This is a genomic window from Streptomyces sp. NPDC093586, from assembly GCF_044764905.1.
Taxonomy (GTDB): Bacteria; Actinomycetota; Actinomycetes; order Streptomycetales; family Streptomycetaceae; genus Streptomyces.
Window position 1 is genome coordinate 101,796 of record NZ_JBIWJA010000001.1, and the last position, 57,671, is coordinate 159,466.

General features: G+C 70.6%; 43 protein-coding genes, 2 tRNA genes and 1 pseudogene (1 of these 46 only partly in view). 16 read left to right on the top strand and 30 right to left on the bottom strand.

Annotation, left to right across the window (positions count from 1 at the left end; genetic code table 11):
- On the top strand, positions 1 to 331 hold the 3' end of the coding sequence (locus ACIRFH_RS00485; RefSeq protein WP_403516224.1) for a CDP-glycerol glycerophosphotransferase family protein. Its footprint begins 1,955 nt before the window's first position; the window shows 331 of its 2,286 coding nt (coding positions 1,956-2,286); the start codon falls outside the window, past its left edge; it ends in the stop codon at positions 329 to 331.
- 72 nt (positions 332 to 403) lie between these two features.
- Here ACIRFH_RS00485 and ACIRFH_RS00490 read toward each other — a convergent pair whose 3' ends face one another.
- Entirely contained in the window at positions 404 to 2,428 is a 2,025-nt protein-coding gene (locus ACIRFH_RS00490; RefSeq protein ID WP_403516227.1) for a GtrA family protein, read from the bottom strand.
- A gap of 101 nt (positions 2,429 to 2,529) precedes the next feature.
- On the opposite strand from ACIRFH_RS00490, the gene ACIRFH_RS00495 reads away from it, so the two are divergent.
- From ACIRFH_RS00495 to ACIRFH_RS00510, 4 genes are all read left to right on the top strand, one after another.
- Positions 2,530 to 3,519, top strand: coding sequence for a glycosyltransferase family 2 protein (locus ACIRFH_RS00495; RefSeq protein ID WP_403516230.1), 990 nt, complete (start codon positions 2,530 to 2,532; stop codon positions 3,517 to 3,519).
- A 523-nt stretch (positions 3,520 to 4,042) separates the two neighbouring features.
- Positions 4,043 to 6,892 (top strand): CDP-glycerol glycerophosphotransferase family protein, encoded by a 2,850-nt coding sequence (locus ACIRFH_RS00500; protein ID WP_403516233.1) that lies wholly within the window; start codon positions 4,043 to 4,045, stop codon positions 6,890 to 6,892.
- Positions 6,892 to 8,097 carry a glycosyltransferase gene (locus ACIRFH_RS00505; RefSeq protein WP_403516236.1) on the top strand — a complete coding sequence of 402 codons (1,206 nt, stop codon included), beginning with the start codon at positions 6,892 to 6,894 and terminating at the stop codon, positions 8,095 to 8,097. Before ACIRFH_RS00500 ends, ACIRFH_RS00505 begins: the two co-directional genes overlap by 1 nt.
- Before the next feature lie 510 nt (positions 8,098 to 8,607).
- Positions 8,608 to 9,822 (top strand): acyltransferase family protein, encoded by a 1,215-nt coding sequence (locus ACIRFH_RS00510; protein WP_403516238.1) that lies wholly within the window; start codon positions 8,608 to 8,610, stop codon positions 9,820 to 9,822.
- 58 nt (positions 9,823 to 9,880) lie between these two features.
- Here the strand turns inward: ACIRFH_RS00510 and obgE are convergent, their stop codons facing one another.
- From obgE to ACIRFH_RS00545, 7 genes are all read right to left on the bottom strand, one after another.
- Entirely contained in the window at positions 9,881 to 11,317 is a 1,437-nt protein-coding gene (obgE, locus tag ACIRFH_RS00515; protein WP_403516241.1) for a GTPase ObgE, read from the bottom strand.
- Positions 11,318 to 11,422: 105 nt separating this feature from the next.
- Positions 11,423 to 11,677, bottom strand: coding sequence for a 50S ribosomal protein L27 (gene rpmA, locus ACIRFH_RS00520; RefSeq protein WP_003976205.1), 255 nt, complete (start codon positions 11,675 to 11,677; stop codon positions 11,423 to 11,425).
- Positions 11,678 to 11,691: 14 nt separating this feature from the next.
- Positions 11,692 to 12,012 (bottom strand): 50S ribosomal protein L21, encoded by a 321-nt coding sequence (rplU, locus tag ACIRFH_RS00525; protein ID WP_403516245.1) that lies wholly within the window; start codon positions 12,010 to 12,012, stop codon positions 11,692 to 11,694.
- A 324-nt stretch (positions 12,013 to 12,336) separates the two neighbouring features.
- Entirely contained in the window at positions 12,337 to 16,521 is a 4,185-nt protein-coding gene (locus tag ACIRFH_RS00530) for an Rne/Rng family ribonuclease (protein ID WP_403516248.1), read from the bottom strand.
- 274 nt (positions 16,522 to 16,795) lie between these two features.
- Positions 16,796 to 17,575, bottom strand: coding sequence for a TIGR03936 family radical SAM-associated protein (locus ACIRFH_RS00535; protein ID WP_403516251.1), 780 nt, complete (start codon positions 17,573 to 17,575; stop codon positions 16,796 to 16,798).
- A 528-nt stretch (positions 17,576 to 18,103) separates the two neighbouring features.
- Positions 18,104 to 18,475 carry a peptidase inhibitor family I36 protein gene (locus ACIRFH_RS00540; RefSeq protein WP_403516254.1) on the bottom strand — a complete coding sequence of 124 codons (372 nt, stop codon included), beginning with the start codon at positions 18,473 to 18,475 and terminating at the stop codon, positions 18,104 to 18,106.
- Between the two features lie 149 nt (positions 18,476 to 18,624).
- Complete coding sequence (locus ACIRFH_RS00545) at positions 18,625 to 18,753, bottom strand: hypothetical protein (protein WP_403516653.1); 129 nt, start codon at positions 18,751 to 18,753, stop codon at positions 18,625 to 18,627.
- 61 nt (positions 18,754 to 18,814) lie between these two features.
- Between ACIRFH_RS00545 and ACIRFH_RS00550 the strand changes: the two genes are divergently transcribed.
- The gene (locus ACIRFH_RS00550) at positions 18,815 to 20,377 is read left to right on the top strand and encodes a recombinase family protein (protein ID WP_403516643.1); all 1,563 of its coding nucleotides are present in this window, start codon (positions 18,815 to 18,817) and stop codon (positions 20,375 to 20,377) included.
- A 467-nt stretch (positions 20,378 to 20,844) separates the two neighbouring features.
- Positions 20,845 to 21,545, top strand: a pseudogene (locus ACIRFH_RS00555) (hypothetical protein).
- A 245-nt stretch (positions 21,546 to 21,790) separates the two neighbouring features.
- On the opposite strand, the gene ACIRFH_RS00560 reads toward ACIRFH_RS00555, so the two are convergent.
- The 10 genes from ACIRFH_RS00560 to ACIRFH_RS00605 all read right to left on the bottom strand — a co-directional run bounded on the left by ACIRFH_RS00560 (position 21,791) and on the right by ACIRFH_RS00605 (position 35,796).
- The gene (locus ACIRFH_RS00560; RefSeq protein ID WP_403516257.1) at positions 21,791 to 23,740 is read right to left on the bottom strand and encodes a TIGR03960 family B12-binding radical SAM protein; all 1,950 of its coding nucleotides are present in this window, start codon (positions 23,738 to 23,740) and stop codon (positions 21,791 to 21,793) included.
- A gap of 127 nt (positions 23,741 to 23,867) precedes the next feature.
- The gene (rodA, locus tag ACIRFH_RS00565; protein WP_403516260.1) at positions 23,868 to 25,067 is read right to left on the bottom strand and encodes a rod shape-determining protein RodA; all 1,200 of its coding nucleotides are present in this window, start codon (positions 25,065 to 25,067) and stop codon (positions 23,868 to 23,870) included.
- Positions 25,064 to 27,313 carry a penicillin-binding protein 2 gene (gene mrdA / locus ACIRFH_RS00570; RefSeq protein ID WP_403516263.1) on the bottom strand — a complete coding sequence of 750 codons (2,250 nt, stop codon included), beginning with the start codon at positions 27,311 to 27,313 and terminating at the stop codon, positions 25,064 to 25,066. The genes rodA and mrdA overlap by 4 nt, the downstream gene beginning before the upstream one ends.
- Before the next feature lie 105 nt (positions 27,314 to 27,418).
- Positions 27,419 to 28,090 (bottom strand): rod shape-determining protein MreD, encoded by a 672-nt coding sequence (mreD, locus tag ACIRFH_RS00575; protein WP_403516266.1) that lies wholly within the window; start codon positions 28,088 to 28,090, stop codon positions 27,419 to 27,421.
- 13 nt (positions 28,091 to 28,103) lie between these two features.
- The gene (gene mreC / locus ACIRFH_RS00580) at positions 28,104 to 29,066 is read right to left on the bottom strand and encodes a rod shape-determining protein MreC (RefSeq protein WP_403516269.1); all 963 of its coding nucleotides are present in this window, start codon (positions 29,064 to 29,066) and stop codon (positions 28,104 to 28,106) included.
- Between the two features lie 198 nt (positions 29,067 to 29,264).
- Complete coding sequence (locus tag ACIRFH_RS00585) at positions 29,265 to 30,284, bottom strand: rod shape-determining protein (RefSeq protein WP_028422119.1); 1,020 nt, start codon at positions 30,282 to 30,284, stop codon at positions 29,265 to 29,267.
- Positions 30,285 to 30,600: 316 nt separating this feature from the next.
- Entirely contained in the window at positions 30,601 to 31,014 is a 414-nt protein-coding gene (gene ndk / locus ACIRFH_RS00590; RefSeq protein WP_356558081.1) for a nucleoside-diphosphate kinase, read from the bottom strand.
- Between the two features lie 94 nt (positions 31,015 to 31,108).
- On the bottom strand, positions 31,109 to 31,453 hold the full coding sequence (locus ACIRFH_RS00595; RefSeq protein ID WP_403516274.1) for a DUF4233 domain-containing protein: 345 nt from the start codon (positions 31,451 to 31,453) through the stop codon (positions 31,109 to 31,111).
- 5 nt (positions 31,454 to 31,458) lie between these two features.
- On the bottom strand, positions 31,459 to 32,973 hold the full coding sequence (locus ACIRFH_RS00600) for a bifunctional folylpolyglutamate synthase/dihydrofolate synthase (RefSeq protein ID WP_403516277.1): 1,515 nt from the start codon (positions 32,971 to 32,973) through the stop codon (positions 31,459 to 31,461).
- 198 nt (positions 32,974 to 33,171) lie between these two features.
- Positions 33,172 to 35,796 carry a valine--tRNA ligase gene (locus ACIRFH_RS00605; protein ID WP_403516280.1) on the bottom strand — a complete coding sequence of 875 codons (2,625 nt, stop codon included), beginning with the start codon at positions 35,794 to 35,796 and terminating at the stop codon, positions 33,172 to 33,174.
- A gap of 136 nt (positions 35,797 to 35,932) precedes the next feature.
- On the opposite strand from ACIRFH_RS00605, the gene ACIRFH_RS00610 reads away from it, so the two are divergent.
- A complete protein-coding gene (locus ACIRFH_RS00610; RefSeq protein WP_403516283.1) occupies positions 35,933 to 36,889 on the top strand; it encodes a hypothetical protein in 957 nt (318 codons plus the stop codon).
- Positions 36,890 to 36,955: 66 nt separating this feature from the next.
- On the opposite strand, the gene clpX is transcribed toward ACIRFH_RS00610, so the two are convergent.
- The 5 genes from clpX to ACIRFH_RS00635 form a co-directional block, all read right to left on the bottom strand.
- A complete protein-coding gene (gene clpX, locus ACIRFH_RS00615; protein ID WP_403516286.1) occupies positions 36,956 to 38,242 on the bottom strand; it encodes an ATP-dependent Clp protease ATP-binding subunit ClpX in 1,287 nt (428 codons plus the stop codon).
- Between the two features lie 191 nt (positions 38,243 to 38,433).
- Complete coding sequence (locus tag ACIRFH_RS00620; RefSeq protein ID WP_403516289.1) at positions 38,434 to 39,114, bottom strand: ATP-dependent Clp protease proteolytic subunit; 681 nt, start codon at positions 39,112 to 39,114, stop codon at positions 38,434 to 38,436.
- A 50-nt stretch (positions 39,115 to 39,164) separates the two neighbouring features.
- Positions 39,165 to 39,770: an ATP-dependent Clp protease proteolytic subunit gene (locus ACIRFH_RS00625; protein WP_403516644.1), complete on the bottom strand. Its 606-nt coding sequence runs from the start codon at positions 39,768 to 39,770 to the stop codon at positions 39,165 to 39,167.
- A 383-nt stretch (positions 39,771 to 40,153) separates the two neighbouring features.
- A complete protein-coding gene (gene tig, locus ACIRFH_RS00630; RefSeq protein WP_403516292.1) occupies positions 40,154 to 41,548 on the bottom strand; it encodes a trigger factor in 1,395 nt (464 codons plus the stop codon).
- Positions 41,549 to 41,774: 226 nt separating this feature from the next.
- Positions 41,775 to 41,851: transfer RNA gene (locus ACIRFH_RS00635), tRNA-Pro, on the bottom strand.
- A 188-nt stretch (positions 41,852 to 42,039) separates the two neighbouring features.
- On the opposite strand from ACIRFH_RS00635, the gene ACIRFH_RS00640 reads away from it, so the two are divergent.
- Positions 42,040 to 42,110 (top strand) — tRNA-Gly (locus ACIRFH_RS00640).
- Positions 42,111 to 42,213: 103 nt separating this feature from the next.
- Here ACIRFH_RS00640 and ACIRFH_RS00645 read toward each other — a convergent pair.
- Positions 42,214 to 42,408, bottom strand: a complete 195-nt coding sequence (locus ACIRFH_RS00645; protein WP_123999966.1) for a hypothetical protein — start codon at positions 42,406 to 42,408, stop codon at positions 42,214 to 42,216.
- A gap of 641 nt (positions 42,409 to 43,049) precedes the next feature.
- On the opposite strand from ACIRFH_RS00645, the gene ACIRFH_RS00650 reads away from it, so the two are divergent.
- On the top strand, positions 43,050 to 44,192 hold the full coding sequence (locus ACIRFH_RS00650) for an acyltransferase family protein (protein ID WP_403516295.1): 1,143 nt from the start codon (positions 43,050 to 43,052) through the stop codon (positions 44,190 to 44,192).
- A gap of 12 nt (positions 44,193 to 44,204) precedes the next feature.
- Here ACIRFH_RS00650 and ACIRFH_RS00655 read toward each other — a convergent pair whose 3' ends face one another.
- Both ACIRFH_RS00655 and ACIRFH_RS00660 read right to left on the bottom strand, forming a co-directional pair.
- Positions 44,205 to 44,684 (bottom strand): HD domain-containing protein, encoded by a 480-nt coding sequence (locus ACIRFH_RS00655; RefSeq protein ID WP_403516298.1) that lies wholly within the window; start codon positions 44,682 to 44,684, stop codon positions 44,205 to 44,207.
- A gap of 13 nt (positions 44,685 to 44,697) precedes the next feature.
- Positions 44,698 to 45,882 (bottom strand): PP2C family protein-serine/threonine phosphatase, encoded by a 1,185-nt coding sequence (locus ACIRFH_RS00660; RefSeq protein ID WP_403516301.1) that lies wholly within the window; start codon positions 45,880 to 45,882, stop codon positions 44,698 to 44,700.
- Positions 45,883 to 46,045: 163 nt separating this feature from the next.
- On the opposite strand from ACIRFH_RS00660, the gene ACIRFH_RS00665 reads away from it, so the two are divergent.
- Entirely contained in the window at positions 46,046 to 47,332 is a 1,287-nt protein-coding gene (locus ACIRFH_RS00665; protein ID WP_403516304.1) for a GNAT family N-acetyltransferase, read from the top strand.
- A gap of 25 nt (positions 47,333 to 47,357) precedes the next feature.
- Here the strand turns inward: ACIRFH_RS00665 and ACIRFH_RS00670 are convergent, their stop codons facing one another.
- Together ACIRFH_RS00670 and ACIRFH_RS00675 are read right to left on the bottom strand one after the other, a co-directional pair.
- Positions 47,358 to 48,182 (bottom strand): Fpg/Nei family DNA glycosylase, encoded by an 825-nt coding sequence (locus ACIRFH_RS00670; protein WP_403516306.1) that lies wholly within the window; start codon positions 48,180 to 48,182, stop codon positions 47,358 to 47,360.
- Positions 48,183 to 48,481: 299 nt separating this feature from the next.
- Positions 48,482 to 48,967, bottom strand: a complete 486-nt coding sequence (locus ACIRFH_RS00675; protein ID WP_239768024.1) for a ribose-5-phosphate isomerase — start codon at positions 48,965 to 48,967, stop codon at positions 48,482 to 48,484.
- Positions 48,968 to 49,169: 202 nt separating this feature from the next.
- Here ACIRFH_RS00675 and ACIRFH_RS00680 point away from each other — a divergent pair, with 202 nt between their 5' ends.
- Entirely contained in the window at positions 49,170 to 50,597 is a 1,428-nt protein-coding gene (locus ACIRFH_RS00680) for an amino acid permease (protein WP_403516309.1), read from the top strand.
- Positions 50,598 to 50,674: 77 nt separating this feature from the next.
- On the opposite strand, the gene ACIRFH_RS00685 is transcribed toward ACIRFH_RS00680, so the two are convergent.
- Complete coding sequence (locus ACIRFH_RS00685; protein WP_403516311.1) at positions 50,675 to 51,256, bottom strand: biotin transporter BioY; 582 nt, start codon at positions 51,254 to 51,256, stop codon at positions 50,675 to 50,677.
- Positions 51,257 to 51,653: 397 nt separating this feature from the next.
- On the opposite strand from ACIRFH_RS00685, the gene ACIRFH_RS00690 reads away from it, so the two are divergent.
- The 3 genes from ACIRFH_RS00690 (at position 51,654) to ACIRFH_RS00700 (ending at position 54,199) form a co-directional block, all read left to right on the top strand.
- The gene (locus ACIRFH_RS00690) at positions 51,654 to 53,036 is read left to right on the top strand and encodes an amino acid permease (protein WP_403516314.1); all 1,383 of its coding nucleotides are present in this window, start codon (positions 51,654 to 51,656) and stop codon (positions 53,034 to 53,036) included.
- 145 nt (positions 53,037 to 53,181) lie between these two features.
- On the top strand, positions 53,182 to 53,823 hold the full coding sequence (locus ACIRFH_RS00695) for a superoxide dismutase (protein WP_403516317.1): 642 nt from the start codon (positions 53,182 to 53,184) through the stop codon (positions 53,821 to 53,823).
- Positions 53,824 to 53,956: 133 nt separating this feature from the next.
- Positions 53,957 to 54,199, top strand: coding sequence for a hypothetical protein (locus ACIRFH_RS00700; RefSeq protein ID WP_403516320.1), 243 nt, complete (start codon positions 53,957 to 53,959; stop codon positions 54,197 to 54,199).
- 4 nt (positions 54,200 to 54,203) lie between these two features.
- Here ACIRFH_RS00700 and ACIRFH_RS00705 read toward each other — a convergent pair whose 3' ends face one another.
- Complete coding sequence (locus ACIRFH_RS00705; protein WP_403516322.1) at positions 54,204 to 54,842, bottom strand: DsbA family protein; 639 nt, start codon at positions 54,840 to 54,842, stop codon at positions 54,204 to 54,206.
- Between the two features lie 148 nt (positions 54,843 to 54,990).
- Between ACIRFH_RS00705 and pepN the strand changes: the two genes are divergently transcribed.
- Positions 54,991 to 57,573 (top strand): aminopeptidase N, encoded by a 2,583-nt coding sequence (pepN, locus tag ACIRFH_RS00710; protein ID WP_403516325.1) that lies wholly within the window; start codon positions 54,991 to 54,993, stop codon positions 57,571 to 57,573.
- Positions 57,574 to 57,671: the final 98 nt, after the last annotated feature.

The following is a 57,671-nucleotide window of genomic DNA, read 5'->3' on the forward strand; positions in this document are numbered from 1 at the left end:
CTTCGACGTGCTGCGCCGTCCTCCGGGCGCCGTCGCCACGACGCAGGAGGAACTGACCGACCTGCTCCGCTCCGACGGCTGGCGCGATGCCCGGGCCGCCGAGGCCCGGGCCCGTTTCCGGGAAGCCTTCTGCGACTTCGACGACGGGCACGCGGCCGAACGGGTCGTCCGCCACGTCTTCCTCGGTGAGCCGCTCGCGGACCTGCCCCCGATCGTGCCGCTGGCCGAGCGGGTGCCCGCCCCGTCCCCGGGCCGGGCCGCGGCCGTCCCGTCCCCGCGCCGGACCGCGTCCGCCCCGCCCGGTCTTCGCCCTCCGGTCCGGGAGCACTGAACCGGGTTCCCGTCCGGGGGCGCCTCGGTGCCCCCGGTGCCGTCCTCCCGCAGTCGGCCGGTCAGGGTCCGGTCAGAGGCCGGTCGCCCCGGAGACGACCGGACCCGCCGGGTGCCGCGCGGTCGCGTCGGCCACGGACGGACCGCTCACGGGTGCCCCGTCCGGCGTGGCCGGCTCGGGGGCCGCCGTGACCGGCTCGGCCTCCCGCTCGGCGCGCCCCGAGCGCCGCGCCATGACGGCGCCGCTCACCGCCAGCACCACCCCGAGGGTGCCGGCGATCGCGGGCCAGTACACGTAGCGGTAGTTCGCCTGGGGTGCGGTGGGCAGGTAGGTGGCGATGTAGAGGACACCGCTCACCCCGAGAAGACGCAGCTCCCGCGACCACGGCCCGGCCCAGCGGCGGCGCAGCGCCAGCACCAGCGAGACCGCCAGCCAGAACCAGCCCTGGAACAGCCAGGAGGCGTCGCGGTAGAAGCCGGTCACGTAGGACTTCTTGACGGCGTCCAGGGACGTGTTGACCTGAGCGCCCTTCGGCATGACGGTGGCGTCGCCGTCGAGGTACTGGAGATTGCCCTGGAACAGCAGCCGGGTGAAGGTCCGGGAGCGGTACTCGGCGTAGCCGACCACGTGACGCGGCATCTGCTGCGTCCACATCTTCAGCAGGACGTCGGCCTGGTCGGCCTCGATGTGCGGGCCGACCGCGTCCCGGTCACCCGGCTTGTGCGGGTAGCAGACGAAGTAGGCGTCCCAGGCGATGTTCTTGTCCTGGCAGGTCCGAGCGGTCGTCACCAGGTCGTCGGTGAACTCCGGGCTCGCTCCGGCCTTCGTCGCGGCGGAGCGCATCTGCTGCGGGGTGAGCACGTGGACCAGGTCGTCGAGGGGGATCTGCGCGTACTGACGCACCGAGAGCGGGTTGGTCACCGAGGACACGGTCACGCTGCCGACGGCGGCGATCGCCACCAGCGATCCGACGGCGATCAGCCAGCGGCGCCGGCCCGGACGCGGCCAGAGCGCGAACATCAGCAGCAGGAAGACCGGTACCACGGCCGGCAGGCCGTTCTTGCGCACCAGTACCGCGTAGGCGAGGAACAGCATGGCGAGGACCAGCAGGCCCCAACGGGCCCGCTCACGCTCCTCGGGCAGCTCCCGCGCGACGAGGGCGATGGCGCACACGGCCAGCAGCACGTAGGCCATGTGCACGTCCTTCCACACCACCCCGGTGAAGGTGACGACGTGCGGGGCGAGACCGAAGCCGAGCATCAGCAGCGACAGGCCGCGGCTGCCGGTCCGCCGCCAGAGGACGACCGCGAGGACCCAGAGGGTGCCCCACAGCACGGCGGTCTGGAGCGCGGCCATCGCGGACAGCGCGCCGGTGATGTCGATGAGCGTGCGCCAGAGCAGGGCCATGACCGGCGGGTGCCAGTCGGTCACCGGCCGGACCCCCTGCGCCTGCATCAGCTGCTCGAAGCTGTCCTGGCTGAGGTAGCCGGGGTGGAACGCCACGGAGACGGCGAAGCCGCAGATCGCGGCCGTCAGGGCCAGGAACCAGGGCCACATCCGGTCGTCCGACCAGGTGACACGGGAGTTCACACGCCGGCGGGCGGTCGTCGCGGACACGTCGGAGGAGTCCTCTCGGGAAGGGGTGAAGACGAGAGTGCGGTACACCGCGAACCGCATCAGCGTCGCAGCGGCCCAGCCCACCAGGCGGGCCGCGTTGTCACTCCACGGGGAGGACAGTCCGAACAGTTCGTGCGCGACGTAGACGGGGACGGCCGTGACCGCCATCCCGGCCAGGTTGACGCCGAGGAACCAGGCGACTTCACGCGGGTCGATCGGTCCCCTGCGGTCCCGGTACGTCCAGTAGCGGTTGCCCAGCCAGCTGACCACCATGGCCAGGAGCGTGGCGACCGCGGAGGCGGCGACCGGTGTGGAGTGCAGCGGTCCGGTGCGGTCCGGTGAACCGAAGATCAGGAAGTTGAAGCTCGCGGTCTCCACCACGAACGCGGCGGCGCCGACGAGACCGAAGGCCGCGACCTCTCGCCAGACGTTCCGCACCCAAGAGGGGATACGGCGGCTCCAGGCCGTCAAGTGCAGCATGGCGAGAGGCTAAACGCACGAACCGCGCCATTCAAATCACGATACGATCTGAACATGACCATTCACGGTCGGGCTTACGGAGCATCCTAGAGGATCATGGAATGAACCCTACAATCGCGTGCGTCGTCCCCTGTTACAACGAGGAGGCCGCCGTAGGCAACGTGGTACGCGATCTGCGCGCATCGCTGCCCGAGGCCGTCATCTACGTGTATGACAACGCCTCCACGGACAACACCGTCGCCGAGGCTCTGGCGGCGGGCGCGATCGTGCGCCACGAACCGCGCAAGGGCAAGGGCAACGTCATCCGACGGGCGTTCGCCGACGTCGAGGCCGATGCTCTGCTGATCATCGACGGTGACGACACCTACGATGCCTCCCGCGCCCGCGAAATGGTCGACCTGCTCTTCGAGGGCCCCTACGACCAGGTGGTCGGCGCCCGCCGTGAGATCGAGGAGACCGCCTACCGCCCCGGTCACGCGGTCGGCAACAAGATGCTCACCGGCGCCGTGCGCATGCTGTTCGGCAACGACGTGAGCGACATGCTCAGCGGTTACCGGGTCTTCTCACGGCGTTACATCAAGTCCTTCCCGGCGCTCTCGCACGAGTTCGAGACCGAGACCGAGATGACGGTGCACGCCCTCAGCCTGCGGCTGCCCACCGCGGAGATGGAGATCGACTTCAAGGACCGGCCCGCCGGCAGCGTGAGCAAGCTGCGCACGTACCGCGACGGCTGGCGCATCCTGAAGCTCATCCTGGGCCTGGCCCGGCGCCAGCGCCCCTCGCACTTCCACGCGGTGATCGCCGGCCTGCTGGTCCTCATCTCGCTCGCCCTCGGCCTGCCGGTGGTCGTCGAGTTCGCGCAGACCGGCACCGTGCCCCGGCTCCCCAGTGCCGTACTGGCCGCCGCCATCATGATCATCGCGGTGCTCGTACTGCTCGTCGGCTACATCCTCGAGTCCTTCATGCACATGCGCCAGGAGCAGGCACGCCTCGCCCACCTGCGCTACCCCGCACCGTCCCGCAGCGTGGACTTCGTGCCGGCGCACCTGGACAAGCAGACCCAGGAGATCAGGCCGGACGCCCGCTCCTGAGCCGGGCGACGACCGGGCTCGGCGGCGCCGCAGCCCCTCGAACGCGGCCGCGTCAGGGACGGAACGTCCCTGACGCGGCCGCGTTCGATGCGGGCACCGTCTCGCGGGCACCGGCGGCACGGGCCTTCCCGCCCCCACCGGGCCGACGCCGATCCGCTCGGCCGTACCGCGCACCACGGACCGGGGACGCCTCACCTCGGGCGGCTCGCGGTCGGGCGGAACCGCGACATCTCTCACAGCGTCTACGGAAGTGACACGGCAGCCGCACCGGGAGGGGCTGCCCCGGCACCGCGGTACCGGCCTCGTCATCGACGGACCGGACGGATCCTCAGGAGCACGCGTCGCCGCGCAGGGCTGTCGTCGGCCCGCTCCGGCCGCGCTCGGTGACGTTCCGCGACTCCGGTCAGATGTCGCTGCCGCTCAGGCGCCACGCCCTGGGCCACGCGGTCCTCCGTCCGTCACCGTGTGCACGCCGGAGAGATATCTTAGGTCCGAAGGTTCCAAAACGAGGGTTGAGGTTGCTGTGCCGGACATCTCCGTAGTGGTGATCGTCTACAACGACGCCGAGCGGCTGCCGACCGCTGTCCAGTCAGTGCTGGACCAGTCACTGCGGAATGTCGATGTCGTGATCGTCGACGACTGCAGTACCGACGGGTCCTTCCGGGTGGCGCAGGAACTGGAGGAGGCTCACCCCGGCCGGGTGCGCGCGTTCCAGCTGCCGGAGAACAGCGGCGCCGGCGGCGAGCCGCGCAACCTGGGCATCCAGCAGGCAACGGGCCGTTACATCATGTTCCTGGACAGCGACGACGTCCTGGAGCACAACGCCTGCCGGAACATGCTCGAAGCCGCCGACGAGACCGGCTCCGACATGGTTTCCGGCCTGTGCGTACGCCTGCACAAGGACACCCGCAACGACAGGCGTACCGAGTGGTACCCCTGGCTGTACTCGACCACGCGCACCGTGTCCTCCATCACCGAGCTGCCGGACCTGCTCGTGTGGGACACCCTGTCCACCAACAAGTGCTACCGGCGCGACTTCCTCATCGACAACGACCTGCGCTTCCCCAAGGGGATGTTCTACGAGGACCTGATGTTCATAGCCGAGGCCTACCTGGCCGCGGAGAGCATCACCCTCATCCCCAACCAGGTCTACTTCTGGCACGTGTACGAGCGGGCCGCGAACAAGTCGGTGACCAACAGCCGGCACGACATGACCAACTTCGTGCACCGGCTGGAGATCCACCGCCGCATCGACGCCCTCCTGGCGGAGCGCGGCATGACCGACCTGAAGCTCGCCAAGGACGTCAAGTTCCTCAAGCACGACCTGGTGCTGCACCTGCGCGACCTGCCGTTCCGCGACAACGCCTACCGCAGCGAGTTCGCCGAGCTGTCCCGTGAGTACATGGCCACCCTGAGCCCGGAGGCCTTCGACAAGGTCGATCCGATCCAGGCGATCTGCGCCTATCTGCTGCAGCAGGGCGACTGGGAGCGGCTGATCCCGGCCGTCGACACCCTCACGCACCGTGCCAAGATCTCCTCCCCGCTCGCCGAGCGGGACGGCCGGATCTACTGGTGCGCCGAGCACCTGGACGACGAGCAGGGCCGCGCCGTCCTGGACGTGACGAGCCTCGGCTACCACGAGACGCCGCTGCACCGGATGTTCCTGCGCAACCAGCTCTCGGACTTCGCGGTCACGGACCACACGGTGCGCATGGCCGGCGACATCGTCAACCCGCTGGGCGTGATACCGGCCGGTGCGGAGCTGAAGGGCGAGCTCCTGTTCAGCGCCCGCCGCCGCAGTCTCCAGTCCTTCACCTTCCCCGTGCGTGCCCTGCGTCACGACGGCGAGAGCGTGCACTGGGAGGCCGAGGCCGACCTCACCGACCGTCTGCGGCCCCTGGGCATCGTCGACGTCGTCTGGGACGTACGGCTCCATCTGGACGTGGACGGCGAGCGCACCACCACCCGGATCACCGTGGGCGACACCGACCTGTCCCCGCGCAACCTGCCGGTGCGGCCGCGTCTGACCCGCATGGTCGCCGACCACCTGCGGCCGCACGTCTCCGCGAAGGGCCACCTCGCCTTCCAGCTGATCACCGAGGGCCACGCCGGCCAGCGGATGCAGGAGTTCATCGACCGCGGGGTGCGGGGCAAGCCGGGCGCGCTCGCCAAGACGGGCTACCGCCAGGCGAAGTCCCTGCGCGCGACCCTCACCTCCGGCGAAACCAAACTCCGTGTCTACCACGAGGTCTTCAGCCGCCTCCCGATCAAGAAGCGCACCGTCGTCTTCGAGAGCCACCTGGGCCGCCAGTACAGCGACAGCCCGCGCGCCATCTACGAGGAGATGCGCCGCCAGGGGCTGAAGTTCGAGGCGATCTGGTCCTACCAGGGCAATCCGAAGGACTTCCCGAAGGACGTCACGCTGGTCCGCCGCTGGTCTCTGCCCTACCTCAAGGCACTGGCCCAGGCCGAGTTCTGGGTGGACAACCAGGGCTTCCCGCTGAAGCTGGTCAAGCGTCCCGAGACCACGTACATCCAGACCTGGCACGGCTCGGCGCTCAAGCGCATGGGCTTCGACCTCGCCGAGTTCAAGGCGATGACCCGGGCGCAGCAGCAGTTCCAGCAGGACGCGCTGGACCGCTTCGACCGCTTCCTGATCCGCTCCGAGCACGATGTGCGCACCCTGGCCAAGGCCTTCCGGCTGCAGGAGAAGACCCTGCTGCGTGTGGGGTACCCGCGCAACGACTCGCTGGTCCGCACCCGTCGGCAGGAGCTGGCGGAGGGCCGCCGCAAGCCCAGTCCGCTCGCCGCCGAACTGGGCATCCCGGAAGACAAGACCGTACTGCTGTACGCCCCGACCTTCCGCAAGGCCGGTGGCCGCAGCAGCCGCTTCGAGCTGCCCTTCGACGTGGAGCGGTTCGCCGAGGAGTTCGGCGACCGCTACGTGCTGCTGGTGCGCGCGCACTACCTCAACCACGTGGTGCTGCCACCGACCGTGCGCGGACGCGTCATCAACGTGTCCGCCCACCACGACGTCACCCCGATCATGGAGCTGGCGGACGCCCTGATCACGGACTACTCCTCCGTGATGTTCGACTACGCACTCCTCGACCGCCCCATGCTCTTCTTCGCGTACGACTACGAGGAATACGCCCACGCCAGTCGCGGCACCTACTTCGACCTCAGGGAGAACGCGCCGGGCCCGGTGTTCACCACCGAGGAGGAGTTGTACGCGGCGGTGAAGTCCTTGGACACCCAGGCACTCGACTACGCCTCGGCGCGTGAACAGTTCGTCGCCCGGTTCGGCGAGTACGACCAGGGCAACGCCGCCAAGAGCATCGTCGACCAGTTCTTCGCCGAGTGGAGCCGTTGATGGCCGAGCAGACCGCATCCCAGACCGAGACCGTCGAGGCCCCGCGGGCGGCATCGCCCTCACGCGACGTCTTCTTCGTCTCCAACAGCGTGAACGAGCTGGGCGGCATCACCAGCTGGTCCCACCAGATGGCCCGCCTGTTCAGCGACCGCGGCCACCGGGTCCACGTCGTCGGCATCGTCCCGCCCCCCGAGGGCCGCGCCGCCGACCTCCCCGACGACCTGCCGTACCGGACGACGACCCTGTACGACGTCCACCCGCCCGGTGTGAAGCGCACGCGTGGCCTCAAGGGCCGCCTCGACCTGGTCGAGCAGCGTCGCCAGGCGGCGCGGGACGCCGGCATGCGTGAGCAGGCCGCCAAGCTGACCGCCCTGTTCCGGGCGGCCCGCCCGGGCGCGGTCGTCATCGTCACGCAGGTGTGGGCGATGGAGTGGGTGGCCCTCGCCGACACTTCGAACGTGACCCTCATAGGCATGAGCCACGAGTCCTTCGAGACCTGCCGCAAGTCCTCCCGTTTCCAGCGGGTCCAGCGCTACTACGCCGACGTGGACCGCATGCTCACGCTGACCCGCGAGGACGCGGACCTGTGGATCCGCCGGCGCATGGACAATGTCGGTTTCATGCCGAACCCGCTGCCGTTCTTCCCGGAGACACCGTCGCGCCGCGAGTCCAAGACCGTGGTGAGCATCGGACGGCTGCACGAGGAGAAGGGCGTCGACCTGCTCCTGGAGGCCTGGGCCCAGGTCGCCCCCGAGCACCCCGACTGGACGTTGCGGATCTTCGGCGCGGGGCCCGAGGAGTCCGCGCTGCGCAAGCAGTCCGCCGAGCTCGGCGTCGAGTCCTCCGTGGAGTGGATGGGACGCACCAGTGACGTCCCGGGGGCGCTGCGGGACAGCTCCCTCTTCGTGCTCAGCTCCCGCGGTGAGGGCTTCCCGCTGGCCCTGATGGAGGCCATGGCCTCCGCCGTGCCCTGCGTCGCCTTCGACGTCGCTCCCGGCGTCCACGAGATCATCGAGGACGGGGTGGACGGCCTCCTCGCCCCGGCCGGCAACTCCGCGGAACTGGCCCGCCAGCTCAGCAAGCTGATCGCGGACAAGGAGCTGCGCGACCGGATGGGCGAGACGGCCCGCGTGAACATCCAGCGCTACTCCACCGACAAGATCGTCGCCCGCTGGGAAAGGCTCTTCGCCCTCCTCGAGCGGTGACACCCGCTCCTCTCCCTGTCCTCCCTCTCCCACAAGGGGGAGGACAGGGACGCGGCGGCCTCTCGGGCGCCGTCCCGGCGGCGCCGTCCGCACCCCCGGCCCCGCTCCGTCACCCGTGGCAACGAGCCACCCGCAGTCCGAGGACACGCGGCTGCGGGCCGCCGAGCCGACGGAACTCCCGCCCCCTCGTGCGCGACACCCTGTCGCCGCGGGTCCGCTCACGCGGGCCTTTCCCCCTCGGGCACGTGCTGGAACGGCTCGAAACCTCGAACTCCCGCCGTGTCTCGTCCCGTCCGGGCATCGCCGGGCAGCCTGCCGGACGTCCTCGAAGCGGTGTTCCTCGCCACGACGGCCGAGCGACTCGGCACCGGCCCGCCGTCGGACAGCCGGCCTGGAGAGCGAAGAGGACCGAGTAATCGAAAGGTACCTACAACCATTACCGCCGCGTGCAGGTCGTAAGGTGGCGGACCTCGATTGCGGACCTTTACGACAGGGCTGAAAGGCGGACGAATGAGTCAGACGGACCAACGAACACTGCCGGACCACTCGACGCGGCAGCCGCGCGAGGGCGCGGACGTCGCACGGGTGTCACCGGCGCGGGCCGCTGCCGAGCCGCCTGCGGCCGGGGCCGGTCCGGTCGTCCGCGGCAACCGGCTCGCCGCGCTGGACGGGCTGCGGTTCCTGGCCGCGCTGTCCGTCGTGCTCTTCCACTTCGTCGGCCAGACGCCGGGGGCCATGCAGTTCGTCTGGGGCCGCCCGTACTACGAGACCTTCCCGACGGCGCACGGCTACCTGGCCTTCGGCCGGCTCGGCGTCGAACTGTTCTTCCTCATCAGCGGTTTCGTCATCTGCATGAGCGCCTGGGGGCGCGCTCCGCGTGACTTCTTCATCTCGCGGGTGACCCGGCTCTATCCGATGTACTGGGCCGCGATCGCGGTGTCCGCCGCTGTCATCTACCTGTTCGACACCCCGTTCGGACACCCGAACCCCCGGATGCTGTTCGCCAACCTCACCATGCTGCAGGCGCCGCTCGGGGTGGACAACCTCGACCCGGTCTACTGGACGCTCTGGCCCGAGCTCTGCTTCTACCTCACCTTCTCGGTGGTGGTGTGGAAGGGCCTCACCTACCAGCGCGTGGTGATCTTCTGCGGCATCTGGACCGTCGCCGCGGTGCTGGCTCCCCGGGCCGGCATCCCGCTGCTCACGCTGCTGGTCAATCCGACGTCCGCGCCGTTCTTCATCGCCGGGCTGGCGTTCTACCTGATGTACCGCTTCCGGCCGACGCCCCTGCTGTGGGGCATCGTCGCCATGTCGTGGCTGCTGGCGCTGCACTTCCTGCTGGCGCCCCACGGCGGCCGCAACAACTGGGAGACCTGGGCGCCCTGGCGTGGCTGGCTGGTCCTGGTGATCACGGTGTTCTTCCTGTTGATCGCCGCCGTCGCCCTCGGCTGGACCAGCTGGATGCGCTGGCGGTGGCTGACCGTGGCGGGCACCCTGACCTTCCCGCTGTACCTGCTGCACGACGTCATCGGGGTCAGCGTGGTGCACCACTTCGCCCACAGCGGCAGCCCCTGGGCCGTGGTCGGGGTCACCGTCGCCGCACTCGTGGCGCTGTCGTACGTGGTGCAGCGGTTCGTCGAGCGTCCGGTGGCGCGTGCCGCGCGGCGCTGGCTGAACAGCGCCGCGTTCAGCCTGAAGCCGCCGCCGGAGCGGCCCCGGGCATGACCGTCGCTCCGGGGCCGTCGGAGGCGGGGATCCGTTCCGGGAACGGGTCCCCGCGACCCTAGAAGGGCTCGAAGCCGTCGAACTCCCGCTCCGCCTCGTCGCGTTCGGCGTCCCGGTCCCGGCGGCGCTGGGCGGCGGGGCGCGGTGCCTCGAAGCGGTGGTCCTCGCCGCGGCGGCCGAGCATCTCGGCGCCGGCCGTCACCGACGGCTCCCAGTCGAAGACGACCGCGTTGTCCTCGGGGCCGATGGCCACGCCGTCGCCGCCGCGGGCGCCGGCCTTCAGCAGCTGCTCCTCGACACCGAGGCGGTTGAGGCGGTCGGCGAGGTAGCCGACGGCCTCGTCGTTGTTGAAGTCGGTCTGGCGCACCCAGCGTTCGGGCTTCTCGCCGCGCACGCGGAACAGACCGTCCTCCTCGCGGGTGACGGTGAAGCCGGCGTCGTCCACGGCCTTGGGCCGGATGACGATCCGCGTGGCCTCCTCCTTCGGCCGGGCGGCACGCGACGTCGCCACCAGCTCGGCCAGCGCGAAGGACAGCTCCCGCAGCCCGATGTGGGCCACGGCCGACACCTCGAAGACCCGGTAGCCGCGCGCCTGAAGGTCCGGGCGGACCATCTCGGCGAGATCCTTGCCGTCGGGCACGTCGATCTTGTTGAGGACGACGATCCGGGGCCGGTTGTCCAGGCCGCCGTACTCGCGCAGCTCCGCTTCGATGATGTCCAGGTCGGAGACCGGGTCGCGGTCGGACTCCAGCGTCGCCGTGTCCAGGACGTGCACCAGCACGCTGCACCGCTCCACGTGCCGCAGGAACTCCAGGCCGAGGCCCTTGCCCTGGCTGGCGCCCGGGATGAGGCCGGGGACGTCCGCGATGGTGTAGACGGTCTCGCCGGCCGTCACCACGCCGAGGTTCGGCACCAGCGTCGTGAAGGGGTAGTCGGCGATCTTCGGCTTGGCCGCGCTCAGCACGGAGATCAGCGAGGACTTGCCGGCGCTCGGGTAGCCGACCAGCGCCACGTCCGCGACGGTCTTCAGCTCCAGGTGGATGTCCCGGAGGTCGCCGGGCTCGCCGAGCAGCGCGAAGCCGGGGGCCTTGCGGCGCGCGGAGGCGAGGGCCGCGTTGCCGAGGCCGCCCCGGCCGCCCTGTGCGGCGACGTAGGACGTGCCGTGGCCGACCAGGTCGGCGAGGACGTTGCCCGCCCCGTCGAGGACCACGGTGCCGTCGGGCACGGGCAGGATCAGGTCCTGGCCGTCCTTGCCGGAGCGGTTGCCGCCCTCGCCGGGCTTGCCGTTGGTGGCCTTGCGGTGCGGGGAGTGGTGGTAGTCGAGGAGCGTGGTCACCGACTGGTCGACGGTGAGGATCACGTCGCCGCCACGGCCGCCGTTGCCGCCGTCCGGGCCGCCGAGCGGCTTGAACTTCTCACGGTGGACGGAGGCACAGCCGTGGCCTCCGTTACCCGCGGCGACGTGCAGCTCGACGCGGTCCACGAAGGTGGTCATGGGATGTGCCTCCAGTTACTACGGGGTGGTGTCTGTTGGGTAACACGCGAAAGGCGGACCCGCTTCCCGACCGGGAAGTGAGGTCCGCCTCGCGAAAGATTCCGATCAGGCGACCGGAACGATGTTCACGACCTTGCGGCCACGGTGGGTGCCGAACTGCACCGCACCGGCCTGCAGCGCGAACAGCGTGTCGTCGCCGCCACGGCCGACGCCCGCACCCGGGTGGAAGTGGGTGCCGCGCTGGCGGACCAGGATCTCGCCCGCGTTGACGGCCTGACCACCGAAGCGCTTCACGCCGAGGCGCTGAGCGTTGGAGTCACGACCGTTACGGGTGGACGATGCGCCCTTCTTGTGTGCCATCTCTCCTCAGTCCCTTACTTCGCAGCCGCGGGGATCTCAGTGACCTTGATCGCCGTGTACTGCTGGCGGTGGCCCTGACGACGGCGGTAGCCGGTCTTGTTCTTGTAGCGCAGAATGTCGATCTTCTGGCCCTTGTGGTGGTCCACGACCTCGGCCTGGACCTTGATGCCGGCCAGCACCCACGGGTCGCTGGTCACAGCGTCGCCGTCGACCACGAGCAGGGTCGAGAGCTCGACCGTGTCGCCGACCTTGGCGTTGGAAATCTTGTCAACCTCAACGATGTCGCCGACAGCAACCTTGTGCTGGCGACCACCGCTGCGCACGATGGCGTACACGCGGATCTCACTCTCTACGCTCGGGAACGGCACCCCCGCAGTCCAGCCGCCCGGCGGCAAGCCGCGACGGCCTCTCCCGGACGCGGCCGGTGACGGCCTCACCCGGAAGGAAGAGGTTTACGGGGATGTGACGCGTCAGTCGACACGCCGACGGTCAAGATTACGGGGCCTCGGGACAGGGGTCAAACCGGGCCCCCGGCCACCGGTGCGACACCGCTCGGCCGAAGCCGCCGCGGCGGCCCGGGACCGGCGTGACGGGCCCGGGAACAGGCGTGTGGCCCCGCCCGGGCGGGCGGGGCCACACGTGGTGCGACAGGGACCGGATCAGCCCTCGTCGGTGGCGGCCGAGACCGAGGACGGCGCCGCCTGCTCGGCCGCCGCGGTCTTCTTCGACGCCGCCTTCTTGGCCGTGGCCTTCTTGGCGGTCGTCGTCTTCGTCGCCGCCTTCTTGGCCGTGGCCTTCTTCGCGGTCGTCGTCTTCGTCGCGGCCTTCTTGGTGGCGGTCTTCTTGGTGGCGGCCTTCTTCGCCGTCGCCTTCTTGGCCGTCTTGCGGGCCGCCGCCTTCTTGGCCGGGGCGGCCTCGTCACCGGACGCCTCCGCGGCCGGGGCCTCGGCCTTCTCCGGCTCCGCCGCCGCCTGTGCCGAGGCCGACGGGACGACCACGACGGCCGCCTCCTCGGGCGCGGTCGAGGTGGTGGGCTTGCGCACGGCCCGACGGCGCGGACGGGCCGGGGCGGCGCTCTCGGCGGGCGCCGCGGCCTCCTCTGCCGCCGGTGCCTCGGCCACGGCCGGGGCCTGCGGCTCCGGCTCGGCCTGGGCGGGCTGCGCGGTCTCGGGGACCGTCAGCACGGCCGCCTCGGCACCCGCGGGGGAACCGGCCGGCGCGGACACCTTCCGGGTCGCCCGACGGCGCGTACGGCCCTTGGGCGCGGCCTCCTCCGCGGCCGGAGCCGGGGTCTCGGCGGCGACGGGGGCCGGGGTCTCGGCCGTGTCCGGGGCCGGGGCGCCGGACATCGCGTCCTCGACGGCCGCGGGCTCGGCCAGCACCTCGGCGGCCGACTGCCGCACGACCGGACGCGCGGCCTCTTCCTCGGCCGTGACGTCCTGCGCGGTCGGCGCCTGGGCCTCGTCGCGCGCGACCTCGCCCTTCGCCGCCTTCGGGGCACCCGCCGGGGCGGACGCCCGCCGGCTCGCCCGACGCCGGCCACGACCGCGCGTGGCGGCGGCCTCGGCCTCGGCGGCGCTGCTGTACAGCTCCTCGTCCGGGGTGAACTCGGGCGCCGGCAGGGCGACCGGCTCGGCCACCTCCGCGGCGACCTCGGACTCGGACTCGGCGTCGGCCTCCTGCTCCGCCGTCGGCTCCGTCTCGACACCGGCGACGGCCTCGTGGTCGTGCTCACCGGCACCCGCACGCGCCCGCTTGCGGCGCTTGCCACCGCCGCCGGCGGCGGCCGTCGGCTGGTCGAGGTGGACGATGACGCCACGGCCGTTGCAGTGGACGCAGGTCTCCGAGAACGACTCCAGCAGGCCCTGGCCGACCCGCTTGCGGGTCATCTGGACCAGGCCCAGCGAGGTCACCTCGGCGACCTGGTGCTTCGTGCGGTCCCGGCCCAGGCACTCCAGCAGGCGCCGCAGCACCAGGTCCCGGTTGGACTCCAGCACCATGTCGATGAAGTCGATGACGATGATGCCGCCGAGGTCGCGCAGCCTGAGCTGGCGCACGATCTCCTCGGCCGCCTCCAGGTTGTTCCTGGTGACCGTCTCCTCGAGGTTGCCGCCCTGACCGGTGAACTTGCCGGTGTTGACGTCGACGACGACCATCGCCTCGGTCCGGTCGATCACCAGCGAACCGCCGCTGGGCAGCCAGACCTTGCGGTCCAGCGCCTTGGCGAGCTGCTCGTCGATCCGGTACGTGGCGAAGACGTCGACCTCGGAGGTCCACCTGGACAGCCGGTCGGCGAGATCCGGGGCCACGTGGGAGACGTAGCCGTGGATGGTCTGCCAGGCGTCGTCGCCGCTGACGACGACCTTGGAGAAGTCCTCGTTGAAGATGTCCCGCACGACCCGGACGGTCATGTCCGGCTCGCCGTACAGCAGCGTCGGCGCGTTGCCGTTCTTGGCCTTCTTCTGGATGTCCTCCCACTGCGCCTGGAGCCGCTCGACGTCGCGGCGCAGCTCGTCCTCGCTGGCGCCCTCGGCGGCGGTGCGCACGATGACGCCCGCGTCCTCGGGGACGATCCGCTTGAGGATGGTCTTCAGCCGGGACCGCTCGGTGTCGGGCAGCTTGCGGCTGATGCCGGTCATCGAGCCCTCGGGCACGTAGACCAGGTAGCGGCCGGGCAGGGAGACCTGGCTGGTCAGCCGGGCGCCCTTGTGGCCGATCGGGTCCTTGGTGACCTGCACGAGGACGGACTGCCCGGACTTGAGGGCGGACTCGATGCGGCGCGGGCCGTGGCCCATGCCCAGCGCCTCGAAGTTGACCTCGCCGGCGTACAGGACGGCGTTGCGGCCCTTGCCGATGTCGATGAAGGCGGCCTCCATCGACGGCAGCACGTTCTGCACCTTGCCGAGGTAGACGTTGCCGACGTACGAGGTGGCCTGCTCCTTGTTGACGTAGTGCTCGACGAGCACCCCGTCCTCGAGGACGCCGATCTGCGTGCGCTCGCCGTGCTGGCGGACGACCATGACGCGCTCGACGGCCTCGCGGCGGGCCAGGAACTCGGCCTCGGTGATGATCGGAACGCGTCGGCGGCCCTGCTCGCGACCCTCGCGGCGGCGCTGCTTCTTGGCCTCCAGGCGGGTGGAGCCCTTGATGGACTGCACCTCGTCGGACGGCTCCGCCTTCGGACGGGGCTCGCGGACCTTGACGACGGTGCGCTCCGGGTCGTCGGCGGACGCCTCGACCTCACCGGAGGCGTCCCCGGCCCGGCGGCGACGGCGACGGCGACGGCGGCTGCTGCTGGAGCCGCCGTTCTCGCCGGTGGCCTCCTCGCCCTCCTCGGCGTCCTCCTCCGCCTGCTCGGCGGTGTCCTCGGCGTCCTGAGCGGCCTGCTCGGCGGCGGTGTGCTCGATGTCGTCGTCCGCGGACTCCTCGGCGCCCTCGGCCAGGTCGCCCCGGCGACGGCGACGGCCGCCCCGGCGACGGCGACGGCGCGAGCCGTACTCCTCGGAGCCCTCGGCGTCGTCACCGTGGTCGTCGTCGGCCTCGTCGGCCTCGGCCTCGGCCTCGGCCTCCGGCTCGGTCTCGGCTGCGGCCCGGGCGGGCGTGCGGTCCTCGGTGGTCTCCTCCGGACCCGCGCCGCGACGCCGGCGGCGGCGCCGCGGACCGGCGGTCTCCTCCGGGAACTCCTCGACCGTCTCGGTCGCCTCGGTCTGCCGGGTCACCTGCTCCGGCTCGGTCTCGGCGGCCTCGGCGGCGGCCTCCGCCGCGGCCCGCTCGGGCGTCTGGAACTTGGGCTCCGCGAACACGGGAGCCTGGAACACGGCCACGGCGGGTCGCGCCGGGCGCTTCGGGGCGTCGGCCTCGTCGGCGGTCCGCGCGGGCTCGGCGAACCCACCGGCGGCCTTGCGGGTGGACCGGCGACGCGCACGGCGCGGGGCGGCCTCCTCGACGGGCGCGTCGGGCTCGGCGCTGCGGACGGCCTCGGGGGCCGGGGCGGCCTGCGCGGACTCGCCCGAGTCCTCGGTCACGGTCTCGGCGGACCCGGCGGCTGCGGGCTCACCGGCCGGGGCCGATACACGCCGCGTGGCACGCCGACGCGTACGCCGCGGAGCGCCCTCCTCGGCACTTTCGGCGGTCTCCTCGACGGGCGCGGGCGCCGGGGCCGCCTCGGGAGCGGGAGCGGCCTCACCCGGGCCGGCCTCGGTCACGGTCTCGGCGGACTCGGCGGCTGCGGGCTCACCGGCCGGAGCGGACACGCGCCGCGTGGCACGCCGACGCGTACGCCGCGGAGCGGCCTCCTCGGCACTCTCGGCGGCCTCCTCGACGGGCGCGGGCGCCGGGGCCGCCTCGGGGGCCTCGGTGTCCTGTGCGACGGCGGCGGGCGAGGTCACCGTGCGCGTGGCACGCCGACGGGTACGGCGGGGAGCGGCGTCCTCGGTGGTCTCACCGCTCGCGGCCGGCTCGGGCTCGGCCGGCGTCTCGGCGGCGGGCGTCGCGGGGACGACGGTCTCGGCCGTCTCGGCCGACGTCGGGGACCCGGCGGGCGCGGAGGCGCGGCGCACCGCACGGCGCCGCGGACGGCCCGCGGACACCGGCTCCGCGACCGTTTCAGGCGTCTTCGGTGTCTCGGTCACCTCGGCGGTGGCCTCTTCCGGCTCCTCGGCCGCGGCGGACGCCTCGGCCGGCGCGACGGTCTCCGCCTGCGCGCCGGAGGGCGGTCCCGCCGGGCGGGACGCGGCCCTGCGCCGACGGCGCGGCGGCAGGGTGTCACTGGGGGTGTTCGGTTCGGAGTCCGTCGAGGAGGTCGCGGATGTCGCGGACTCTGCGGATTCGGTCGGTTCGAGCATGCGGGGGTTTCTCCCGTCAGGCTCCCGGACGCCGCGCCCGGTCCGGCATCGACCATGTCGACCGCCGGTGACGTCCGCGGCTCGCGCGATGCGCGGTCGCCGCCGTCCGGGGCGCGGGCGCCGCTCGGGAGCTCTCCGTGTCTTGTCTCGCCGGTTCCGTACCCCTTGTCGTGCACGGCCTGGCGAAAGTCTTGTGGTCGGTGCGCTGCCCGACCCAGGTGGCTCCCGAGTTCGAGGGCGGCGCTACGACGCTCGTCCCTGCGCGGAACTTCCCTTACGCCGGCGCCTTCGCGGCGGCAGCAGCGTCGGCCGGTTGCGGCTCGGGCGTTGCTGCCTCGCGGTCGGGCGCGAGCGGGTCGGTCACCGCGCCGGTCTCTTCATCGAACAGCCCCTGCGCCAGCCTGGTCACCGCTGCGGGGACCGGCGGCGCCAGGTCGGCCACGGCGCGAAGACCGGACAGGACGTCGTCGGGTCGTACGGCAGGCGTCACGTGCCGAACAACCAGCCGCAGTATCGCACAGGGCCGGTCGGTCGGCCTATCAGCCGGCGCATCATCGGTGGTGGTCGCGTTCTCGAGGCTCACGACGGCGGAGCGGGCGTCGAAGGTACGGACGCCGTTCTTGGTGCGGCGCTGGACCTCCACGGCCGGGGCCGAGTTGAAGGCCGCCACGGCGCGCTCGGCGTCCGCGGCCTCCACCCCGTCCAGCCGCAGCTCCCACACGGAAGCCGTCAGCCGGTCGGCGAGCCCGGAGGTCCGGGCCTCGACCGCGTCGACGATGTCGAGCCCGGCGGGCAGCGACTCGTCGAGGAGCAGCCTCAACTGCTCCGGGTCGCGCGCCTCGGTGAGCGCGATCTCCAGGTACTCCGCCTCACTGCCCGTGCCGGTGGGTGCGGCATTGGCGTACGACACCTTCGGGTGCGGGGTGAACCCCGCCGAGTACGCCATGGGCACCTCGGCGCGGCGCAGCGCACGCTCGAAGGCGCGCTGGAAGTCACGGTGGCTGGTGAACCGGAGGCGGCCGCGCTTGGTGTAGCGCAGTCGGATGCGCTGCACCGCGGGTACGGGCGGCGGGCCTTCGGGCTGTCGCTTGCCCAGGGGAACTTCTCCTTGTGTACGGCGGGCGGACCGTGGCGCCACCCCGCATCGGCGGGGACGCTTCGCACTCGGTCCTCTTTTCTAGAGTACGCGCTGGCGCCACCACAGGTTCCCGCCGGTCCACGGCCCGCGCTCCCCCCAGCTCCCCGAACAGCGCGCACCGCACCTCCGCCCGGGCCTGGCGCACGGACTGCCGCACCGAGACGAGTGCCTCCCGGCCCCGCCCGCACCGCCCGCGAGGCCCGGGCGACGGGCCGCCGGACCAGGTCCCGTACGGCATGCCCCACCGGTGCCTGGACGGTCCTCTGCACCCTGCAGCGTCCGCCCGCCGGGCCGGCTCCTGCTCATCCGCGCAGGCAGGCGGTTTCCCGGGATCCACACCCGGACAGACGCCAACGGGGCCGGCCTGGATCCAGGCCGGCCCCGGACCACCTGATCCGACGCGCGTCACCTACCGGTGCCCCGCCGTCTGTGGCCGTATCCGCCTCAGCAGCGGGCGGCGCTCGCCGGCAGGGCGGAGCGGTAGGCACCACCGAGCCTCTTGAACCCCTCGTTGGGCTGGACGATCACCTTGGTGCCCTTGTACTCGTCCTGGCTCCACACACACCAGTACTCGTTGGTGCGGTTCCAGGCAGAGCGGACGGCAGGGATGTTCTGCCGCTTCACATCATCCGTTCCCTTCGTGTAGCTGCCTCGGCGACCGCTGCCGTCGGAGTACTCGTACAGGCAGAAGTGGTCGACCGCGCAGGCGGCCGCGGCCCTCGACGGAGCCGAGGAGGAGGCCGCCGTGCCGGCGGGCAGGAGGGCGGCGGCGGAAGCCGCGGCCGCCACAGCCGCGACGGACAGGAACTTACGCATGACATTCCTTTCGGAGCACGATCTCGGACCCGAAAAGGATCACCAACTACACACACTGCCGCCAATTCCCCGAAAGTGTGACCTTCCGGGCACCCGGGGTCCGGTGACTCCCCCACTCAGCGCGTCGACGCGTGTCCGTCCCGACTGTTTCAGCTGGTCGGCGCGGTCTGCTTGACCGTGAGCGGCAGCAGCTTCTTGCCGGTCGGCCCGAACTGAATCTCCGCGTCCATGGCAGGACATATGGAAAAACGCCTAAAACTGTCAGTGAACTGCGTCACGCTGCCTGACATGAGGAAACGAGGACAGCGCCGACTCGCAGCAGATCGAGCGGCCTACAGAGTGGAAGCCGAGTGGACCGAAGCCGACCTTGCCCTGTTGGAGGAGCTCAAACGGGCTGAAGCCCTACTCCCCCAGGACGCACCCCGGGCGCTCTTATCCATCCGCTTGTCTGTACTGACGGACAACACGACATCGCCGGTACGGCAGGAGCTCGATCTCCGCATCCTGGCCAGGGAGCGAGGGAGCCGAGTCGTCGGCGTCGCTTCCGACCTGAACGTGTCGGCGACGAAGGTTCCGCCGTGGAAGCGGAAGGAGCTCGGGGAGTGGCTGAACAACCGCTCCCCCGAGTTCGACGAGCTCCTGTTCTGGAAGCTCGACCGCTTCGTACGTCGTCTCTCCGATCTCTCGACGATGATCGAGTGGAGCCTGAAGCGCGGGAAGAACCTGGTCTCGAAGAACGACAGCCTTGACCTCACGACGACCGCCGGAAAGATCATGGTCACGATCATCGGCGGCATCGCCGAGATCGAGGCGGCCAACACCTCGGCCCGCGTCGCAAGTCTGTGGGACTACGCGAAGTCGCAGGAAGGCTGGATCATCGGGAAGCCGGCGTACGGATACGTCACGGACGAGGACGACACGGGGAAGGTCGTTCTCGCCATCGACCCCGAGGCGGCCAAGGCGCTGCACTGGGCCCGACGCATGGCGCTCCGGGGACACTCCGCCGGTTTCATGGTGCGCTGCTTGAAGCGGTCCGGTCTGATGACCCAAGGGCTCACCGTGGCAACGCTCCACCGCCGCCTGCGCAACCCTGCGCTCCTCGGCTACCGGGTAGAAGAGGACAAGAACGGCGGGCAGCGACGATCGAAGCCGCTCCTCGGCAAGGACGGCAGGCCGATCAAAGTCGCCCCTCCCCTCTTTACTGAGGAGGAGTTCGAGACCCTCGGCGCCGCTCTCGACAAACGCAAGAAGAACCAGCCGCCGCGCCGTGTCGGCGGTGCGACGCAGTTCCTCGGAGTCCTGCTGTGCGCCGACTGCAAGACGAACATGACCGTGCAGATCACGAACAACACGCACGGGACGTACCAGTACCTGCGGTGCCGCAACTGCAAGAGCGGCGGACTGGGAGCGCCCAACCCCGAGCGGGTCTACGAGCGCCTGGTGCAGGACGTACTCAAGGTCCTCGGAGACTTCCCCGTGCAGGTCCGCCAGTACGCAGAGGGCGCCGAGGCCCGCAAGGAGATCAAGCGCCTTCAAGAGACCATCGCGCTGTACATGAAGGATCTCGAACCCGGGGGCCGGTACACGAAGACGCGGTTCACGAAGGAGCAGGCGGAAGCAACGTTGGACAAGCTCATCAGTGAGCTCGAAGCGATCGACCCCGAGACGGCGAAGGATCGATGGGTCAACGTCCACGGCGGCAAGACGTTCCGTGAGCACTGGCAGGAAGGCGGCATGGAGGCCATGTCCGCAGACCTGTACCGGGTCGGGATCCGCTGCGAGGTGACCCGCACGAAGGTACCGAAGGTCCGAGCCCCGAAGGTGCACCTCCGCCTACTGATCCCGAAGGACGTACGCGAGCGACTCGTGATCCGAGAGGACGACTTCGCGCAAGCCTTCTGATCCCAGCCCGCACAGGAACGAAGCCGCCTTCCCGGCATCTGAGGAAGGCGGCTTCGTCGGTTACTCGAACCATGTAGCAGGGTCAAACGGTTCTTCCGCACCGTCCTCACCCACGATCACCATCTCGCTTTCGATCAGAGACGTTGCTTTGTCCGACAGACGTCGCGTCCGGGGAGCGTCTCGGGTCGCCTGCCGTGCCTTCACGGGCCCAAGCGAGCCGAGCACTGCGGCGACCTCATTCTCTGTGGCGTCCGCCATAGCCTCAGCGATGCGCCGCAGTGGTTCAGTCATCCTCCGCTCCCTGTTTCAGCTGGTCGTCGGGGCGACGTTCTTGACCGTCAGCGGCAGCAGTTTCTTGCCCGTCGGGCCCGTTTGTGGCTATATGTCGAACTGGGGCACACTCGCCCACACACGTCGCGTACGCCGTGACCGAGGCGTTGTCAGCGGCGTGCGCTTCGATGTGCTGCATGACCGTTCACGACGTGGCCCGCACCCTGCCCGGCATCCCGGCTCTGCACGATCTCTGCCGCTCCCTCGCGATGGCGGAGGCCATCGTGAACCCCGACGGCGACGAGCGCTACTACACCTTCAACCGCTCCTGGTGGCAGACAGAAGAGTTGGCCTCGATGCGGAACGGCTCCGGGGACGAGTTCGACATCGTCTTCTCGGCCGCCGGCGCGTACGTGCGCGGCTTCGCTCATGAATCGCCACTCAGTCCGTATCACCAGCAAGACGACTTCGGACCCTGGCCGGGGGTGGTGGAGGCCGTACCCGCCAGCTTCCAGCGCTACGTGCACGAGCCTGTCTTCACCGACGAGGACGGCACCCCCGTCGTGACGGTGTGCCTGTGGCGCCGCGCGGTGGCTGACCGCTGGGAGACCGGAGACATCGACTTCCCCGAAGAACACCCGATCCGGACGGCTCGAACGGGCTGTTCGGTCTCCTGACGGAACCAGGCCCCGAAGCCTTCAAGGCGTTCGCCGAGGACTACTACGAGACCGCGGTCGACCTTGAGGCCCTGCGGCACATCTACGACCTGCGCCCTCTCGACCAAGCCGTGATCACCAAGCTCAACCCCCTCGCGCCCGTCACAGATGTCGTGAAAGACGCCCTGGCCATCGGCTACCCCATCTTCCCCGCCCTGCTTGCCGGGCCCCGGACCGACTGATCCTGCCGTCAGGCCGCCGCAGGCCACCCTCCGGCCTCACCCCCACTCCACGTCCGACGAGACGTCCGAAGGGGCACCAGGCGGCGGCAGCGGCGTTCTCAAAGCCTTCTTCGCCAACTGCTGCCGATCCCTCTGCAAGCCGAGCGAGCTCAGCACCGTCACGGCGTCCGACTCTGTGACTTCGGCCACAGCGTCAGCGATGCGGTGAAGTGGCTCGCTCATCCCAGGCCCCACGTTTCCGCTGGTCAGCCGGACTTCTTGACCGTCAACGGCAGGAGCTTCTTGCCAGTCGGGCCGATCTGGATCCCCAGGTCCAGCGCAGGGCACACCCCGCAGTCGAAGCACGGGGTCCAGCGGCAGTCCTCGACCTCGGTCTCGTCGAGGGCGTCCTGCCAGTCCTCCCAGAGCCAGTCCTTGTCGAGGCCGGAGTCCAGGTGGTCCCAGGGCAGGACCTCCTCGTAGGAGCGCTCGCGGGTGGTGTACCAGTCGACGTCCACGCCGAAGGGCGCGAGGGCCTTGTCGGCGCAGCTCATCCAGCGGTCGTACGAGAAGTGCTCGCGCCAGCCGTCGAAGCGCCCGCCGTCGTCGTACACGGCGCGGATCACGGCGCCGACGCGGCGGTCGCCGCGGGAGAGCAGGCCCTCCACGATGCCGGGCTTGCCGTCGTGGTAGCGGAAGCCGATGGAGCGGCCGTACTTCTTGTCGCCGCGGATCTTGTCGCGCAGCTTGGCCAGGCGCTCGTCCGTCTCCTCGGCCGACAGCTGCGGCGCCCACTGGAAGGGGGTGTGGGGCTTGGGGACGAAGCCGCCGATCGAGACGGTGCAGCGGATGTCGCCCGAGCCGGAGACCTCGCGGCCCTTCTGGATGACGTTCATCGCCATGTCGGCGATCTGCAGGACGTCCTCGTCGGTCTCGGTCGGCAGGCCGCACATGAAGTACAGCTTCACCTGGCGCCAGCCGTTGCCGTAGGCGGTGGCGACGGTGCGGATCAGGTCCTCCTCCGAGACCATCTTGTTGATGACCTTGCGCATGCGCTCGGAGCCGCCCTCGGGGGCGAAGGTGAGGCCGGACCGGCGGCCGTTCCTCGTGAGTTCGTTGGCCAGGTCGACGTTGAAGGCGTCCACCCGGGTCGACGGGAGGGACAGGCCGATCTTGTCGTCCTCGTAGCGGTCGGCGAGGCCCTTGGCGATGTCGCCGATCTCCGAGTGGTCGGCGGAGGACAGGGAGAGCAGGCCGACCTCCTCGAAGCCGGTCGCCTTCAGGCCCTTGTCGACCATCTCGCCGATGCCGGTGATGGAGCGCTCGCGCACCGGGCGGGTGATCATGCCGGCCTGGCAGAAGCGGCAGCCGCGGGTGCAGCCGCGGAAGATCTCCACGGACATGCGCTCGTGGACGGTCTCGGCGAGCGGGACGAGGGGCTGCTTGGGGTAGGGCCACTCGTCGAGGTCCATCACCGTGTGCTTGGAGACGCGCCACGGCACGCCCGAGCGGTTCGGTACGACGCGGGCGATGCGGCCGTCGGGGAGGTACTCGACGTCGTAGAAGCCGGGGACGTACACCCCGCCGGTCTTCGCCAGGCGCAGCAGGAGTTCCTCGCGGCCGCCGGGGCGGCCCTCGGCCTTCCAGGCGCGGACGATCGCGGTGATCTCCAGGACGGCCTGCTCGCCGTCGCCGATGACGGCGCAGTCGATGAAGTCGGCGATCGGCTCGGGGTTGAACGCGGCGTGGCCGCCGGCGAGGACGATCGGGTCGTCGAGGCCGCGGTCCTTGGCCTCCAGCGGGATGCCGGCCAGGTCGAGGGCGGCCAGCATGTTGGTGTAGCCGAGCTCGGTGGAGAAGGAGAGCCCGAACACGTCGAAGGCCTTGACCGGGCGGTGGCTGTCGACGGTGAACTGCGGGACGGCGTGCTCCCGCATCAGCTCCTCCAGGTCCGGCCACACGCTGTAGGTGCGCTCGGCGAGGACGCCCTGCTGCTCGTTCAGCACCTCGTAGAGGATCATGACGCCTTGGTTGGGCAGGCCGACCTCGTACGCGTCCGGGTACATCAGGGCCCAGCGGACGTCGCAGCTGTCCCAGGGCTTGACCGTGGAGTTGAGCTCTCCGCCGACGTACTGGATCGGTTTCTGCACGTGCGGGAGCAGAGCTTCGAGCTGCGGAAACACAGACGACACAGACTCGGCGGCTTCGGCAGGCATCTCACGGAACCTTCGTGTGCTGGCTGGGGTGACCATTCAGCGTAACCCGGCCGGCGGGTTCCCCCGCACCGCCGCCGGGTGCCGTGCGGCCCGAACGGCCTCCCGCTCCGCGGGAGGCGCCGGGCGGCTACGCCGACATGGGACGTTGCACGGTGATCGACTGGAGGAGCCCGACCGCTATCCACACGGCGAACATCGACGAGCCGCCGTAGGAGACGAAGGGCAGGGGCAGGCCGGTGACCGGCATGATGCCCAGGGTCATGCCGATGTTCTCGAAGGCCTGGAAGGCGAACCAGGCGACGATGCCGGCGGCGACGACCGTGCCGTACAGGTCGGTGGTGTCCCGGGCGATGCGGCAGGCGCGCCAGAGCACCACGCCGAGGAGGACGACGATGAGGCCGGCGCCGAGGAAGCCCAGCTCCTCGCCGGCGACGGTGAAGACGAAGTCGGTCTGCTGTTCCGGCACGAAGCGGCCCGTGGTCTGGGAGCCGTGGAAGAGGCCGGAGCCGGTGAGGCCGCCGGAGCCGATGGCGATGCGGGCCTGGTTGGTGTTGTAGCCGACGCCGGCGGGGTCGAGCTCGGGGTTGGCGAAGGCGGCGAAGCGGGCGATCTGGTAGTCGTCCAGGATGCCGAGCTGCCACACGGCGAGCGCGCCGAGGGTGCCGGTGCCGAGGAGGCCGAACACCCACCGGTTGGAGGCGCCGGAGGCGAGCAGGACGCCCAGCACGATGATGACCATGACCATGACCGACCCGAGGTCGGGCATGAGCATCACGATCATCATCGGCACGGCGGCCAGGCCGAGGGCCTGGAGCACGGTCCGGTGGTCGGGGTAGGGCCGGTCGCCGGCGTCCACCCGGGTGGCCAGCAGCATGGCCATGCCCAGGATGATCGTGATCTTCACGAACTCGGAGGGCTGGAGGGAGAAGCCGCCGGGGAGCTTGATCCAGGAGTGGGCGCCGTTGATGGTCGAGCCGAGCGGCGTGAGCACCAGGAGGATCAGGAAGACGGAGGCGCCGTACAGGAGCGGCACGGCGGTGCGCAGGGTGCGGTGGCCGAGCCAGATGGTGGCGACCATCAGGGCGAGCCCGATGCCGGTGTTGAGCAGGTGCCGGGTCAGGAAGTAGTACGGGTCGCCCTGGTTGAGCTCGGTGCGGTTGCGGGTGGCGGAGTAGACGAGCAGGGAGCCCATCAGGGACAGCGCGAGGCCGGCCAGCAGTATCGGCCAGTCGAGCCGCCGGGCGAGGGAGTCGCGGGCGAACAGGCGGGTCCAGCCGGCCCGCTCGGGTCCGTATCCGGAGACCTGGAAGCTGTTGGCTCCGGTCATGGGCGCGTCCTCCGCTTCCGCCTGCGGGTCTGCCGGTTCCCGGTGTCGGGCGGGTTCACGGTCGCCTCCTGGTCCTGGTCCTGCTGTCCGGCGGGGGCGTCGCCGCCCTCGTCCGCGGCCTTCTGCTGGGCCTGGAGGTCCTTCACCGGGTCCTTGGAGATCTTCGGGGAGGCGATGGTGCCGTCCGCCTTGATCTTCGGCAGGCCCTTGGCCGGCTGGGGCAGCAGCGCCTTCTTCGGGTCGATCTTCCCGTCGTCCGAGACGCCGTACAGGGCGTCGTAGATGTTGCGGACGGCGGGGCCCGAGGCGCCGGAGCCGGTGCCGCCCTGGGAGATCGTCATGACGATCGAGTAGTCCTTGGTGTACGTGGCGAACCACGAGGTGGTCTGCTTGCCGTAGACCTCGGCGGTACCGGTCTTGGCGTGCATCGGGATCTTGTCCTGCGGCCAGCCGCCGAACCGCCAGGCGGCGGTGCCGCGGGTGGCGACGCCGGCGAGGGCGTCGTCCATCTTGGCCAGCGTGGTCCTGCTTATGGGCAGCTTGCCGTGCGCCTCGGGCTTGATCTCCTCGACCCGCTTGCCGTCGGGGCTGACGACCGCCTTGCCGATGGTCGGGTTCCACAGGGTGCCGCCGTTGGAGATGGCCGCGTAGATGGTGGCCATCTGGATGGGGGTGACGAGGGTGTCGCCCTGGCCGATGGAGTAGTTGATGGAGTCACCGGCGCGCATCTTGTTGCCCTCGAGGCAGTTCTCGTACGCGATCTTCTCGACGTAGGAGCCGTCCTTCTTCCCCGTCTTGCACCAGGCGTCCTTGTTGGCCTTCCAGTAGTCCTGCTTCCACTGGCGGTCGGGGACGCGGCCGGAGACCTCGTTCGGCAGGTCGATGCCGGTCTCCTTGCCGAGGCCGAACTGGTGGGCGGCCTTGTAGAAGTAGTCCTTGGGGTTCTTCGGGTTCATCCCGCCGTCCTTCTTCCACTGCTCGTGCGCGAGCCGGTAGTAGACGGTGTCGCAGGAGAGCTCGAGGGCGCGACCGATGCTGATCGAGCCGTTGTCGGCGGACTCGAAGTTCTTGAAGACCTGTCCGCCCACGGAGTAGGAGCTGGAGCAGGCGTAGCTGCCGTCGAAGTCGTAGCCGGCCTCCACCGCGGCGGCCGAGGAGACCACCTTGAAGATGGAGCCGGGGGCGGCCTGCCCCTGGATGGCCCGGTTCAGCAGCGGGTAGTTGGAGTCCTTGCCGGTGAGCTTCTTGTAGTCCTTGGCGGAGATGCCGCCGACCCAGGCGTTCGGGTCGTACGTCGGGTTGGAGGCCATGGCGACGACGCGGCCGGTCTTGGCCTCCATCACCACGACGGCGCCGGCGTCGGCCTCGTAGGGGCGGCCGGTGTTGCGGTCCATCTCCTTGCGCGCGGCCTTCATGGCCTCGTTCAGCTCGTACTCGGCGACGCGCTGGACGCGGGAGTCGATGCTGGTGACGAGGTTGGAGCCGGGCACGCCCGGGTCGGACTCGGCCTCGCCGATGACGCGGCCGAGGTTGTCGACCTCGTAGCGGGTCACCCCGGCCTTGCCGCGCAGCGCGTTGTCGTACTGGCGCTCCAGTCCGGAGCGGCCGACCTGGTCCGAGCGCAGGAAGGGCGAGTCGGTGTTCTGGGCCTTCTGGATCTCCTCGTCGGTGACCGGGGAGAGGTAGCCGAGGACCTGGGCGGTGTTGGACTTGCCGGGGGCCGCGTAGCGGCGTACGGCCATGGGCTCGGCGGTGATGCCGGGGAAGTCCTCGGCGCGCTCGCGGATCTGCAGGGCCTGCTTGGGGGTGGCCTCGTCGGTGACGGGGATCGGCTGGTAGGGCGAACCGTTCCAGCAGGGCTGCGGCGTCTTGGCGTCGCACAGCCGGACCTTCTCCATGACCTCCTGGGGCGGCATGCCCAGGACCCCGGCGAGCTTGGTGAGGACGGCCTTGCCGTCGTCCTTCATCTTCAGCAGCTCGGTGCGGGAGGCGGAGACGACGAGCCGGGTCTGGTTGTCGGCGAGCGCCACGCCGCGCGCGTCCAGGATCGAGCCGCGGGTGGCGGGCTGGACGACCTGCTGGACGTGGTTGCCGGAGGCTTCCTTGGCGTACTCGTCGCCCTGGCGGATCTGGAGGTACCAGAGCCGGCCGCCGAGGGTGCCGAGGAGGGAGAGGACGAGGATCTGGATGACGACGAGGCGGGTCTGGACGCGTGTGTTCCGGCCCGTCTCCGGAATGTTGGTCATGGGCGCGGCCCATTCCGTCGAGGGTTGGTGGTGGGCGACGGGTGGGGGTTGGTCACTGCCTCCCCCTCGCGAAGTGCGTGCTGTCCGTGGTGTGCTGCCGCGTCGTCACAGGCGCTTGACCCCCTTGATGCGTCCGGCGCGGGCCACCCGGGCCCGGGCCGCCTTCACGCGCAGTCCGCCGCGCTGCTGCCCGATGCGCAGTCCGGTGCCCGAGGAGAGCCAGCCGGAGGAGATGTCGGTGGCCTGGGCGGTGGAGCCGGCCTCGGCCAGCGGGTCGTTCTCGGCGCGGCGGGCGAGCGCCATGATGCCGGGGACCACGAAGGGGGCGAGCAGCAGGTCGTACAGCGCGGCCGTGAACAGCAGGCCGGGCAGGCCCACGTGGCGGGCGGCGGTGTCGCCGACGAGGGCGCCGACGCCGGCGTAGAGCAGGGTGGTGCCGACGGCGGCGGCGACGACCACGGCCATCGGACCGGTGGCCGACCGGAGCCGGCCGTTGTCCGGTTTGGCGAGGCCGGCGAGGTATCCGACGACGCAGAGCACCAGGGCGTAGCGGCCGGCGGCGTGGTCGGCGGGCGGGGCGATGTCGGCGAGGAGTCCGGCGCCGAAGCCGACGAGGGCGCCGCCGACGTGGCCGTAGACCAGGGCCAGGCCGAGGACGGTGAGGAGCAGGAGGTCGGGGACGGCGCCGGGCAGGTGGAGGCGGGCGAGGACGCTGACCTGGATCACCAGGGCGACGACGACGAGGGGGACGGACAGCAGGATCCGGTTGACGCGCATGGGACGAAAGCTCCTACTGCTCGGTCTGTTCGGACTGCTCGGTCTGCGCCTGGCCGTCGGGTGCCTCGGCGGACGGGGTCACGGTCACCGTCACGGTAGGCGTGGGTTTCGGCTGCGGCTTGTCCGGGAGCACCGTGTCGCGCGGATCCTTCGCCGGGGCCTGGACGACGACGCCGACGATGTCGAGCTTGGTGAAGGAGGCGAACGGCGTCACGTAGAGGGTGCGGGTCAGGTCGCCGCCGGAGGGGTCGACGCGGGTGACGGTGCCGACCGGGACGCCGGGCACGAAGGGCTTGTCGGCCTGGGAGCCGAAGGTGACGAGCCGGTCGCCCTTCTTCACGTCCGCCTTGCCGTTGAGGAGTTCGACGCGCAGCGGGCGGTCGCCCTGCCCGGAGGCGAAGCCGAGTTCGTCACCGGCCTCCATGCGGGTGCCGACGGTGAAGTCGGGGTCGTTGGCGAGCAGCACGGTGGCCGTGTGGGGGCCGACGGTGGTGACGCGTCCGACCAGGCCGTCGCTGTTGAGGACGGTCATGTCCCGTTCGATGCCGTCGTCGGCCCCGGCGTCGATGGTGATGGTCCAGGAGAAGCCCTGGGCCGCTCCTATGGCGATGACCTGGGCGCCCTTGATGCCGTACTGGCCGGCGCCGGCCAGGCCGAGCATCTTGTCGAGCTGCTTGAGGCGGCTGCGGCCGCGTTCGTCGCTGCCGAGCTTCGCCTTGAGTGCCGCGTTCTGAGTCTCCAGTTCGGCGAGCCGGTCGTGCCGGTCGCCCGATTCGCGGATCGCGGAGACCGCGTTGCCGACCGGGTCGACCGCGGACGACACCCCGTTCTCGATCGGACCGAAGACCGTGGCCGCGGCCTGCCGGGCACCGTCGACCGGTGAGTCCTTCCCGCCGCGGATGTCCACCGTGATCAGCGCGAACGCGACGGCGATCAGCAGCACCAGGAGCAGCCGGCTCTCTTTCGTGTCCCTCACGTGCGGCGGCCGTGCCTTCCTCGTCGGAATTCGGGAATTACATGGCGATGTTCAGGAATTCAGGGGATTCACGGCGGACGCCCGTCCCGTCCGGTGCGGGCATCGTGGGCGTCTCGTGTCCCTCTGCCTTGTGTCTCTATATCAACGATCCGCCGCACGAGAGGAGATCGTCTCGTACGGCGGAACCGAAGGGTGTCGTCATCTGCGGGGCTGGGCGTCCAGCACCTGCTGGAGCGCCTCGAACTCCTCGACGCACTTTCCGGAGCCGAGCGCCACGCTGTCCAGCGGGTCCTCGGCGATGTGGATCGGCATGCCGGTCTCCCGGCGCAGCCGCTCGTCGAGGCCGCGCAGCAGCGCGCCGCCGCCGGTCAGCACGATGCCCCGGTCCATGATGTCGCCGGACAGCTCCGGCGGGCACTTGTCGAGGGTGGTCTTGACGGCGTCGACGATCGCGTTGACGGGCTCCTCGATCGCCTTGCGCACTTCGGCGGCCGAGATGACGACGGTCTTGGGCAGTCCGGACACGAGGTCCCGGCCGCGGATTTCGGTGTGCTCGTCGGTGTCGAGGTCGTACGCCGATCCGATCGTGATCTTGATCTGTTCGGCCGTGCGCTCACCCAGCAGAAGGCTGTACTCCTTCTTGACGTGCTGGATGATCGCGTTGTCCAGCTCGTCGCCCGCGACTCGGATGGACTGGGCGGTGACGATGCCGCCGAGCGAGATGACCGCGACCTCCGTGGTGCCGCCGCCGATGTCGACCACCATGTTGCCCGTGGCCTCGTGGACCGGCAGGCCGGAGCCGATGGCCGCGGCCATGGGCTCCTCGATGATGTGCACCTGCCGGGCGCCGGCCTGGGACGACGCCTCGATGACGGCGCGGCGCTCGACGCCGGTGATGCCCGAGGGCACACAGACGACGACCCGCGGACGAGCCAGATAACGCCGCTTGTGGATCTTCAGGATGAAGTAGCGGAGCATCCGCTCGGTGATCTCGAAGTCGGCGATCACGCCGTCCTTCAGCGGACGTACGGCAACGATGTTGCCGGGCGTGCGCCCGATCATCTTCTTCGCTTCGGCGCCGACCGCGAGGATGCCACCGGTGTTGGTGTTGATCGCGACGACGGACGGCTCGTTGAGTACGATCCCGCGACCCCTGACGTACACCAGCGTGTTGGCGGTCCCGAGGTCGACAGCCATGTCACGGCCGATGAACGACATTGAGTTCCCCATCAGGATTCGACTGGCCTTCCCGGGAGCTTTTGAGGGCTTTTCAGGTCGGCGAGGTGGGTGCAGTGACGCGTGGAGGCTTCCATCGTAGACGCGCTTTCGCGAACACTGCGCGAGGGTCTTCGCCATTGTCAGCAGATGGCGCATCGCCTCGCTTGTGGAGACGGGCCAACGGTGGCATCCGTTCCCCCGAACAGGCGCGCATATGCCACAGGGCGGTCGCTTCCGCGCGACCGCCCCGGCCGGCCCGCGGCCATTCGGCTGACGTCCTGCCAGAAAAAAGCTGTCCGCGGGTACCGGAAAGGCGTCAGACCCGGCCCGGGAAGAAGATCTTCAGCTCGCGCTCGGCCGACTCCTCGGAGTCGGAGGCGTGGATCAGGTTCTCCCGGACGATGACACCGAAGTCCCCGCGGATGGAGCCGGGGGCCGCGGCGATCGGGTCGGTCGGGCCGGCCAGGGCGCGCACGCCCTCGATGACCCGCTCGCCCTCGACGACCATGGCCACGACCGGACCGGAGGACATGAACGCGACCAGCGGCTCGTAGAAGGGCTTGCCCTTGTGCTCGCCGTAGTGCTGCTCCAGCGTCTCGGTGTCCAGGGTGCGCAGCTCCAGCGCGGTGATCTGCCAGCCGGCCTTGCGTTCGATACGGCTGATGATCTCGCCGGTCAGGCCACGACGGACGGCGTCGGGCTTGAGGAGGACGAGGGTGCGCTGGGTCACGAGGTCTCCTAGGAAGGTACGAATGTGCGGTTGTACGAGGTGATGACTGAGGTTACCGGGCGTGTCGCGGCGGCCGTCACGCAGCGTCAGGTGCTCAGGCCTCGGCCTGGGCCTGGGCCGCGAATCTCGCCTTCGCCTCGTCGATCTTCCGCCCGTAGTGCACCGACGCCCACCACAGGGCCGCGAAGACCGCGCCCATGAAGAACATCGTGGGCACGACGAAGCCGGAGGCGATCAGCGCGATCTGCAGCGCCCAGCCGAAGGCGACACCGCCCGGCCGGGTCACCAGGCCGCACAGCACCACGCACAGGAACATCGCGACACCGCTGACCGTCCACACGGTGCCCATGGACAGGTCGTCGTCCTTCATGGCGACCAGTCCGGCGAAGCCGATCAGGAAGAACTCGCCGATCAGGGTCGAAGCACAGAGCGTACGCACGTTCCTCAACCCTTCCCCAGCAGCAGCCGGGCCTCGCCGACGGTGATGACGGAACCGGTGACGAGCACGCCGCCGCCCGCGAACTCGCCCTCCTCCTCGGCCAGCGTGATCGCGGCCTCCAGGGCGTCCGGCAGCCGCGGCTCGACCTGGACGCGGTCCTCGCCGAACACCTCGACGGCGATCGCGGCCAGCTCGTCGGCGTCCATCGCTCGGTGGCTGGAGTTCTGGGTGACGACGACCTCGGCGAAGACCGGCTCGAACGCCTCCAGCAGCCCCCGCACGTTCTTGTCGCCGCTCGCGCCGACCACGCCGATGAGCCGGCTGAACTGGAAGGCCTCCCCGACCGCCTCCGCGGTGACCCGGGCGCCCGCCGGATTGTGCGCGGCGTCCAGCACCACGGTGGGCGAGCGCCGCACGACCTCCAGCCGCCCCGGCGAGGCGACGGCGGCGAAGGCCTTGCGCACGGTGTCGATGTCCAGCGGCTCGGGGCGCTGCGCGCCGACGCCGAAGAACGCCTCGACGGCGGCCAGCGCGACCGCCGCGTTGTGCGCCTGGTGGGCGCCGTGCAGCGGCAGGTACACCTCGGGGTACTCGCCGCCGAGCCCGCGCAGGGTCATCAACTGCCCGCCGACGGCGACCTGCCGGGCCACGACCCCGAACTCCAGACCCTCGCGCGCCACCGTGGCGTTCACGTCCACGGCCTTCTTCAGCAGCACCTGCGCCGCGTCCACCGGCTGCTGGGCCAGGACCACGGTGGCGTCCTGCTTGACGATGCCGGCCTTCTCGGTCGCGATCTCGCCGAGCGTCTCGCCCAGCCGGTCGGTGTGGTCCAGGTCGATGGGGGTGACCACGGCGACATCCCCGTCGATGACGTTGGTGGCGTCCCAGGAGCCGCCCATCCCGACCTCGACGACGGCCACGTCGACGGGCGCGTCGGCGAAGGCGGCGTACGCCATGCCGGTCAGCACCTCGAAGAAGGACAGCCGGTACTCCTGCCGCGCGTCCACCATCTCGACGTACGGCTTGATGTCCTGGTACGTCTCGATGAACCGCTCGGCGGAGATCGGCGCCCCGTCCAGGCTGATCCGCTCGGTGATCGACTGCACGTGCGGCGAGGTGTACCGGCCGGTGCGCAGCTCGAAGGCGCCGAGCAGGGCCTCGATCATGCGGGCGGTGGAGGTCTTGCCGTTGGTCCCGGTGATGTGGATGGACGGGTACGAGCGCTGCGGCTCCCCCAGCACGTCCATCAGCGCGGCGATCCGGGCGACGGACGGCTCCAGCTTGGTCTCGCCCCAGCGGGTGGCGAGCTCCGCCTCGACCTCGCGCAGCGCCTTGTCGACCTCGGGGTCCTCGGGGCGCGCGGGCACGTCGGCCTCCGGGGGGCCGCCCTGGGTTCGCAGGGTGCGGCTGCCGGCCTCGATGACGGCGAGATCGGGGTCGCGGGTGGTCTCCGCGTCGATGATCTCGTCGAAGGAGTCGAGGGGGTCGGGCTGGTCGTTCTCGCCGGGGATGTCGCTCACGGGACCAGTCTACGGAGGGTCGCTGACAGTCGGGCCGCGGAGTGGGGTGGCTGAGGCTGTGTGACGTGTGCAGGTGCCCTGTGGCTGGTCGCGCCCACGCGGCGGAGCCGCACATCGGCACAGCCCCGCGCCCCTGAGGGACGTGAAGGCCCCCGGCGCCTTTCGAGGCACCGGGGGCCTTCGTTCACGTTCCGGCGCCTACGCCTCCGGCAGCTTCTCCAGCTGGGACTGGATCCGGGCGATGTCCTCGTCCGCCTTGGCCAGCCGGCCCCGGATCTTGTCCACGACGTGGTCCGGCGCCTTGGCGAGGAACGCCTCGTTGCCGAGCTTGGCGTTGGCCTGCGCCTTCTCCTTCTCCGCTGCCGCGAGGTCCTTGGCGAGCCGCTTGCGCTCCGCGGCGAAGTCGATCACCCCGGACAGGTCCAGCGCGACCTCGGCCCCGGCCACCGGCAGCGTCGCCGTCGCCGTGAAGGACTCCCCCTCCGGCTGGAGCCGCAGCAGCTGCCGGATGGCCGCCTCGTGCGGCGCGAGCGCCGTACCGTCCACCGTCAGCCGGGCCGGAACCCGCTGCCCCGGCTGCAGCCCCTGGTCGGCGCGGAAGCGACGGACCTCGGTGATCACCGACTGGACGGTCCCGATCTCCCGCTCGGCGTCGGCGTCCCGGAAGCCGCTGTCGGCCGGCCACTCGGCGACGACGACGGACTCGCCGCCGGTCAGCGTCGTCCACAGCGTCTCGGTGACGAAGGGGACGACCGGGTGCAGCAGGCGCAGCGTGACGTCCAGGACCTCGCCGAGGACCCGCTGGGAGACCTCGGCGGCCTCGCCACCCGCCTGGAAGGTGGTCTTGGACAGCTCGACGTACCAGTCGAAGACCTCGTCCCACGCGAAGTGGAACAGCGCGTCGGACAGCTTGGCGAACTGGAAGTCCTCGTAGTACGCGTCCACTTCGGCGACGACCGAGTTCAGCCGCGACAGGATCCACCGGTCGGTGGCGGACATCGTCGACGGCTCCGGCAGCGGGCCGTCCACCGTCGCGCCGTTCATCAGCGCGAAGCGCGTGGCGTTCCAGAGCTTGTTGGCGAAGTTGCGCGAGCCCTGGACCCAGTCCTCGCCGATCGGGACGTCGACGCCCGGGTTGGCGCCGCGGGCGAGGGTGAAGCGGAGCGCGTCGGAGCCGTACTTGTCCATCCAGTCCAGCGGGTTGACCGCGTTGCCGAAGGACTTCGACATCTTCTTGCCGAACTGGTCGCGGACCATGCCGTGCAGGGCGATGGTGTGGAACGGCGGGGTGCCGTCCATCGCGTAGAGGCCGAACATCATCATCCGGGCGACCCAGAAGAAGAGGATGTCGTAGCCGGTGACCAGGACGGAGTTCGGGTAGAACTTCGCGAGCGACTCGGTCTGCTCGGGCCAGCCCAGCGTGGAGAACGGCCACAGGCCGGAGGAGAACCAGGTGTCGAGGACGTCGGTGTCCTGGTGCCAGCCCTCGCCGGTCGGCGCCTCCTCGTCCGGTCCGACGCAGACGACCTCGCCGTCCGGCCCGTACCAGACGGGGATGCGGTGTCCCCACCACAGCTGCCGCGAGATGCACCAGTCGTGGAGGTTGTCGACCCAGTCGAAGTAGCGCTTCTCCATCTCCTGCGGATGGATCTTGACCTTGCCCTCGCGGACCGCGTCACCGGCGGCCTTGGCGAGCGGGCCGACCTTGACCCACCACTGCATGGACAGGCGCGGCTCGATGGTGGTCTTGCAGCGCGAGCAGTGGCCGACCGAGTGGACGTAGGGCCGCTTCTCGGCGACGATCCGGCCCTCGGCGCGCAGCGCGGCGACGATCGCGGAGCGGGCCTCGAGGCGGTCCAGGCCCTGGAAGGGGCCGTGGGCGGTGATGACGGCGTGCTCGTCCATCACGGCGATGGAGGGCAGGTCGTGGCGCTGGCCGATCTCGAAGTCGTTCGGGTCGTGGGCGGGCGTCACCTTGACGGCGCCGGTGCCGAACTCGGGGTCGACGTGCTCGTCCGCGACGACCGGGATGGAGCGGTCGGTCAGCGGCAGCTTGACGAGCTTGCCGACGAGGTGCTTGTAGCGCTCGTCCTCGGGGTGGACGGCGACCGCGGTGTCGCCGAGCATCGTCTCCGCGCGGGTGGTGGCGACGACGATGGTCTCGTCCCCCTCCCCGTACTTCATGGAGACGAGCTCGCCGTCGTCGTCCTGGTACTCGACCTCGATGTCGGAGATCGCGGTCAGACAGCGCGGGCACCAGTTGATGATGCGCTCGGCGCGGTAGATCAGCTCGTCGTCGTAGAGCCGCTTGAAGATGGTCTGGACGGCCTGGGAGAGGCCCTCGTCCATGGTGAAGCGCTCACGCGACCAGGCGACGCCGTCGCCGAGGCGGCGCATCTGGCCGGAGATCTGCCCGCCGGACTCGCCCTTCCACTTCCAGACCCGCTCGACGAACGCCTCGCGGCCGAGGTCGTGGCGGGACTTGCCCTCCTTGGCCAGCTCCCGCTCGACGACGTTCTGCGTGGCGATGCCGGCGTGGTCCATGCCGGGCTGCCACAGCGTCTCGTAGCCCTGCATGCGCTTGCGGCGGGTCAGGGCGTCGATGAGCGTGTGCTCGAAGGCGTGGCCGAGGTGCAGGCTGCCCGTGACGTTCGGCGGCGGGATGACGACGGTGAACGGCGGCTTGTCGCTCTTGGCGTCCGCCTCGAAGTAACCCCGCTCTACCCAGCGCTCGTACAGCGGCCCCTCTACATCGGCCGGCGCGTACGTGGTCGGCAGTTCGGTGTCGGGCGCTGGTGGCTGCTGCTGAGCGTTCTCGGTCACGCGCTCAGTTTAAGGGCGTCACGGCTGTGTCCCGAAACGCCTTTCCTCTGTAACGGTGTGGCCCCCGGTGACCTGCGCACGCCAGGTCTGCGTCAGGATGTCAGCAACACATAAGCATCTGGAGGGGAACCCAGGAATGAGTCAGAACCAGCCGGGCCCGTACGGCGGGCAGCCACAGCAGCCCGGACCGTACGGCCAGCCGGGGCCGTACGGCCAGCAGCAGCCGCAGGCCCCCCAGCCCGGCTACGGCTACCCCCAGCAGGCTCCGCCCGCGCAGCCGGGCTACGGCTACCCGCAGCAGCCCGCACAGGGCGGTGTCCCGCCGCAGCAGCCTCCCTACGGCCAGCAGGCCCCGTACGGCCAGCAGCCCTACGGCATGCCCCAGCCCCCGGCGCCGGCCGGCGGGAAGAAGAAGACGGGCCTGATCATCGGCGCGGTCGCGGTCGTGGCGGCGATCGGCGTGGGCGCGTACTTCGTGCTCGGCGGCGGTGGCGGCGGCAACACGGGCGGCATCCCCGACGACGGCCCCCACAAGCTGACGACTCCGGCGACGGTGCTCGGCGGCGAGTACAAGAAGGGCGCCGACGAGGACAGCGGCGGCTTCGACGAGAACGACATCAAGGACGCCGAGAAGCACGGCGTCAAGAACCCGAAGGACGTCAGCGCGGCCTACCAGGGCGGGGACGAGAACAACCCGCTCGCCATGAAGATGGTCGAGTTCATGGGCGTCTACGGCGAGATCGAGGACCCGGAGAAGGTCGTCGACGGCATGTTCTCGGAGATGAAGAAGCAGGCCGCGGAGGACAAGGAGTCCAAGGGCGAGGCCGTCGGCACCCCCAAGGACTTCAAGCCGGCCGGTCTGGACGGCGCTGTCCTGAAGTGCCAGGAGATCAAGATGAAGAACGACGAGGCCTCGTCGGGCGCCGGCCCGTCGGAGATGAGCGTGCCGGTGTGCATCTGGGGCGACCACAGCACCCTGGGCGTCATCATCAACATGGAAGTGGCCGACGCCATGACCGGCAAGCCCGCCGACCTGAACAAGGCATCCGAGCTCACCGCCAAGTTCCGCAAGGAAGTCCGCGTCAAGGCCTGACGCACACACCATGCGGAAGGGGCCCGGTCGCTCGACCGGGCCCCTTCCGCATGTGTACGGCGACGACTACGCCGTCTTCGCCTCGCCCGGGCCGCGGCCCCGCGAATCGCGGGGGATCAGCGTCGGGTTGACGTTGGAGAGGACCACGTCGGCCGTGATGACCACGCGGGCCACGTCCTTGCGGGACGGGACCTCGTACATCACGCCCTGGAGGACCTCCTCCATGATGGCGCGCAGGCCGCGGGCGCCGGTCTGGCGGAGGATGGCCTGGTCGGCGATGGCCTCGAGGGCCTCGCGCTCGAAGTCCAGCTCCACGCCGTCGAGTTCGAACAGGCGCTGGTACTGCTTCACCAGCGCGTTGCGCGGCTCGATCAGGATCTGGAGCAGGGCCTCGCGGTCGAGGTTGTGGACCGAGGTGATGACGGGGAGGCGGCCGATGAACTCGGGGATCATCCCGAACTTCACCAGGTCCTCCGGCATGACCTGCTCGAACTGGTCCTTGGACTCGATCTCCCGCTTGGAGCGGATCGTCGCGCCGAAGCCGATGCCCTTGGCGCCGGCCCGGCCCTCGATGATCTTCTCCAGGCCCGCGAAGGCACCGCCCACGATGAACAGCACGTTCGTCGTGTCGATCTGGATGAACTCCTGGTGCGGGTGCTTGCGTCCGCCCTGCGGCGGGACCGAGGCCGTGGTGCCCTCGAGGATCTTGAGCAGGGCCTGCTGGACGCCCTCGCCGCTCACGTCGCGCGTGATCGACGGGTTCTCGCTCTTCCGCGCGACCTTGTCGATCTCGTCGATGTAGATGATGCCGGTCTCGGCCTTCTTGACGTCGTAGTCGGCGGCCTGGATCAGCTTCAGCAGGATGTTCTCGACGTCCTCGCCGACGTACCCCGCCTCGGTGAGCGCCGTGGCGTCGGCGATCGCGAAGGGGACGTTCAGCATGCGGGCGAGGGTCTGGGCGAGGAGGGTCTTGCCGGAGCCCGTGGGGCCCAGCAGCAGGATGTTGGACTTCGCCAGCTCGATGGCGTCCTCACGGCCCTGGGCGCCGCCGTTCTCGCCGGCCTGGACGCGCTTGTAGTGGTTGTACACCGCGACGGAGAGGGCCTTCTTGGCCGCCTCCTGGCCCACCACGTAGCCCTCGAGGAACTCGTAGATCTCGCGGGGCTTGGGGAGCTCCTCCCAGCGCACCTCGCTGGTCTCGGCGAGCTCTTCCTCGATGATCTCGTTGCAGAGATCGATGCACTCGTCGCAGATGTACACACCGGGCCCTGCGATGAGCTTCTTGACCTGCTTCTGGCTCTTGCCGCAGAACGAGCACTTGAGCAGATCGCCGCCGTCACCGATGCGTGCCACGGTGTGCTTCCCCTTCGCCTGGGAGACTCCCGGCCGTAGACGCGATGTCGACGGCCGGCTGACTCCTGGTGCTGCCTTATGTCCGACGGTACCTTGCCGGGCCCTCCGTCCGGGCCCCCCTTGGCACGGTTCGCTTTGACGTGAACCGCACCAAACCGTGCCAAGGGGCGGCAGACGTTACAGCCTCCTGCCTAGCGCAGGGAGGTGTTGTCCATCTTCCGGGTGGTGATGATCTGGTCGATCAGGCCGTAGTTCAGCGCGTCCTCGGCCGTGAGGATCTTGTCGCGCTCGATGTCCTCGCGGATCTTCTCGACCGGCGTGGTGGAGTGCTTGGCCAGCATCTCCTCCAGCTGCGCGCGCATCCGCAGGATCTCGTTGGCGGCGATCTCCAGGTCGGAGACCTGGCCGCGGCCCGTCTCGCTGTACGGCTGGTGGATCAGGACGCGGGCGTTCGGCAGCGCCATGCGCTTGCCCGGCGTGCCGGCGGCCAGCAGGACGGCCGCGGCGGAGGCGGCCTGGCCCATGCAGACCGTCTGGACGTCCGGCTTCACGTACTGCATCGTGTCGTAGATCGCCGTGAGCGCCGTGAAGGAGCCGCCGGGGCTGTTGATGTAGACCGAGATGTCGCGGTCCGGGTCCATCGACTCCAGGCACAGCAGCTGCGCCATGACGTCGTTGGCGGAGGCGTCGTCGATCTGCACGCCGAGGAAGATCACGCGCTCCTCGAAGAGCTTCGCGTACGGGTCGTACTCGCGCACGCCCTGCGAGGTGCGCTCGACGAAGCGCGGGATGACGTAGCGGGACTCGGCGGTCGGGCCGGTGTACTCGGCGCGCGTGCGGTCGTACAGGCCGCTGCCGGGGTAGTCGTTCACAGTGTCTCCTGGAAAGAGGCTGAGGCGGTCGGCTCGGGGCGGGACGTGGCTCAGGCGCCCGTACCGCCGCCGCCCGGCATGCCGGCGGCCGTCGCGATGACATCGTCGATGAGGCCGTACTCCTTGGCCTCGAAGGCGTCGAACCAGCGGTCGCGGTCCGAGTCACGGGTGATCTGCTCGACCGACTGACCGGTGTGCTGGGCCGTGAGCTCGGCCATGCGCTTCTTGGTGTGCAGCAGCCGCTCGGCGTGGATCTTGATGTCCGAGGCGGAGCCGGCCAGGCCGGCGGAGGGCTGGTGGATCAGGATCTCGGCGTTCGGCAGGGCGAAACGCTTGCCGGGCGTACCCGCGCTGAGCAGGAACTGTCCCATCGAGGCCGCGAGACCCATCGCGATCGTCACCACGTCGTTCTTGATGTACTGCATGGTGTCGTAGATCGCCATACCGGCCGTGATCGAACCGCCGGGGCTGTTGATGTAGAGGAAGATGTCCTTGTCCGGGTCGGAGGCAAGGAGCAGCAGCTGTGCGGTGATCTTGTTGGCGATGTCGTCGTCCACGGGCTGGCCGAGGAAGATGATCCGCTCGCCGAGCAGTCGGTTGTAGACCTGGTCGCCGAGGCCACCACCGATGGAGGGCTCGCCGGCGGCTGAGGGCATCAGATTCGTCACGTATCCACCTGCTCGTCTTACGACGGCGCCGGGCCGTCTCACGTTTCCCTGCGGGGCTGGAAGCCGATTCGGAGACTCCCCTGCCCTCGTATTCATGGACCCTAACGCGGGGGGCCTGCGGCGCCATCCCGGTTCTGCGGGTGTTCGCCGGGGGCGTAGCGCTGTGCGGGCGTGCGGCCCCGTGATCTCGCCGTTCGCGGTGCGTGCCCGTCGCCGGGTGCGGGTCGTGTGTGGCTGGTCGCGCCCGCGCGGCGGAGCCGCACATCGGTACGGCCCCGCGCCCCTCGGCGGGCTGCCCGGCCGTACGCAGAAAGGGCCCCGGCGGTCGTCCGGGGCCCTTTCTGCGTCCGTCTGCGGAGGCGGGAGGGGGATCAGCCCTCGGTCTTCTCCTCGGCCTTGTCGTCACCGGACTCGGTGGACTCGGCGGCGGCCTCGGCGGCCTCCGTCTCCTCCTCCTCGTCGTCCAGGTCGACGATCTCGCCGTTGGTGTCCTTGACCGTGGCCTTCTCGACCACGGCGGCCAGGGCCTTGCCGCGGGCGACCTCGCCGACGAGGAGCGGGACCTGGCCCTGCTCGACGACGGCCTGGGCGAACTGGTCGGGAGACATGCCGGAGGAGGCCGCACGGCGCATGAGGTGCTCGGTGAGCTCCTCCTGGCTGACGTTGAGCTTCTCCTGCTTGACCAGCTCGTCGAGGACGAACTGGGTCTTGATGCCCTTGATCGCGGCTTCGCGGGTCTCGGCGTCGAACTCCTCGGCGGTCTTGCCCTGGATCTCCAGGTACTTGTCGAGGGTGAGGCCCATCTGGCCGAGCTGGTGGTGCTCGAGGTTGTGCTTACGGGTGTTGACCTCGTCCTCGAGGAGCTTCTCGGGGACCGGGACCTCGACCAGCTCGAGCAGCTTGTCCAGCACCCGCTCCTGGGCCTGGGTGGCCTGGTCGTACTGCTTCATGTTCGCCAGGCGCTTGCGGCTGTCGGCCTTGAGCTCTTCCAGCGTGTCGAACTCCGACGCGAGCTGCGCGAAGTCGTCGTCCAGCTCGGGCAGCTCCCGCTTGGCGACCTGGGTGACCTTGACGGTGACCTCGGCCTCCTTGCCGGCCGCCGAGCCGCCCTTGAGCTCGGAGGTGAAGGTGGCCTCGCCACCGGCCTCCAGGCCCTTCACGGCGTCGTCGATGCCGTCCAGCAGCTCACCGGAGCCGATGGTGTAGGAGACGCCGTCGGCGACGCCGTCCTCGAGGACCTCGCCGTCGACCTTGGCCTTCAGGTCGATGGTGACCACGTCGCCGTCCTCGGCGGCGCGCTCGACCGGGGACGTGGAGGCGAAGCGCTCGCGCAGCTGCTCGACCGACTTCTCGACGTCCTCGTCGCTGACCTCGACGGCGTCGACCTCGACCTCGATGCCGGAGTAGTCCGGGATCTCGACGGTCGGGCGGACGTCGACCTCGGCGGTGAAGTTCAGCGTCTCGCCGTCCTTCAGCTCCGTGATGTCGACCTCGGGCTGGCCGAGCGGGTTCAGCTCGGCCTCGTTGACCGCCTCGGTGTAGAACTTCGGAAGCGCGTCGTTGACCGCCTCCTCCAGGACCGCACCGCGGCCGAACCGCTGGTCGATGACCCGGGCCGGGATCTTGCCCTTGCGGAAGCCCTTCACCGTGACCTGCTGGTTGATCTTCTTGTACGCCGCGTCGAGGCTGTCCTTGAGCTCCTCGAAGGGCACCTCGACAGTGAGCCGAACCCGAGTCGGGTTCAGGGTCTCCACGGCGCTCTTCACGGTTCGGTCTCCTTGTGGCTGACTTCTTCGGTTCTGCCGGAGCCGAGGGGCGTCCGGCGGATTTCGCCGCCCGGAGACTGCAGACTCTGAGACACACGGGCGTGCAGCTTGCATAGTAACGGCAGCGACTACACGGCCCAAAAGACGATCACTCCCGATCACCGCCGGTGATCCACGGGTGATCCGCCGACGGCCCGCCGATGATCACGAGTGACCGGCCGGTGGATGGTCGGGGTGGCGGGATTTGAACCCACGGCCTTCCGCTCCCAAAGCGGACGCGCTACCAAGCTGCGCCACACCCCGTCTGGTGCGACACGTAGGGTACATGCCCCCGGGCGCCCGGGACCGCCGTGTTTCACCGCGCCGTCCGCCGTACGCCCGTCCCGCGCCGGCGCGAAGGCCCGGCGCGGACGGAAGGGGTGTGCGGGGAGGGGGTACGACCCGCTACGATGCCTGCAGCGCCGCGATCGCCGACCTGCGGTGCGCGCTGTGCGGGCGTAGCTCAATGGTAGAGCCCCAGTCTTCCAAACTGGCTACGCGGGTTCGATTCCCGTCGCCCGCTCCGAGAGGCCTCCGGCCCGGTCCCCCGAGGGGACCGGGCCGGAGGCTTTTGCGCGCCGGGGTGCACCAGGGTGCGCGGGGCCGCGCGGTGCGCGCGGGGCGTCCTAGAACTGGATGGAGTTGATCGTCTCCGCTATCGAGTTCAGGAACCGCTGGATGTCGTCGGCCATGCCGGTCGAGGCCAGGAAGAAGCCGAAGAGGACCGCGACGATCGCCGGGCCCGCCTTGATGGAGCCTCCTCGCAGCAGCACCACCAGGATGATCGCCAACAGCAGCACCACTGACAGTGAAATGGCCACAACTGATCACACCCTCGGTCGGTCCGCTCTCCCGGCCCGGGGACGCGACCCCGCGCACCCCGCCAGAACCATCGTGCCACCAACCGGGCCCCGTCATGCGGCCGGTGACACATCGTCGGCCGGTTCCGCGCGGCGCGACGGCCTCCACACCCATGGCGCACGCCTCTCCCACCGCCGTCGCGCAGGAATTCGACGGGCCGCACGAACGTGCATTTCCTTCGCCCGGTTTCCAATCCCTCACAACACGTTCGCAGGTATTTCGAATGATGACGGCGGCTACCCCGAAAGCCTCTCCGGCCACCATTCACCGGCGTGAGCGGCGAGTCGCTCCGCCGTCACCACCCTCGAACCCACTGGGGCATCGAGTCATGAACAATGATGATAATCAGGGCGCGACTTCTCCAGGTCAGGCGCTTAGCGGACCGCCCTGTCGTGACGGTCGTCACATCACCGCGCCGGTCGGTCTCCGTTTGAATCCGGGTACCCGGAGGAGGTGTTGTGAATGGCGACGAGGCGGCGCCGAATGTTTCACCGAATAGCGAGGGCGACGCTAAGGTGCCACCAATGTTCTACGCCGCCACATCCCCTGACAGCGCAGTAAGGCCCGTGCCCTGCTCACCGACTTCTCGGCGGGAGGGCCCATGACGAACTCGTCCGAGTCGAGGGCGCCGGAGACGGAGCCCGCGTCGCGGGGCAGGGACGACGGCCGGTCCGAGCGGCGTGACGCCTTCTTCGACAACGCCAAGTACCTGGCGATCGTGCTCGTCTGTGTGGGTCACGCCTGGGGCCAGATCCTCGACGGCAACCGGGCCGTGGAGACCGCCTACCGGGTCGTGTACGCGTTCCACATGCCGGCGTTCATCATCATCTCCGGCTACTTCTCGCGCAGTTTCGATCTGAGCCCCAAGCGCGTCGAACGGCTCATCACCGGTGTCGTCGTCCCCTACGTCGTCTTCGAGACCGCGTTCGCGCTGCACCAGCGCTACAGCGGCGACGCCCCGGACACCCCGGTCAGTCTGCTCGACCCCTCCTACCATCTGTGGTTCCTGTGCGCGCTGTTCGTGTGGCGGCTGACCACCCCGCTGTGGCGGACGGTCCGTCACCCGCTGCCGCTCGCCCTGGTCATCGCCGCTCTGGCCTCGGTGTCGCCGGAGATCGGAAGCGACTTCGACCTGCAGCGGGTGCTGCAGTTCCTGCCGTGCTTCGTGCTGGGGCTGCTGCTCAAGCCCGAGCACTTCCGGTGGGTGCGGCGCCGCTCGGTGCGCATCCTGTCGGTGCCGGTGGTCGTCGTGGCGGCCGTGGTGGCCTGGTGGTCGGTGCCCCGCATGGAGCTCGGCTGGCTCCACCACAACACCGCCGCCCAGACGATGGGCGCGCCCTGGTGGTCCGGGCCGGTGATGACGCTCGCGCTCTTCGGCTGCGCCCTGATCCTGACGGCGTGCTTCCTCGCCTGGGTCCCGGGCCGGCGTCTGTGGTTCACGGTGCTCGGCGCGGGCACGATCTACGGCTACCTGCTGCACGCCTTCCTGCTGAAGGAGGCGTCCTACGAGGGCTGGTTCGACCTTCAGCCGCTGCGCACGCCGCTCGGCACGATCGGACTGACCGTCGTCGCGGTCGCCGTCGTCACCGCGCTGTGCACCGAGCCCGTCCGGCGGGTGCTCCGGTACGTGGTGGAGCCGAGGACGGCATGGGCCTTCCGGCGGGACGGGGACGGCGGGACCCGGGGCCGCGAGGGGCGGGGCGCCCTCGAGGCACAGAAGCCGCATCCGAAGGTCCCGGTCTGACCCGGTCTTCCGTCAGCCGTCCAGGCCGAGGAGCGCGCGCATCCGCGCGTACTTCCCGGTCAGCCGGGCGCGGGTCGGCCCGTCCAGGACCGCCAGCCGCGCCGGGTCCGCGTTGTGCGCCAGGTCCGCCTCCTTGACCAGCAGCGCACCGGGCGTGGCGAGGATGCGCGCGGCGTACGCCTCGGGCGGCTCCCCCGCGCGTTTGGTGAGCGCGCGCACGATGTCCTTGGTGCGGGGGCTCAGCGCGGCCTCGCGCAGCCACCGCTCCGACAGCGCGTCGTCCTCGACCGCGTCGTGCAGCCAGGCCGCGGCGATCTGCTCGTCGTCCCCGCCGCGCCGCCGGACTCCCTCGGCGACGGCCAGCAGGTGTTCGGCGTACGGGCGTCCGGCCTTGTCGGTCTGTCCGGCGTGGGCGGCGCGGGCGACGGCCTCGACGTCGGGCAGGGAGAGCGGCTCGGCGGGCCCGGGGGCGGATGACGGGGTGGAGGACACGTGGGCCAGTGTGTCAGTCCGCCGCAGGGAAGTGGGCCGTCGGACCCTCCCGGCAGATCAGCAGGAGCGCCCGGTCGTCGTTGACGTCCTTGGCGACCGCCTCGATCAGGTGCCAGGCGGCGCCGTGGAAGCCGCCGGCGACATAGCGGTCGGCCTCGCCGGTGAGGCGGTCGATGCCCTCGGCGATGTCGCGGTCGGAGGTCTCCACCAGACCGTCCGTGAACAGCATCAACACGTCTCCGGGACGGAGCGTCCCCTTCACCGGGTCGAACTGGGCGCCGTCGTACACGCCCAGCAGCGGTCCCTCGGCGGTCTTCTCCTCCCAGCGGCCGGTGCCGGCGCTGAGCTGGAGGCCCGGCGGATGTCCCGCGGAGTACAGCTCGTAGTCGCCGGAGTCGAGGTCCAGGACGAGGTGGATGGAGGTGGCGAAGCCCTCGTCCCAGTCCTGACGGAGCAGGTAGCCGTTGGCGGCGGGCAGGAAGGCGTGCGGGGGCAGGCTGCCCAGCAGTCCGCCGAAGGCGCCCGACAGCAGCAGGGCGCGGGAGCCCGCGTCCATGCCCTTGCCGGACACGTCGGTGAGGACGACCTCCAGGGTCCGGCCGCCGTTCGTGCGGGCCGCGACCACGAAGTCGCCGGAGAAGGACTGACCGCCGGCCGGGCGCAGCGCCATCTCCCGGTGCCAGCCCGTCGGCAGCTGGGGCAGCTTGCTCTGGACGCGGATGCGTTCGCGCAGGTCGAAGAGCATGGTGCCGCCGCGCCGCCAGGGCACGCCGACCCGGCTGCGGAACTGGGCCAGCAGCAGTCCGAAGAAGCCGCAGGCCGCGACGACCAGGACGACGCCGGGGGTGACCCGTGAGGGGCCCTCGGTGTAGGGGCCCAGCTGTATCGACTCCACGATCAGGGCGGTGGCCGCCGCCGCGTACAGGCCGAGCAGGCTCGCCGGGCGCAGCACCAGGCCGCCCGCGACGATCGGCAGCACCAGCGCGGCCGGTGCGCACCACACGGAGTTCACCATCGTGGTGGCCGCGATGACGGGGATCATCAGCAGCAGGCCGGCGAGCGCGATCCAGTCCGAGCCGTCGCCGCGGAAGTAGTCGACGGCGGATCTGCGCATGCCGACGCGGGCCCGGTGCCACTGCTTGTTCAACCGGGCCGTGAACGTCTCGGCTTCCGCGCGCCGCTGTCGTCCTGCTGCCATTAGTTCGGGACCCTATCCATCGGACCGGCCGCTCGGCACGGGAGGTCCTGGTTGTCCCCCGTCCGAGGCCGGACTTCACAGTGAACTTCACGAACGGCCGTCGCGCCGCAACCTGGCGGAAATTCCCTCGCCCGTCCTCGTGGGCCCTGGTAGGCATGTGCCCATGGGCGATGACGGCAGCGGCCGGACCGGCGGCAACGGCGACACCGGCGGGTTCGGCCCCGCGAACGGCCTGCGGGTTCTGCGGCCGGACGAATGGGACACGTGGTACGGGACGCTGATCCGTGCCTTCGGTGGCGTTCCGGAGCCGGCCGAGGAGCTGGCACTGTACCGGGAACTGACGCGGCACGACCGGTCCCTCGGGGTCTGGGACGGCGACGAGTGCGTCGGGACGGCGGGCGCGTTCGCCTTCCGGATGACCGTGCCCGGCGGCGCGCTCGTGTCCGCCGCCGGGGTCACCATGGTCGGCGTCGCCGCCACGCACCGGCGCCGGGGCGTGCTGACCTCGTTGATGCGACGGCAGCTGGACGACGTACGGTCCTGGGGCGAGCCGCTGGCCGTGCTGACGGCCTCGGAACCGGCGATCTACGGCCGGTTCGGTTACGGTGCCGCGACCTTCCAGGTGAACGCCGAGATCGAGACGGACCGGGTCCGTCTGTCCGTGCCGGACGGGACGGACGACGTACGGCTGCGGTACGCCGCGCCCGCGGACGTCCTCGACGCCTGCGAGGCGGTGTACGCGCGGCTGGTGCCCGGGCGGCCGGGGATGCTGGCCCGGCAGTCCGGCTGGGAGCGGCTGGGGCTGCTGGACCCGGAGAGCGGCCGGGACGGCGCGTCGCCGCTGCAGTGCGTGGTCGCCCGGCGGGACGGGCAGGTCACGGGATACGCGCGGTTCCGGGTGCGGCCGGACTGGGGGCCCACGGGGCCCGGCGGCACGGTGCTGCTGCAGGACCTGGCCGGGCTGGATCCGGCCACGCAGGCGGCGCTGTGGCGCTTCCTGTTCGACGTCGACCTGACGACGAGGCTGGTCACGCGCGGGCGGCCGGTCGACGAGGCGTGGCAGTACCAGGTGTCCGACATCCGGCGGTGCCGACCGCAGCTGCGGGACGCGCTGTACGTGCGGCTGGTGGACGTGGGGGACGCGCTGGCGGCGCGTACGTACCAGGCGCCGGTGGACGTCGTGTTCGAGGTCGAGGACGCCTTCTGCCCCTGGAACGAGGGACGTTGGCGGCTCACGGGGGACGCGAAGGGGGCGTCCTGCGAGCGGACGACCGACGCGGCGGATCTCGCCCTGTCCGTACGGGAGTTGGGGGCGGCCTATCTCGGGGGCGTGACGCTGGGGTCGCTGGGCGCGGCCGGGCGGGTGCGGGAGCTGCGGGCCGGCGCGCTGGCGGAGGCGTCGGTGGGGTTCGCGTCGGACGTGGCGCCCTGGCTGCCGCACGGGTTCTGACGGCCGGGGACCGCTCCGGCGGCGGTCAGTTCCGCTGGCAGGTCGGGCACCAGAAGAGGTTGCGGGCGGCGAGGTCGGCGGTGCGGACGGCGTCGCCGCACAGGTGACAGGGCGCGCCGGTCCGGCGGTAGACGTAGACCTCGCCGCCGTGGTCGTCGACGCGGGGCGGGCGGCCCATGGCCTCGGGGGTGTGCTCCGGGCGGACGGTGTCGATGCGGTTGGCGCGGACGCCCTCGCGCATGAGGGTGACGAGATCGCGCCAGATCGCGTCCCACTCGGCGGGGGTGATGTCCCTGCCGGGGCGGTACGGGTCGATGCCGTGCCGGAAGAGGACCTCGGCGCGGTAGACGTTGCCGACGCCGGCGATGACCTTCTGGTCCAGGAGCAGGGCGGCGATGGTGGTGCGGCTGCGGGAGATCCGGGCGTAGGCGGTGCGGGGGTCGTTGCCGTCGCCGGGCGGGCGGAGCGGGTCGGGGCCGAGGCGGTCGTGCACGGCCCGCTTCTCGGGGTCCGTGATCAGGGCGCAGGTGGTGGGGCCGCGGAGGTCGACGTACGCGGTGTCGTTGACGAGGCGGAGGCGGACGGTGTCCGTGGGCGGGGGCGCGGGGGTGGCGCCGAAGGAGACCTTGCCGAAGAGGCCGAGGTGGATGTGGACCCAGTCGGTTCCGGCGGCGCCGAAGCCGAGGAAGAGGTGCTTGCCGTGGGCCTCGGTGCGGGTGAGTTCGGTGCCGGTGAGGAGGGCGGCGGCGTCGGAGAACTTGCCCTGCGGGCTGGTGACGTGCACTGCCGTGCCGGCGAAGGCGGTGGCGTAGTCCTGGGCCAGCCTGTGGATCGTGTGCCCTTCCGGCAACGGGGGTTCCTTTCGTGCGCTTCTGCCCACCCACCCGTCCGACTCGGCCGGCCGGGAGGCGCGGCTCGCCCGGGGCGCCGCCCCGGCCCCCGGCGGGGACCGCGTCCCCTGTCCTCCTGGGGGTTCCGCCCACCCGGCGCGGTCGGCCGGGAGGCGGGACTCGTCCGGGGGGCCGCCCCGGGGCCTGGCGGGGACTCCGTCCCCGCGCCCCTCCCGGGGGAACGCCGCGCGCCCCTCATGAGGGGCCTTCGCCCCTCCCCCGTGCTCCCGCACCGGGGAAAGGCGGTCCGGCCTCGTCGTTACTGCTGCGGGTGGTGCGGGGGGATGGGCGGGAGGTCGCCCGTCGTCTCGTAGGACGACAGCATGTCGATGCGGCGGATGTGGCGCTCGTCGCCGGAGAAGGGGGTCGCGAGGAAGGTCTCGACGAACTTCGTCGCCTCCTCCTGCGAGTGCATCCGGGCGCCGACGGCCACGACGTTGGCGTTGTTGTGCTGACGGCCGAGGGACGCCGTCTCCTCGCTCCAGGCCAGCGCCGCGCGCACGCCCTTCACCTTGTTCGCCGCGATCTGCTCGCCGTTGCCCGAGCCGCCGATCACGATGCCGAGGGCGTCGGGGTCCGCGGCGGTCCGCTCGGCCGCACGGAGGCAGAAGGGCGGGTAGTCGTCCTGGGCGTCGTAGATGTGCGGGCCGCAGTCGACGGGCTCGTGGCCCGCGGCCTTGAGCCACTCGACGAGGTGGTTCTTGAGTTCGTAGCCCGCATGGTCGGAGCCGAGATACACGCGCATGGATCGAGTGTGACACGCGGCCCGCGGGGAAGCAGCGTCGGGTGTCGGCTGTGGAAGAGGAAGGGGCCGCGGAACCTCGGGGCAGACCCGGATAACGATCCGGAATCAAATGTTCCGGATTTCGTTCCCCTCCGTTTCACTGGTCCGGCTCGTACACCGCTCGTACGGGCGCACGCTCGACCGGCGCAAAGGAAAACACCCCATGACTTCGCAGCCGACCCTGACCAAGGCCGGGAACGGCCCCGGAGAGCCCGGAGAACCCGGGTCCGGGCTTCAGGCAGGACTCAAGAACCGCCATCTTTCGATGATCGCCATCGGCGGCGTCATCGGGGCCGGGCTGTTCGTGGGATCCAGTTCCGGTATCGCCACCGCGGGACCCGGAATCCTCCTGTCGTACGCCCTCGTCGGCACCCTCGTGGTGTTCGTGATGCGGATGCTCGGTGAGATGTCCGCCGCCAATCCGACGTCCGGCTCCTTCTCCGCGCACGCCGACCGGGCGCTCGGGCCCTGGGCCGGGTTCTCCATCGGCTGGCTCTACTGGTTCTTCTGGGTCGTCGTACTGGCCGTGGAGGCGACCGCCGGGGCCAAGATCCTCGAGGGATGGGTACCGGCCGTGCCCCAGTGGGGCTGGGCGCTCATCGTGATGGTGGTGCTGACCGCCACCAACCTCGTCTCGGTCGGCTCCTACGGCGAGTTCGAGTTCTGGTTCGCCGGGATCAAGGTCGTCGCGATCGCCGCGTTCATCGTCGTCGGCGGACTGGCCGTCTTCGGCGTGCTGCCGGGGGTCCACAGCGACCAGGCGGGGCTGTCCAACCTGACCGGGCACGGGGGGTTCCTGCCGCACGGCCCCGGCGCCGTCCTCACCGGTGTGCTGCTCGTCGTCTTCTCCTTCATGGGCAGCGAGATCCCCACCCTGGCCGCCGGTGAGTCCGAGGACCCGCAGCGGGCCGTGACCAAGGCGACGAACAGCATCATCTGGCGCATCGCCGTCTTCTACCTCGGGTCCGTCTTCGTCGTCGTGACCCTGCTGCCGTGGGACTCCCGCTCGATCGTCGACCTGGGCTCCTACGTCGCCGCCCTGGACTCCCTCGGGATCCCGAACGCCGGCGAGGTCATGAACGTCATCGTGCTGACGTCCGTGCTGTCCTGCCTGAACTCCGGGCTCTACACCGCGTCCCGCATGGCCTTCTCGCTCGGTCAGCGCGGGGACGCGCCGAAGGCGTTCGCCCGGACCACCCGGCGCGGGGTGCCGCAGACGGCGATCCTCTCGTCCGTCGTCTTCGGCTTCGTCGCGGTCTTCTTCAACTACAAGTTCCCCGACACGGTCTTCCTCTTCCTGCTCAACTCCTCGGGCGCCGTGGCCCTCTTCGTCTGGCTGGTCATCTGCTTCTCGCAGCTGCGTCTGCGGAAGATCATCCAGGCCGAGGCGCCGGAGAAGCTGGTCGTGCGGATGTGGCTGTACCCGTACCTGACCTGGGTGACCGCCGCGGTCATCGTGTTCGTGCTGGGCTACATGCTGACCGACACCGAGCACGACGGGCGCACGACGGTGCTGCTGACGATGCTCGTCGCGGCGGTCGTGGTCGTCCTCGCCGTCGTGAAGCAGCGGGTCGTCGCGCGGAGGAACTGACGGCGGCCCGACACGTGAGGGGGCCCGCCGGTCGCGCTGCGACCGGCGGGCCCCCTCACGTGTCGGCTCCTACGGCGTCACCGCTTGCCGGCCAGCTTCCAGGCGGTGGGCAGCACGCCCATGGCCAGGGCGGCCTTGAGGGCGTCGCCGATCAGGAACGGCGTGAGGCCGGCCGCGATCGCGGCGGTGAGGGACATGTCGGCGGCGAGGGCCAGGTAGGGGACGCCGACGGCGTAGATGATCGCCTCGCCCAGCAGCATCGTGCCGGCCGTGCGCAGCACCGAGCGGTCGGCGCCGCGGCGGGCGAGGGCGCCCACGACCGTGGCGGCGAGCAGCATGCCGAAGACGTAGCCGAGGGACGGGGCGCCGGTGCCGGAGCCGCCCTCCGCGAACCACGGCACGCCCGCCATGCCGACCAGCGCGTACAGCGCGAGGGACAGCAGGCCGCGGCCGGCGCCGAGGGAGGTGCCGACGAGCAGCGCCGCGAAGGTCTGGCCGGTCACCGGCACCGGGGAGCCGGGCACGGGCACCGCGATCTGGGCCGCGACGCCGGTGAGCACGGCGCCGCCGGCCACGAGCGCGACGTCCCGGACTCGGGAGGAGGGGAGGAGGTCGGCGAGGACCTGCCCGGTGCGGGCGGGGACGGCAGCGGTGCTCATGGGGACTCCGCGGTGGTGTGGACATGTCGGGACACCGTGACGCTATCCCAGCGGGCCGTAACCGATCACGAGCAGCGCCCGACAAAGGCGGGATCGGGTGCTTGGTGGGCTCCCGACAAAGAACGCCGGCTACACGCACTCCGGGGTGACACCGGTCACCGAGCTGGGGTCGTGAGCGTCACCCGGGGCCGCGGGCGGTGGCTGTGGGGTCCCGCCAAGGACGGAGCCGCTGAGGACCCGGACACCGCGGAGGAGCACGACACCGGCCGGCAACTGGACGATCACGTTCCGTATCCTGGCCGTCCACATCGTGGGCGGTCGCTGTCCCGGCGTGGCGGCACCGCCGAGACTGTGGGCGTTTTTACCCCCGTCCCCCACGCATTGGACGAGCCGCCAGATGTCCGACAGCACCACCACCGAGGCGCCGCCGCAGTCGGACGACGCCTCCCTCTCGCACGGCCTCAAGCAGCGCCACCTGTCGATGATCGCCCTCGGCGGCGTGATCGGCGCCGGGCTGTTCGTCGGTTCCGGGGCCGGCATCGCCGCCGCCGGGCCGTCGATCGTCGTCGCCTACACCCTCTCCGGCCTCCTCGTGATGCTGGTGATGCGGATGCTGGGCGAGATGTCCGCCGCGTATCCCTCGTCGGGCTCCTTCTCCGCCCACGCCGAGCGGGCGATCGGCCCCTGGGCCGGCTTCACCGCGGGCTGGTCGTTCTGGGTGCTGCTGTGCACGGCCGTCGGCCTGGAGGGCATCGGCGCCGCGCAGATCGTCCACGGCTGGCTGCCGGGCACGCCCGAGTGGGCGTGGGTGGCGCTGTTCATGGTGGTGTTCTGCGGGACGAACCTGGCCGCCGTGAAGAACTTCGGCGAGTTCGAGTTCTGGTTCGCCGCCCTCAAGGTCGGCGCGATCTCGCTGTTCCTGGTGCTCGGCGTGCTGGCGATCGCCGGCGTCCTGCCGGGCACCGACTCCCCCGGCACCTCCCACCTGAGCGACTTCCTGCCGAACGGCGGCGACGGCCTGATCATCGGCCTGCTCGCCTCGGTGTTCGCCTACGGCGGCCTGGAGACGGTCACCATCGCCGCGGCCGAGTCGGAGAACCCGGTCAAGGGCGTGGCGAGCGCCGTGCGCACGGCGATGTGGCGGATCGCGCTGTTCTACATCGGCTCGATGGCGGTCATCGTCACCCTGGTCCCCTGGGACTCCGAGGAGGTCGTGGCGAAGGGGCCGTACGTCGCCGCCCTCGACGAGCTGGGCATCCCGGGCGCGGGCCAGCTGATGAACGTCGTCGTGCTGGTCGCGCTGCTGAGCGCGATGAACGCCAACATCTACGGCGCCTCGCGCATCGGCTACTCGCTGGTCGAGCGCGGTCAGGGCCCGAAGGCGCTGGGCCGGGTGTCGGGCGGGGTGCCGCGGATCGCGGTGCTCGTCTCCTCCCTCTTCGGCTTCGGCTGCGTGCTGCTCAGCTACTGGCGGCCCGACGACGTCTTCTCCTGGCTGCTGAACATGATCGGCGCGGTCATCCTGGTCGTCTGGATCTTCATCGCCGTCTCCCAGCTGCGGCTGCGGCGCCGTCTGGAGCGGGAGGCGCCCGAGAAGCTGGTGGTGCGCATGTGGGCGTTCCCGTGGCTGACCTGGGTGGCGCTGGCGGGCATGGCCGCGGTGTTCGTACTGATGGCCCGCGAGCCGGACACGCGGGTGCAGCTGTACTCGACGGGCGGGATGACGCTGGCCCTGGCGGCCGTCGGCTACGCCCGGCAGCGGCGGCGGACGCGGGCCTAGACACCGCCGGACCTCCCGAAGGGCCGCCGCACGGAGACGCATCCGTGCGGCGGCCCTTTCGCGTGCCCCGGCCCCCTCGTACACCCTTCTGCTGCTAGCGTGCACCTGCAAGCCTTTTGCAATAAGAGGTCGGAGGGGATCCGTCATGCCCGTCTACACGCTTCCTGAACTGCCGTACGACTACTCCGCGCTGGCCCCCGTGATCAGTCCCGAGATCATCGAGCTGCACCACGACAAGCACCACGCGGCCTATGTGAAGGGCGCCAACGACACGCTGGAGCAGCTCGCCGAGGCGCGGGACAAGGAGCAGTGGGGCTCGGTCAACGGCCTGGAGAAGAACCTGGCCTTCCACCTCTCCGGCCACATCCTGCACTCCATCTACTGGCACAACATGACCGGCGACGGCGGCGGCGAGCCGCTGGAGAAGGACGGCGTGGGCGGGCTCGCGGACGCGATCGCCGAGTCGTTCGGCTCCTTCGCGGGCTTCAAGGCGCAGCTCACCAAGGCCGCCGCGACCACGCAGGGCTCCGGCTGGGGCGTGCTGGCGTACGAGCCGCTGAGCGGGCGCCTGATCGTCGAGCAGGTCTACGACCACCAGGGCAACGTCGGCCAGGGCTCCACCCCGATCCTGGTCTTCGACGCCTGGGAGCACGCCTTCTACCTGCAGTACAGGAACCAGAAGGTCGACTTCATCGAGGCCATGTGGGCCGTCGTCGACTGGCAGGACGTGGCGAAGCGGTACGAGGCCGCCAGGTCCCGTACGAACACGCTGCTGCTCGCCCCCTGACCGACCCGTGAGGCGTCCTGCCCCGTGATCGTCTTCTCACCGTTCACCCGGCAGGCGGCAACAAGGGAAGCCCCCGTGAGGACATGACTCGCGGGGGCTTCCGGTATGCGGCGGTCCGGGACAGAGTGTCGTAATGGCGACACAGAGGACGATGAAGGATTACTGCTGGACCTGCCGCGCGGACCAGCAGCACCGTCAGCTGAACAGGAAGGAGGAGGACTGGCTGAAGGAACGGCTGGGCCGGGCCGGCGTGGGCGAGTTCTGGCTCTGCGAGAACGTGCTGGACCCGGACACCGGCAAGCAGTGCCGCAATCTGCGCACGGGCTTCAACAAGAAACCCTTCGCCGAACCCATCAAGGTCCCCGTCCTGGACTGACCCGTCACAGGTTGCTGAAGTCCGGGCCCTGAGTGCGGGTGCGCTTGATCTCGTAGAAGCCGGGGACCGAGGCGACCGCGAGGGTGCCGTCCCAGAGCTTGGCGGCGTCCTCGCCCTTGGGGGCCGGGGTGACGACGGGGCCGAAGAAGGCGATCTGCTCGCCGTCGGCGCCGGGGACGGCGATGACGGGGGTGCCGACCTCCTGGCCGACCTTGTCGATGCCCTCCTTGTGGGAGACGCGCAGCTGGGGCTCGTAGGGGGTGGAGTCCCAGTGGTCCATGAGGGACTCGGGCAGGCCGACGTCCTTCAGGGCGGCGGCGACCGTCTCCCGGCCCGGCCCCTCGCCCTGGTTGTGGATGCGGGTGCCGAGGGCCGTGTAGAGGTCGCCGAGCACCTCGGTGCCGTGCTCCTCCTGGGCGGCGATGACGACGCGGACCGGGCCCCACGCCTTGGTCTCCAGCAGCTCGCGGTACTCCTCGGTCAGCTGGTCGAGCTTGTCCTCGTTCAGGACGGCCAGGCTCATCACGTGCCAGCGGACCTCGATGTCGCGGAGCTTCTCCACCTCCAGGACCCAGCGGGAGGTCATCCAGGCCCAGGGGCACAGCGGGTCGAACCAGAAGTCGACGGGGGTCTTCTGCGACATGTCTCTCCTCATGAGGCGGGCACGGCCGACTGCTTTCACCGGGCAACGCGGCGGGCCGCCCCCGCCATTCCCGGCTGCCGCGTGTCAGGGGCACATGGCAGGATCAGTGCTGTCCGCATGCTGAACACCACCCGAGGGAGTGCCGCCCGTGCCCGGTGAGAATCTGTCCCGCGACGAGGCCCGGGAGCGGGCCGCCCTGCTGTCGGTCGACGGGTACGAGGTGTCCCTCGACGTGCGTTCGGCGATCGGTGAGGCGGCGGGCCCGGGGCCGCGCACCTTCCGGTCCGTGACCACGATCCGCTTCCGCTGCAACGAGCCGGGGGCGAGCAGCTTCGCCGACCTGATCGCGCCGAGCGTGACCGCCGTGTCCCTCAACGGCCGCGACCTGGACCCGAGCGAGGTCTTCGACGGCTCCCGGATCGTCCTGGAGGACCTGGCCGCCGACAACGAGCTGATCGTCGACGCCCGGTGCGCGTACTCCCGCACCGGCGAGGGCCTGCACCGCTTCGTCGACCCCGAGGACGGCGAGGTGTACCTGTACACCCAGTACGAGCCGGCCGACTCGCGCCGGGTCTTCGCCAACTTCGAGCAGCCGGACCTCAAGGCGCCCTTCCGCTTCGAGGTGCGGGCGCCCGAGGAGTGGACGGTGTGGTCCAACGGCGCGGGCGAACGCGTCGACGGGGTGTGGCGGTTCGCGGAGACGAAGCCGATCTCGACGTACATCACGTGCGTGGTCGCGGGGCCGTACCACTACGTCACCGACTCCTACGAGCGCGTGTTCGAGGACGGGACGCGGCTGGAGATCCCGCTCGGCGCGATGTGCCGCAAGGGTCTCGCGCCGCACTTCGACGCCGAGGACGTCTTCCTGATCACCAAGCAGGGCCTGGACTTCTTCCACGACCGCTTCGACTACCCGTACCCCTTCGGGAAGTACGACCAGGCGTTCGTGCCCGAGTACAACCTCGGCGCGATGGAGAACCCGGGGATGGTGACCTTCCGGGAGGAGTACATCTTCCGCGGGAAGGTGACGCGGGCGTCGTACGAGGGCCGCGCCAACACGATCCTGCACGAGATGGCGCACATGTGGTTCGGCGACCTGGTCACCATGGAGTGGTGGGACGACCTGTGGCTGAAGGAGTCCTTCGCGGACTTCATGGGCGCGTTCGCCAACGTCGGCGCGACCCGCTTCAAGGACGCCTGGATCACGTTCGCCAACCGCCGCAAGGCGTGGGCGTACCGCGCCGACCAGCTCCCCTCCACGCACCCGATCACGGCCGACATCCGCGACCTGGAGGACGCCAAGCTCAACTTCGACGGCATCACGTACGCCAAGGGCGCCTCCGTGCTGAAGCAGCTCGTCGCGTACGTCGGCCAGGACGCGTTCTTCGAGGGCGCGCGGCGCTACTTCAAGCGGCACGCGTACGGCAACACGCGCCTCGGCGACCTGCTGTCGGTGCTGGAGGAGACCAGCGGGCGGGACATGAGCGCCTGGGCGCGGTCCTGGCTCCAGACGGCCGGCGTCAACTCGCTGACCCCGCAGGTGCTGCTGGGCGCCGAGGGCCGCGTCGACGAGCTGGCCGTCGTGCAGGAGGCCGCGGAGTCGCACCCCGAACTGCGGCCCCACCGGGTCGCGGTGGGGCTGTACCGGCGTACCGGCGAGGGCGCCCTGGAGCGGTACGCGCGCGCCGAGGTGGACGTCGAGGGTCCGCGCACGGTCGTGGCGGAGCTGGCCGGGGCCGAGGCGCCCGAGCTGGTCCTCGTCAACGACGACGACCTGACGTACTGCAAGACCCGCTTCGACGAGACCTCGCTGGCGACGCTGCGCGACCACCTGGGATCCCTGACCGACCCGCTGGCTCGGGCCCTGTGCTGGTCGGCGCTGTGGAACATGACGCGGGACGCGTTGCTGCCGGCGCGGGACTTCGCCGGGCTGGTGCTGCGGTTCGCGGGGCGCGAGTCCGACATCGGCGTCCTGCAGATGCTGCACGCCTGGGCCGGCTCGGCGCTGGTGCACTACGTGGCCCCCGACGGGCGCGAGGAGTGCGGCCGGCTGCTGGGCGAGGGCGCGCTGCGGGAGCTGCGGGAGGCGGCGCCGGGCGGCGAGCAGCAGCTGGCGTGGGCGCGGTTCTTCGCGACGATCGCCTCCGACCCGGCGGACCTGCGGCTGCTGCGCGGTCTGCTGGAGGGCACGGAGAAGATCGACGGGCTGGACGTGGACCAGGAGCTGCGCTGGGCGTTCCTGGAGCCGCTCGCCGCGCACGGGGAGGCCGACGAGGGCGTGCTGGCGGCCGAGCTGGCCCGCGACGACACGGCCTCCGGCAAGCGGCACCAGGTGCGCTGCCTGGCCGCCCGCCCGTCGGCGGCGGTGAAGGCGCAGGCCTGGGCGCAGGTCGTGGAGTCCGACGCGCTGTCGAACGCCCTGGTGGAGGCGACCATCGCGGGCTTCGCGCAGCCCTCGCAGCGGGAGCTGCTCGCGCCGTACGCCCAGAAGTACTTCGCGGCGATCGAGCGGGTGTGGAGCGAGCGGTCCATCCAGATCGGGATGGACGTGGTCCGGGGGCTGTTCCCGTCGCTGCGGGACTCCCAGGAGACGCTCGACGCGACGGACGCGTGGCTGTCCGCCCACGAGCAGGCCGCGCCCGCGCTGCGCCGGCTGGTCCTGGAGGCCCGGGACGACCTGGCCCGGGCGCTGCGGGGGCAGGCCTGCGACGCGGCCGCCGCCGGGCGCTGACGAGTCGGCAGGCCGGCAAGGGGCGGCGTGGGTGGCGTGGGGCGGGTTCGTCGGCCGCGGGGCTGCCGTGGCCGGCCGCGCGGTTCCCCACGCCCCCT

Coding starts and splice junctions, on each gene's coding strand:
- ACIRFH_RS00675 (WP_239768024.1), bottom strand. CDS start 48,967: ATGCGCGTGTATCTCGGCTCCGACCATGCGGGCTACGAACTCAAGAAC.
- ACIRFH_RS00680 (WP_403516309.1), top strand. CDS start 49,170: ATGACTTCGCAGCCGACCCTGACCAAGGCCGGGAACGGCCCCGGAGAG.
- rodA (WP_403516260.1), bottom strand. CDS start 25,067: ATGACCGGAGCCAACAGCTTCCAGGTCTCCGGATACGGACCCGAGCGG.
- ACIRFH_RS00530 (WP_403516248.1), bottom strand. CDS start 16,521: ATGCTCGAACCGACCGAATCCGCAGAGTCCGCGACATCCGCGACCTCC.
- ACIRFH_RS00490 (WP_403516227.1), bottom strand. CDS start 2,428: ATGCTGCACTTGACGGCCTGGAGCCGCCGTATCCCCTCTTGGGTGCGG.
- mrdA (WP_403516263.1), bottom strand. CDS start 27,313: ATGACCAACATTCCGGAGACGGGCCGGAACACACGCGTCCAGACCCGC.
- ACIRFH_RS00560 (WP_403516257.1), bottom strand. CDS start 23,740: ATGCCTGCCGAAGCCGCCGAGTCTGTGTCGTCTGTGTTTCCGCAGCTC.
- ACIRFH_RS00510 (WP_403516238.1), top strand. CDS start 8,608: ATGAGTCAGACGGACCAACGAACACTGCCGGACCACTCGACGCGGCAG.
- ACIRFH_RS00695 (WP_403516317.1), top strand. CDS start 53,182: ATGCCCGTCTACACGCTTCCTGAACTGCCGTACGACTACTCCGCGCTG.
- ACIRFH_RS00690 (WP_403516314.1), top strand. CDS start 51,654: ATGTCCGACAGCACCACCACCGAGGCGCCGCCGCAGTCGGACGACGCC.
- ACIRFH_RS00685 (WP_403516311.1), bottom strand. CDS start 51,256: ATGAGCACCGCTGCCGTCCCCGCCCGCACCGGGCAGGTCCTCGCCGAC.
- ACIRFH_RS00650 (WP_403516295.1), top strand. CDS start 43,050: ATGACGAACTCGTCCGAGTCGAGGGCGCCGGAGACGGAGCCCGCGTCG.
- ACIRFH_RS00495 (WP_403516230.1), top strand. CDS start 2,530: ATGAACCCTACAATCGCGTGCGTCGTCCCCTGTTACAACGAGGAGGCC.
- ACIRFH_RS00660 (WP_403516301.1), bottom strand. CDS start 45,882: ATGGCAGCAGGACGACAGCGGCGCGCGGAAGCCGAGACGTTCACGGCC.
- ACIRFH_RS00705 (WP_403516322.1), bottom strand. CDS start 54,842: ATGTCGCAGAAGACCCCCGTCGACTTCTGGTTCGACCCGCTGTGCCCC.
- mreD (WP_403516266.1), bottom strand. CDS start 28,090: ATGCGCGTCAACCGGATCCTGCTGTCCGTCCCCCTCGTCGTCGTCGCC.
- ACIRFH_RS00540 (WP_403516254.1), bottom strand. CDS start 18,475: ATGCGTAAGTTCCTGTCCGTCGCGGCTGTGGCGGCCGCGGCTTCCGCC.
- ACIRFH_RS00665 (WP_403516304.1), top strand. CDS start 46,046: ATGGGCGATGACGGCAGCGGCCGGACCGGCGGCAACGGCGACACCGGC.
- ACIRFH_RS00625 (WP_403516644.1), bottom strand. CDS start 39,770: ATGCCCTCAGCCGCCGGCGAGCCCTCCATCGGTGGTGGCCTCGGCGAC.
- ACIRFH_RS00505 (WP_403516236.1), top strand. CDS start 6,892: ATGGCCGAGCAGACCGCATCCCAGACCGAGACCGTCGAGGCCCCGCGG.
- ACIRFH_RS00585 (WP_028422119.1), bottom strand. CDS start 30,284: ATGTCGTTCATCGGCCGTGACATGGCTGTCGACCTCGGGACCGCCAAC.
- rpmA (WP_003976205.1), bottom strand. CDS start 11,677: ATGGCACACAAGAAGGGCGCATCGTCCACCCGTAACGGTCGTGACTCC.
- ACIRFH_RS00610 (WP_403516283.1), top strand. CDS start 35,933: ATGAGTCAGAACCAGCCGGGCCCGTACGGCGGGCAGCCACAGCAGCCC.
- obgE (WP_403516241.1), bottom strand. CDS start 11,317: ATGACCACCTTCGTGGACCGCGTCGAGCTGCACGTCGCCGCGGGTAAC.
- ACIRFH_RS00700 (WP_403516320.1), top strand. CDS start 53,957: ATGGCGACACAGAGGACGATGAAGGATTACTGCTGGACCTGCCGCGCG.